This window comes from Mesorhizobium sp. M8A.F.Ca.ET.202.01.1.1 (genome assembly GCF_004791595.1).
GTDB lineage: Bacteria > Pseudomonadota > Alphaproteobacteria > Rhizobiales > Rhizobiaceae > Mesorhizobium.
The window spans coordinates 57,672-113,809 of sequence record NZ_SRUN01000012.1 but is presented as its reverse complement, the minus strand read 5'-3'; the positions used below and the strand labels follow the sequence as shown (position 1 = coordinate 113,809).

Genomic DNA, 56,138 nt, shown 5'->3' with positions numbered 1-56,138 from the left:
CCGGGCGGTTGAGCCCGTCGCAGATCGCCCGGCGTTTGGCCGATCTCGCGGCGCATCCAGTGCGCCAGGTGTGACTGGTGCGCGAAGCCGGTCAATTCCGCCACTTCGCTTGTGCTGAGATCGCCTCGCAACAGCAGAACGCGTGCGCGTTCGACGCGACGTCGCAACACGTAGCGGTGCAGGGTGACGCCCGTCGCCACCTTGAACCATGTCCGCAAATGCGAGCTGCTCGCGCCGGCAACCCGGCTTAGTCGATGCGTCGAAAGCGGCTCGTGGAGAGCCGCCTCGATGTACTCCAGCACGCGTTTCAGCTGGGTATCCGACAAACGGTTCGTTCGACCGATATCAGGTTCGCCGAGGCCAAGCAGCCTCACCGCCAGTGCGGCGCCAATGCTGTCGGCAAACAAAGGGTCACTCGGCGAGTTCGACTTCAATTCGCTCTCGAGCGCCCGGGCGAGATGTTCGATGCGCTGGTCACGAAGCAGGTGACGCGTGTCGAACCGCGCTGCTTGTGCCTTGCCGCCAAGTTCCGCCGCCACCCTTTCCATCAGCGCCGGCTGCAACGCAATCTCTATCGTGTCGAACGGGGTTTCGGCCTCGAAGCCGCCTTCCTGGCCGGCCGGCACCAAGTCGATATCACCGGCGCGCCTGACGAAATATCGTCCGACCTGATTGCAGTAGGAACGCGTCGCCGCGCTGGCATGCACCATGATGCGATGGTGTGGCGCCCGGGACAGACGATGGACGCCAGCTTCGACATGCCGGGAGGCCATTGTTACGTCGGACGCGGCTTGGGCCGAAGCGTATTGCGAACGCATGCTCTCTCGATTCATGGCAAAACCTGTTCAAGATTTGGCAATTCCCGCGCGATTTTCAATGCCGTGGACCTGTACTCACGCCTCTCCATCAAACCTGGAAGAGAGGCTATGCCATGAGTTTCTATGTTGTTGTCGGAGCCGGCCCGGTCGGTCGCGAAACCGCTCGCCTTCTTGGCGAGGAAGGACATGACGTCGTTCTCACCAGCCGAAGCGTCGGTTCGAACGGATTGCGGAATGTGCGGGCCGTACAAGCCGACGCCACCGATGCCTCGGACCTCGCGCGTGTCTGCCAAGGCGCCGATGCCATCTTCATGTGTGCCATGGCCACCTATCACAGGTGGCCGACCGACTTCTTCCCCATCATCGACGGTACCGTGCGCGCGGCCGAAACGGTGGGCGCCAAGCTCATCGTACTGGGAAACCTGTATGGCTATGGGGAAAATGCCGACAGCCCGCTTCGCTCCGACCTTTCCCTGGACCCGACTTCGAAGAAAGGAACCGCCAGGACGATCATGTGGCAGCGGGCGGTTCGGGCCAATGTACCGGCGATCGAAGTGCGGTCGAGCGACTATCTCGGACAAGGCGCCATCAGCTACTTCTCGCTGGTTGCGCTGCCTTCCATCATCGAGGGGAAACCCACCGCTTTCATTGGAAACCTCGATGCGACGCATGCCTGGGCCTTCACCAAGGACGTCGCCAGGACGCTTGTCGCGGCCTCCCGCTACACGGGCGAATGGGGGCGCGCGTTTCACGTTCCCTCGCAATACGCCTCACCCAGGGAGCTCATCCAGAAAACCGCTGCGATGCTTCGGCGAGAGATTTCAGAAACGCGTTCCTATTCCATCGCCGAGATGGAGGCATTGGGCATGCATGAGCTGATCGAGATGAGTTATCTTTTTGAGAACCCCTTATTGGTGGATTCTTCCGACGCGGAGGTCCTTCTCGGCATCAAGGCCAGCAGCCTCGAGGCCATGATCGCCGACACCCTGCGCGATCACCTTTGAGCCTTGAGCAACAGGCATCCGACAAAACTGAAAAAGCCCGCTCCTTTCGGGGCGGGCCTGAGCCGGCGGGCTGGACTGGAGGTCAGGCGGCCCGCAAATCGCTTTTTTTATTCTATTCGAGATAACCTGACGGGTCGACCGGAGCCGAGTTCTTGCGCACTTCGAAGTGCAGCTTCGGCGAGTCCGTCGTGCCGCTCATGCCGGACAGGGCAATTTCCTGGCCGCGCTTGACCTTCTGGCCGCGCTGCACCTCGATCGAGCTGGCGTGGCCATAGACGGTGACCAGACCATTCTCGTGGCGCACCAGCACCGTGTTGCCGAATTCCTTGAGCCCATCGCCGGCATAGATGACGACGCCGTTCTCGGCCGCCTTGACCGGCGTGCCTGACGGCACGGCGATGTCGACGCCGTCCTTGCCGGATCCGAAACCGGAAATCACCCGGCCGCGAACCGGCCAGCGCATCTTGCCGATCCCCGTGGCACCCGGTGCCACCGCGTCGTCGTCCTCAGCCTGCTGGATGACCTTCGCGTCCTTCTTCGGCGGCGTGTAGGAAGCCAGCGTTTCCGACGGCGTGGCCTTTGCCGCGGGCTGCGTGGTGGCCGTGGTCACCGGATCGATCTTGGCCGGCTTGGCGCTGGCGACTGTCGCCGTTCCGCCGGCCGGCACCTTCAGCGTCTGGCCAATCTTCAACAAGCCATCCTTCAAGCCATTGGCCTGCTTCAGCGCGACGACGCCGACACCGGTCTTCCTGGCGATCGAGGACATCGTGTCGCCCGACTGAACCGTGTAGGTACCGGCGGCGCCGGTTGCCTTGGCCGCCTGCGCCGGCTTGGGCTCCTTGGGCAGGCTCGCGGCGGCCGACGCATCGACCTGAGCGGCGGACTTGCCTTCCTTCAGCTTAGGTTGCTGCGGCAGCACGGCCACCTTGTCCGGCGCGGAAGCCGGGAGATCGTGCTTGCCGTCCTTCACCGGCTTTGCGTCGGCAACCTTCGGCTCGCTTTTGCTTGAATAGGCATAGGCCGGGATGACGATCTTCTGACCGGACTTCAGCCCCTTGGTCGGGCTCAGGCCATTCACCTTCATGATGACATCGGCCGGCACCTTGTAATGCGTCGCCAGGCCGGAAATGGTCTCGCCGTCCCTGACGACGATTTCGGTGGCGTGCGGCGTGCCTGCCTGGGCCATCTTCGGCTCGTCGGGCTGGGCATTCTTGAAAGGCTTCGCGGCCGGCGCGACAGTGCCGGTCGTCGTCCTGTCGACGTGAGGAGCGGGCCGAACCAGGGCCGGCGCCGATGCGACACGCACCGGATTGGCGGCAGGCGCGAGCGCTGGAGCCGGCTGCGCCTGCGCGGAAGCCGGCGGCGGCAATGGCCGGCTCGAAACCGGTTCGAGACTGGAGCGGCTCACCGACTGCGTGTGGGTGCCGTCGAGCGGTGCAGCCGAGACATCGCCCGGATAAGGTTGCGCCGCATCCTGTTTGTTGATGATGGCGCGCTGGTTGTTCGTCGAAGAGGTAAAGACGTCATCGACACTGTTGAACCGCGAAGCCTGGGAACTGCATCCGGCCGCCGCGCCCGCAATCATCAGAACAGCGCAGCCCCGCGCCAGATTGCGACTATTTGCCTTCAAAACACTGAGTTGCATCGCACTAACCCGCACAAAACGCTGCACCAACTGGACAGGATTAAAGCGCGTTAATGTTACTGGGCGGTTAACCCATTAGAATCCGACGAAAATTTTCTTAAAACATTTGAGGATGGTCAGCGATACGGATAGCTGGGCCGAAATGAGATCCGCAGCCTGTCCGAAACTAGATAACCGCTGCCATGCTGCGCAGGATTGGTTGCAGCCGCACCATGCCGATATCCTCGCGTTCGAAACGGCTGCCGACCTTGGTGAGCTTGGCCAGCACCTGCTCGCCCTCTTCCGGCCCGATCGGCGCGATGACGATGCCGCCGCTCGACAACTGGTCGAGCAGGAAGCGCGGCAGGCTGTCGAACGCCGCCCAGGCCACGATGCGGTCGAACGGCCCTTCATTGGGCAATCCGTTGGAGCCATCGGCCTGGCGCACGATGGCATTGCCGATGCCGAGCGCCTCGAAACGCTGCCGGGCTTGCTCGACCAGCGTCTTGTAGCGATCGACGGTCACAATGCGCGCCGCCAGCCGCGACATGACAGCCGATGTGTAGCCGGAACCGGTGCCGATCTCGAGCACACGGTTTCCCGTTTCGATGGCGAGTGCGGCGATCACCGCCGCCTGCATGTCGGCGCCTTCGATCGCTTCGCCGCATTCGATCGGCAGCATGCGATCCGACCAGGCGATCTGGTGGAACTGCGCCGCCAGGAAACCGCGCCGCGGTGTCGCTTCGAAAGCCGCGATCAGTGCCTTCGGCACCGTTCCCCTGCCGCGCAGGCGCAGCAGGAAAGCGGCAAATCCTTCGCGATCATCGATTGGAAAGCCTTGGTTCATGCAAGCGCCTTGCTCAGCTGGTCACGGATCTCATGCGCGGTAAGGTCAAGCTGCAACGGCGTTACCGACACCAGCCGGTTGCGCAAGGCAAAGAGGTCGGTGCCTTGTTTGCCTTCGACCGGCTCGCGGCCGAAGCGAAGCCAATAGTAAGGCAGGCCGCGCCCGTCTCGGCGCTCGTCGACCCACAGGCTGTGCACCAGCTTGCCCTGCGTGGTGACCACTGTGCCGGCCACCTCCTCGGGAAGGCAGTTGGGGAAATTGACGTTGAGCAGGACGCCGTCGGGCAATGGCGTCGCCACGAGCTTCTTCAGCAGCGCCGGCGCCAGCGCCTCGGTGGTCTCGTAAGGGACGACCCGGTCCTCGCCGACATAGCTGTAGCCCTGGCTGAGCGCGATCGACCTGATGCCGAGCAGCGCGCCTTCCATGGCGCCGGCGACGGTGCCGGAATAGGTCACGTCGTCGGCGATGTTGGCGCCCGAATTGATGCCGGACAGGATCAGGTCGGGTGCACCGGGCAGGATCTTCTTGACGCCCATGATGACGCAGTCGGTCGGCGTGCCGCGTACGGCAAAATGCTTCTCGCCGATTTTTCGCAACCGCAGCGGCTCCGAAATCGACAACGAATGCGCATAACCCGATTGGTCCTGTTCCGGCGCCACCACCCAGACATCGTCGGACAGTGTGCGGGCGACGCGTTCGAGCGACGCCAGGCCCTCGGCATGAATGCCGTCATCATTGGTCAGAAGGATACGCATTATTTCGATTCGATCTTTCCCAGACCGCCCATGTAAGGCCGCAGCACTTCAGGAATGGTTACGCTGCCATCCTCATTCTGGTAGTTTTCGATGACAGCAATAAGCGCGCGGCCGACAGCGGTGCCCGAACCGTTGAGCGTATGGACGAAACGGTTGCCCTTGCCATCCTTGTCCTTGTAGCGGGCATCCATGCGGCGCGCCTGGAAATCACCGCAGACCGAGCAGGACGAGATTTCGCGATAGGCGTTCTGGCCCGGCAGCCAGACCTCGATGTCATAGGTCTTGCGCGCGCCAAAACCCATGTCGCCGGTGCATAGCACCATGGTGCGGAACGGTAGCTCGAGCCGCTTCAGGACCTCCTCGGCGCATTGCGTCATCCGCTCGTGCTCGGCGAGCGAGGAGTCCTGGTCGGTGATCGACACCAGCTCGACCTTGTAGAACTGATGCTGGCGCAGCATGCCGCGCGTGTCGCGTCCCGCCGAGCCTGCCTCCGAACGGAAGCAAGGCGTCAGCGCGGTGTAGCGCAGCGGCAGCTTTTCGTGGGCGGTGATCTCTTCGCGCACGAGATTGGTCAGCGGCACTTCTGCTGTGGGGATAAGGTACCTTCGCTCGCGATCGTTGTAGAAAAGCCTCACCAACTTAGCGAGACCTTCGGTGGAGGCCTTCTGATCACTTTCTGAACCGTCAGCCTGAGTGATTTGCCGATTAGGCTGAAGGAACGCCGACACCTTGTCTCTAAAATCAAGAAGCCCTCGTGCTATGTCGTGTGATTGCACCTCCTTTGGGATGCCTGTTGAGAAAAGGTCCTCCTCAAATTTCGGCAACTGACCGGTGCCAAACATCACGTCGTCCTTCACCATCAACGGCGGGATGACCTCCTCATAGCCGTGTTCGGTCGTGTGCAGGTCGAGCATGAACTGGCCGATCGCGCGTTCCATCCGCGCCAGGCCGCCCTTCAGCACGGTGAAGCGCGAGCCCGACAGCTTTGCCGCACGCTCGAAATCCATCATGCCGAGCGCTTCGCCGATCTCGAAATGCTCCTTCACCCAGTTCGGCCGCGTCGGCGCCTTGCCGACAATATGCCTGACGACATTGTCGTGCTCGTCCTTGCCGACCGGAACGTCGTCGAGCGGCACATTGGGCAGCACCGCCAGCGCGTCGTTCAGCGCCTTGTCGAGCTCTCGCTCGCGCGCCTCGCCATTCTGGATAAAGGTCTTGATCTCGCCGACTTCGGCCTTGAGCTTTTCGGCAAGGGCAGCATCGCCCGAACGCATGGCATTGCCGATCTCCTTCGAGGCGGCGTTGCGGCGCTCCTGCTTGGTCTGCAGTTCGGTGACGTGCTCGCGCCGCGCCTCGTCCTTGGCAATCAGCCCGTCGACCGTGGATTGCGCCTCAGCCGACGGCCACGAGCGCTTGGTGAGCGCCTCGACGAGAGCCTTCGGGTTGTCGCGAATCCATTTGATATCAAGCATGGTTATCCGTCCTCAAGCTAGGCAGGAGGGCGTAAACCGCATCCTCGATCGATGCAAGATGAGGCGGGGCGGCGGTTGTCGTTTTCCGCCGCTGGCGTCTTACGAGGCAGCCGGGGCCGGAGGCTCGTCCGGCGCCTTGTCCGCCACGGTCTCGCCGGCTTCCTGCTTCTCGCGCGCCAGCCGCTGTTTTTCCTGATCCCGCTCGATCCATCGCGCGGCCCAGATGGAGACCTCGTAGAGAACGATGGTCGGAATGGCCAGGCCGATCTGGCTCATCGGATCCGGAGGTGTCAGCACCGCGGCCACGATGAAGGCGATGACGATCGCCCATTTACGTTTTTCCGCCAGCGCCTTGGACGACAGCATGCCGACACGCGTCATCAGGCTGGTCACCACCGGCAACTGGAACACCAGGCCGAAGGAGAAGATCAGCGTCATGATCAGGCTGAGATATTCCGACACTTTCGGCAGCAGGGAAATCTGTACCTGGTCGTCCGTGCCTACCTGCTGCATGGCGAGGAAGAACCACATCACCATCGGCGTGAAGAAGAAATAGACCAGCGAGGCGCCCATCAGGAACAGGATGGGCGATGCGATCAGGAACGGCAGGAAGGCATTGCGCTCGTTCTTGTAGAGGCCAGGCGCGATGAATTTGTAGATCTGCGTGGCGATCAGCGGAAAGGCAATGACCATGCCGCCGAACATGGCGAGCTTGACCTGCGTGAAGAAGAATTCCTGCGGCGCGGTGTAGATCAGCTCGACCTTGTGCGGGTCGAGCCCCGCCCATTTCGTCGCCCATTTGAACGGGACGACCAGAAGGTTGAACAGCCGCTTGGCGAAGAAGAAACAGACCAGGAAAGCGACGAAGAATCCGCCGAGCGACCAGATCAGCCGTCGGCGCAACTCGATGAGATGCTCGATCAGCGGCGCGGACGATTTCTCGATCTCGTCCTTTTCCTTGTCCGAAACGCTCACTTGGCGGCTCCAGCCGTCTTTTTGGTTGCCGGCTTCCTCGCCGGAACAGGCTTCGGTTCGGCTTTTGCTGACGCTTTGGCAGCAGTCGCCTTGGGTGTCGCTTTCGCCTTCACCGCGGGTGCGGCTTTTGCCGTCACGGCCTTCGCAGATGTCGAGGCCTTGGACGGCGCTTTCGCGGCCGGGGCCGTCTTGGCGGTTTTCTTGGCCGCAGCTGCCTTCGGCGCAACGGCAGGATCCGTGGATGCCGCCACAACCGATTCATCGGTCATCGCCGGGAAAATCGGGACTGGTGTCGTGGCTTCAGGCCCGTTGACACCAGGCATTTCAGTCGCGCCATTCTTCAACGGCTCGGCCGCCTGTGGCGTCGAAGCGGCAGGGGCCGACGGATCAGCGGCCGGCTTCGGCTTCATCGCGGCGTCGACACCGGCGCGCACATCGGCAGCCGCCTGCTCGAACGGATTGAGCTGCTTTCGGATTTCGGCAACCGGGCTCAGGCCCCTGAGCTCGTCGACCGACTTCTTCACGTCGTCGAGCTCGGCTTCCTTCAATGCCTCGTTGAACTGTTTCTGGAAGTCGGCGGCCATGGCGCGCAGCTTCGCCGTCGTGCGGCCGAAGGTGCGCAGCATGTTGGGCAAATCCTTCGGCCCGACGACCACGATCATGACGATCGCGATCACCAGCATTTCGGTCCAGCCGACTTCAAACATGGCAATCCGTTCCGACTAGAACTTCTTGGCTCAGCTCTTGCTGGCCTTTTCCTTCGCGGCCGAAACGGTCTCATCGGCACGGTGTTCGACGGTGCGCTTGTCGTCGGCAACGTCGTCGTCGGCCATGCCCTTCTTGAAGCTCTTGATGCCCTTGGCCATGTCGCCCATCAGCTCGGGAATCTTGCCGCGACCGAACACCAGAAGCACGATGACCAACACGATCATCCAGTGCCAAATCGAAAATGAACCCATAGCAAATCTCTCTCGAATGTTTTCCCTGGCGATGATCTATGCGTTTTCGCGTTGGGATTCAAACACAACCGCGACAGAGTTTATGAAAGGGTGTCGGATGTCACGCATTTTCAGCGATGCGGCCCGCTACCAAACGGCACATGTAAAGGTGCAAGACGGCTTTTGATAGGCGCTCGTGGTCAATCTTCCGTGACGCGCGGCGTCAGCAGACCGAGCTCCTCGAGATCGATGTCGGTCAGCGGATCCTCGTCCTCGGTCAGCGCGTCGGGATCGGCCGGCGGCTGCGGGATGGAGAAGTTCGACGGCATGCGGCCTGACAGCAGGCCGGCGCCCTTCAGTTCCTCCATACCCGGAAGATCGCGGATCTCTTCGAGCGCGAAATGATCGAGGAAGGTTTCGGTGGTGCCATAGGTGACGGGACGGCCGGGCGTTTTGCGCCGGCCGCGCATGCGCACCCATTCCGTCTCGAGCAGCGTATCCAGCGTCCCCTTCGAGGTCTCGACGCCTCTGATGTCCTCGATCTCGGCGCGCGTCACCGGCTGGTGATAGGCAATGATCGCCAGCACCTCGAGCGCCGCCCGCGACAGCTTGCGCTGCTGCACCGTATCGCGGCTCATCAGAAAGGCGAGGTCGCCAGCGGTGCGGAACGCCCAGGCGTCGCCGACCCGGACCAGATTGACGCCGCGCCGGGCGTAGATCTGCTGCAGCTCTGTCATGGCGAGGGTAAGATTGATGCCATCGGGAAGGCGTGCGGCAAGCTGCTTTTCGCTGACGGGTTCGGCGCTGGCGAACACGATCGCCTCGGCCATGCGCACGGCTTCCGCCAGATACAGCCGCTCGGCCGGGTTCTGTACCGGATTCCCGGCCGAGGCCTGGTCGATCTCGCCGTCTTCCGACTCATCATCCATCTTGAATGGGATAACCGAAGCGTTGGCGCGTTCGCTCATGATGCCACCTCGACTGCCTTGATTGTCTGTGCGCGGTGGTCGCGCAGATAGATCGGTGCGAACACCTCGTCCTGCCGCATATCCATCTTGCGCTCGCGCACCAGTTCCAGTGTGGCCGCGAACGAACTGGCGATCGCGGTGCGCCGCTCTTGCGGGCTGGTCAGATATTGGATGAGGAAGCTGTCGAGCGTCGTCCAGTCGCGCAGCGAGCCGATCAGCCGGGTAAGGATGTCGCGAGCGTCCTTGAGTGACCAGACGCCGCGCCTGGCGATCGTCACGTTGGTGATCGCCTGCTTCTGCCGCTGCTGCGCATACGCGGTCAGGAGATCGTAAAGCGACGCCGAATAGGTGTTGCGCTTCTCGATGATGACCATTTCCGGCATGCCGCGTGCGAACACGTCGCGGCCGAGCCGGTTGCGGTTGACCAGACGCGCCGACGCATCGCGCATGGCTTCGAGCCGCTTCAGCCGGAATTGCAGCACCGCCGCCAGTTCCTCGCCGCTTTCGCCCTCTTCGCCCGGCTGCTTGGGGATCAGGAGCTTCGATTTGAGGAAGGCCAGCCACGCCGCCATCACCAGATAGTCGGCGGCAAGTTCGAGCCGCAGCGCCCGCGCCGTCTCGACAAAGGTCAAATATTGCTCGACCAGCGCCAGGATGGAAATGCGCGCCAGATCGACCTTCTGGGTGCGGGCAAGGTGCAAGAGAAGATCGAGCGGGCCTTCGAAGCCGGCCACGTCGACGACCAGCGACGGGTCGCCCGTCAGCCGTGACTCATCGTTTTCGGCCCACAGGCGGTCCATCGGTGCAGCCTTCGCGGCCTTGCTTTCCAATGCTTCCGCCACTACCTGTCACTTCCTTTTTGCTAGGCCACCGCGTCGAAATAGGTGGCGAATTCGGCACGGATTTCGGTTTCTTCGGCCGCGTCGCGTTTGCTTATATAGGTCATCGCCCGCTTGGCACGCTCCAGCGACTTGCCTTCAAGCCCCGTGGTGCGCGATGCGATACCCGCCATCTCCTCAAAAACACCGTTGCAGTGAAGGACCAGATCGCAGCCCGCCGCAAGGATCGAGGCCGCCTTTGTCGGGAAATCCCCAGAAAGTGCCTTCATCGAGGTGTCGTCGCTCATCAGCAGTCCATCGAAGCCGATCTCGCGTCGAATGATCTCGTCGATGACCTTGCCGGAAGTCGTCGCCGGGTTCTTGGGATCGATCGCGCTGTAGACGACATGCGCGGTCATCGCCATCGGCAGATGGTTGAGCTCACGGAACGGAGCAAAATCGTGCCGCTGCAGATCGCTGAGCGAGGCGTCGACGACAGGCAGTTCGAAATGCGTATCGGCAAAGGCCCGGCCGTGCCCCGGAATATGCTTCATCACGGGCAGCACACCGCCCGACATCAGGCCCTCGGCCGCGGCGCGGCCAAGTTCGATGACCGGACGCGGATCCTTGCCATAGGCGCGCGCGCCGATGACATCGCTGGCCCCTTCGATCGGCACGTCGAGCACCGGCAGGCAATCCGCTGATATGCCGTAGCGCAGCAGGTCGAAGGCATGCAGCCGCGCCATCAGCCAGGCGGCGCGTGCGCCGGCGTCGTGATCGTCGCGCCACAGCGCCCCAAGCGCGCCGCCGGCCGGATAATTCGGCGCCAGTGGCGGCCGCAGGCGCTGTACCCTGCCACCTTCCTGGTCGATGAACACCAGCGCGTCCGGGCGCCCGATACAGTCACGCATTTCGGCGACCAGGTCGCGGATCTGCTCGGCCTCGCCAATGTTGCGGGCAAACAGGATGAAGGCCCACGGGCATTCATTGCGATAGAAATTGATTTCTTCGCGGGTGAGCGATTTCCCGGCACAGCCGAGGATCATGGATTTTGATTCGGTCATTTCAGGAGTCTAGGGCTTCGCGCTGTCAAAGGGAATCATCCCTGACCGCATGCGGCGGGCTGCAGGACATGTTCCACATGAAAAAGTCAGGCATATGAATATCGCCATATAAAAAGCCGGCGCGGCCCAGGGCCGCGCCGGCTTTGAAGGATTGGATCGACGTCTAGCGCGATACGAAGCAGTTGCCGCCCGCGGCCTTGTAGCTGGTGCACAGATTGATGGCATCGTTGCGCGACTGAGCCGGAACGCGGACGCGGTAGAACGTTCCCTTGCCGGCAATCTCGGCCTTGACGATGTTGGCCGTGCGGCCGGAAAGCACGCTGCCATAACGGCGCTGCAGATCCTGGTAGGTCGACTGGGCGCTGTCCACCGTCGGCTGCGAAGCGATTTGTATCGACCACGCACCGCTGCCGGTCGCGGTCGAGGCCGGATCGATGGAAGCGACCTGATCGGGCTTGACCTCGCCGACCACGTCGACCGGCTGGTCGGACGGACGTTGCGGCGCGATCGCAACCTTGGCTGGCGTGTTGGCCGACTGCGCCTTGGCTTCAGCCTTGGCAGGCTTGGCGGCAGGCTTCAGAGCCGGCTCATCGTCAGCCTGCGCGGCGGCGGGCGCCACGGTGCCAGTCTGGTCGGTGCCAGTCTCGTTGGCGCCAGTCTGGTCGGCGCCAGTCTGGTTGGCGCCAGTCTGGTCGGCTCCGGCAGGCGCCACATGCTGTGGCGCCGGATCGGTCGGCTCGGCCGCGGCCACCTGCGGTGCCGCCGGTGCCGGATCCTCGCGCGCCACCAGTGAGCCGTCGGACTTGACCACCATGGTCCTGACCTTGCGCGGCGCAACGGCAACGACGTCGTTGTTGGTGCCCTTGTCGGCGTCCTGCAGGACCTGCGCGATGCGATCCTCCGACTTCGGCGCGGGCGCCGCATTGTCGGCCGGGGCCGCGCCAGCGGTCGAAACCTCGCCACCGCCATCCGTGCCGGCGGCGGCGTTCTGATCGGGAGAAAGATCGACGGCGCGGGCCGGGTCTTTCGCCTGCACGTCCACTGGTTCCTCAGTGTTGGTGACAAGCTTCTGCTGGACCGGCTCGGCGGGCTTCGCGCCCTTGACCACCGCGTCATAGACCTTGTTGTCCTGGTTCGGCACCACCGTGCCGCCCGGATTTTCCGGCTTGACCTTGATCGGCGAATTGTCCGCCTTGACGATCACCGGAGCTTCGCTGCCGCCCTTGCCGCCCAAAGACAGCGCGAAGGCGCCAAGGCCGCCCGCGACCGCAACGGCACCGACAATCGCGGCAATGAACAGGCCGCGCCGGCCCGACGGCCTGGCGGCTTCCCGCTCGCCGAGGCCCGGAACCGACATCGCTTCGTCCAGCTCGGGATCGTAGTCGAGTTCATCGACGGCAAAATCGTCCGCCTGAGAGACCGGCTGGCTGCCGGGCAGATTGTCGAGATCGAAGCCTTCGGCAGCATCGGCATAGCCCGAGGCCGACGCGCGGGCGGGCATTTCCGCCGGCCGTGCCGCATAGGTCCGCGCTTCCGGCTGATAGGCTTGCCTCGGCTCTTCATATCCCGGATTGACCCCGTCATATCCCGGATTGACCCCGTCATATCCCGGATTGGCCGCGCCATATCCTTTATTGAACCCGGTATTGTAGGATGATTCGTCGGCATAGGCGGCGTTGCCGGCAGTAGCAGGCGCGACCTCGACCGAATTCATCTCGGTCAGAAGGCTGGCGAATTCGGCGTCGAGATCATCATAACCGGCCGCTGCCGGCTCATCTTCCTCGAAATGCAACTCCGGAATGTCGAGATCGTCAGCCAGCGCGACGACGCGCTCCGGCACATCGACCGTCTCGACATCGGGCATCTCTTCATAGTGCGAGGACTGCCCTGCCTGCGGCGCCGATACCGGAGCCATATAGGGAGCAGCCGCAACCGGCTCGGCCGAACGGTAGGACGGCACGGTGGCCACTTCCGGGGCCGCCATCCTGGCCGCCATGGAGGGAGCAGGCTGCGCGGCAAACGCCGGCTGTTGGGGAACTGGTGTCACGCGGCTCCAGGAACGGGCCGACTCCGACGCTCCGGAACGTTCCGCCAGCCAATCGAGCGAATCGGCCTGATCCGGCCGGGACGCCGTTTCGTGACGCGAACCGATGCTTTTGGCCAGGGCGGCGTCGAAGGCATCATTGTCGAGATCGACATCACCCTGTTCAGCGGCATCCGGGCCGAAATCCTGGTCCTGAAGTTCATCGAGCACCAGGTCGTCGAGGTTGGCGTCGGCGGCCTGGGCGGAGCCGGATTGATGCGCATCCTCGGACGCTGTTTCATCGAGATCCCAGTCGAGGTCACCAACAAGATCGACGGGTTCCTCCGCGATCTTTGTAGTCGCGGCGAGAGGCGGCTGAACGGTCGCGGCGGCTGGCTGGGTCACGGCGGGCTGAACCACGGCCGGCTCCTTGGCCGACGGCAGCGTGCGCGCGGTCATGGCACCGAGAAGCGCGTTCAACTCGTCTTCGAGGCTTCGTTCGTCCGCGATGGGCGCTTGCACCGGCGGCACAATGGCTGCCACGGGTGCTGCCGGTTGCGAGGAAGCCGCGGCGATTTCGGCGACGGGCTCTTCGGCAGGCTCGGCAAACGCCTCGTCCAGATTCAGGTCGAAGGCGTCATCCGAAACAGCTTCAGCGCCTGGAATTTCATCCTGCGTCTCGACGGCATCGGCGCGCAGTTCGTGCGCCGGCTCCTCATCAAAAGCCTCCGGCTCGTCCGCCTGAACGTCAAAATCCACATCGACATCGGGCATGGCATCGTCGAAGTGACCCGCGAAATCCTCGTCGGAGATCACCTGGGTTTCATCCGCGGCGGCCAGTACAGGTTCTGGATAGTCGACAGCAGCCGCTTGGCGCTGATCCGCCGGATGGTCGTCGAGCATCAGCTCGTCTTCGAGCGAGATCGCGACCGCATCGTCGAATTCATGATTGGAGGCCGGCTCGACGGCCACCGGCACTTCGGCCACCGGCGATTCAACGGCATACCGGGCCTCGGCAGCCTCGTCCTCGATATGGAAATCCTGGTCGAGGGAGGCGGCAAGCTCATCCTCCATCGGCAGATCATCGTCGAAGGGCGAGATGTCTTCGAGCGAACTGGCGACGGCATTGTCGAAATCGGCGTCGAAGGCAGGTTCAACGGACGGCACGGCTTGCGCGGCGCCAGCGGTCGCATGGCTGGCGGCGACCGCCTGGTCATCGGCATCCGACATGTCCAGGTGGAAATCGTCGTCGAGTGACAATGCGAGATCGTCGTCCGCAACATCGACGGCCACCGGCTCGACTGCCGGCTCATGAGCTGCGACAACTGGAGCGGCAACGCTGTCGGCAGCGTCGAACTCGCCCATCAGCTCCTTTTCGAGGTCGATGTCGAAATCGCCCTCTCCCGCGGACGGTTCGGCCACAGCGGCTTTCGGCTCGGCCGGCGCCTGCGGCTTGACCGGCTGGCGCGGGTCGAATCCCATGATCCTGGTCAGTTCCGCGAACGGATCATCGTCGGCGATGTCGTTGTTGTCGGCTGCTCTCAGTTGGGTTCTGTCTGCCATTATCGTTCCCGAACTCGCACTCATTCGGACGCCTTGGACGTCGCGCAGGGTTGGCCCTTACCAGCGCAATGTGGGCAAAAGGTGACAGGTTTTTTAGTCAAACCTAACGCATTTCGGTGGGCGCAGCCGCTCCGATCAACGTCAGGCCGGACGTCAGAACATCCGAAACAGCCTGCACCAGCCCTAGTCTGGCATGCGTCAATTGTCGGTCGTTAACCTTAACAAAACGTAAGTCCGGATTATCCGTGCCCCGGTTCCAGTGTCCGTGGAAACTGGAAGCCAGATCATAGAGATAAAATGCCAGCCGATGCGGCTCGAGCGCAAGAGCGGCGGACTCGATCAGGCGTGGATATTCGGCAAGCTTCCGGATCAGCCCGATTTCACCTTCGTCGGCCAGCGACGTTGCCGCGGCCGCCAGGTTGTTGCGATCGAAATTCGCCTCCCCCAACTGTTCGCTCGCCTGCCGGAACACCGAATGGCAGCGCGCCGAGGCGTACTGCACGTAGAACACCGGATTGTCCTTCGACTGCTCGGTGACCTTGGCGAAGTCGAAATCGAGCGGCGCATCGTTCTTGCGATAGAGCATCATGAAGCGGATCGGATCGCGTCCGACTTCTTCCACCACCTCGCGCAACGTCACGAAATCGCCGGACCGCTTGGACATGCGCACCGGCTCGCCATCGCGAAACAGCTTGACCAGATTGCACAAGAGGACGGTGAGCTTGACGTCGTCGCCGGCAATCGCCCGCGCCAAGGCTTCCAGGCGCTTGACGTAGCCGCCATGGTCGGCGCCGAGAACATAGATCAGGTCGACGAAGCCGCGATCGACCTTGTCCTTCAGATACGCCACATCGGCGGCGAAATAGGTGAACGAGCCGTCGGACTTGACCAGCGCCCGGTCCATGTCGTCGCCGACGGCGGTCGAGCGGAACAGCGTCTGTTCGCGGTCTTCCCAGTCGTCCGGCTTCTCGCCCTTGGGCGGCGGCAGCTTGCCCTTGTAGATATGGCCCTTCAGCGTCAGGTCGTTGATCGCCGAGCGGATCTTCCTGGCATTGTCGGCATGCAGCGTGCGTTCGGAGAAGAACACGTCGTGGTGCACGTTGAGCAGCGCAAGGTCCTCGCGGATCATCGCCATCATCGCATCGATGGTCCGGTCCTTGACGATGGCCAGCGCCTCGTCGTCCGGCATCTGCAGCAAGGAACGGCCGAACTCCCTGACCAGGGCCTCGCCGACGGAGACAAGATAGTCACCGGGATAAAGCCCCGGCGGAATCTCGCCGATATCTTCTCCAAGCGCCTCGCGGTAGCGCAGCATCGCCGAGCGCCCAAGCACGTCGATCTGGGAGCCGGCGTCGTTGATGACATATTCCTTGGTCACGTCGTAACCGGCGAACGCCATCAGATTGGCGAGTGCGTCACCGACGACGGCACCCCGGCAATGGCCGACATGCATCGGCCCGGTCGGGTTGGCCGAGACATATTCGACGTTGGTTTTGCGGCCGGCGCCGATCGTCGAGCGGCCATAGTTGCGCCCCTCGCCTAGAAGCGTCGACAGATGCGCCTGCCAGAAACCGTCCTTGAGCCGCAGATTGACGAAGCCTGGACCGGCGACCTCGGCAGCGGCGACGTCATTGTCCGCCCGCAGCGCTTCCGCCAGTTTCTCGGCCAGTGCGCGCGGGTTCTGGCCGGTGGGCTTGGCCAGCACCATTGCCGCATTGGTCGCGAGATCGCCATGGCTGGCGTCGCGGGGCGGCTCGACGGCGATGCGCGACAGATCAGGCGAAACGCCATTGCTGTCTTTCAGGTCAAGCGCTTCGACAGCCTTTACGACTCGCGCGGTGAAATCGGCGAAGATGTTCATGGTGTATGCTCTGGCGGCTTTACGACGAATCCGGCCCTTTGGCCGGCAAATCGAGCCCGCCCTAGCTCAAATCCGGGGTGCGGTCAAACAAACGCCTGTGTTCCTTGAGCGCGTAGGTGTCGGTCATGCCGGCCAGGAAATCGGCGACGCTGCGTGCCTTGATGCGATCCTCGGCGCGGTCCAGCCCTTCGCGCCAGCCATCGGGCATGGCGCGCGGGTCGGCGAAATAGACGTCGAACAGGTCCCTGACGATCTGCTCGGCGTCCGCACGCACCCGCATGACCTCTTCGTGCCGATAGAGGTGCTTGTAGAGGAAGGCCTTCAGTTCCTTCTCGGCTTCCGCCATTTCGGCCGAAAATGTCACCATCGTCTCGCCCGCCGCCCTCACCGCCTCGACGCTCAGCGGCCTGATCCGCTCCAGATTGGCGGTCGTTGACTTGATCACATCCTCGACCATGGCCGTGATCTGCCGCCGCATCAATTCGTGGCCGGTGCGCACGTCGTCGAGCCTGGGATAGCGCTCGCGCACGCTCTTCAGGATCGTTCCAGGCAGCGAAACGGCCTTCAGCATGTCCAGCGTCAGCAGCCCTGACCGCAGCCCATCGTCGATATCATGCGTGTTGTAGGCGATATCGTCGGCAATCGCCGCGCACTGCGCTTCGATGCCGGCGAACCGGTCGAGTTCGAGATCCTGCAATTGCGAGTAGTCGCGGATCGCCTGCGGGACCGGCCCTTTCAGGCCCTTGCCGCTGCCGTCGGTGAGCGGACCATTGTGCTTGACCAGGCCTTCAAGCGTCTCCCAACTCAGATTGAGCCCGTCGAACTCGGCGTAGCGCGCCTCCAGCCTCGTCACGATGCGCAGGGATTGTGCGTTGTGGTCGAAGCCGCCCCACGCCGCCATCTTCTCGTTCAGCGCGTCCTCACCTGTGTGGCCAAAGGGCGTGTGGCCGAAATCATGCACCAGTGCCACCGCTTCGGCGAGATCCTCGTCGCCGCGCAACGCCCGCGCCAGCGCACGCGCGATCTGTGCCACTTCGATCGAATGGGTGAGCCTTGTGCGGTAGTGATCGCCTTCATGGGCGATGAAGACCTGCGTCTTGTGCTTCAGCCGCCGAAACGCCGTCGAATGGATGATCCGGTCGCGGTCACGCTGGAAAGGCGTGCGGGTCGGACTTTCCACCTCGTCGAACAGCCGGCCGCGCGAGCGCGCCGGATCCGTGGCATAGGCCGCGCGCGGCCGATAGCCGAATCCGATGTCGCCAAGCTCATTTGTCATGGCTGATGCTGCCGCAGTTGACTTGCCCCGTCGCGCTTCATACCTATCATGTGAAACCGAAAGCAAGGTGACGCCTATGGGCGCGGATGCCAAGACCGCCATGAAAGTCGAGATGACCGAGGCCGCCGCCAAGCGGATCGCCAAAATTGTCTCTGGCGAGGCCGGCAAGACGGCGCTGCGCGTTTCCGTCGAGGGCGGCGGCTGCTCAGGCTTTTCCTACAAGTTCGATCTGGTCGACGCGCGCAATGACGACGACGTTGCCATCGAGAAGGACGGCGCCACGGTGCTGATCGATGATCTGTCCCTGGTCTATATGGGTGGCTCGGTAATCGATTTCGTCGACGATTTGATGGGGCAGTCGTTCCAGATCCGCAACCCGAATGCGGTCGCCTCCTGCGGCTGCGGCACCAGCTTCTCCATCTAGGACCGAGATGCCCGCAACCGGCGCGGTTCGTCAGGTTGCGCTCTCCGCCGGTCGCGACCTCGACGCGACATTGGCCTTTTGGCGCGATGTCCTCGGCATGAGGGTGCATGCGCGGTTCGATCCGCCCGGCATTGCCTTCATCATGGCCGGCGATGTCAGGCTGTTGTTCACCGACGGCATCCCGGCCGGCACCATCTATCTCGACATATCAGGCCTCGAAGCCTTCCACGCCGAGGCGAAGGCAGCCGGCATCCCCTTCACCGCGCCGCCGACGCTGGTCCATCGCGACACCGAAGGGCAGTTTGGTCCGGCGGGGGAAAGCGAATGGATGGCCTTTCTAAAGGATCCGGCAGGCAATACGATCGGTTTAGTCGAACGCCTTCCGCCGCAGGAACAATGAGACCGTCATGAAAATCGTCACCTGGAACATCAACGGCGTGCGCGCCCGCATCGGCAACCTGACCCATTGGCTGACCGAGAGCGCGCCCGACATCGTCTGCCTGCAGGAGATCAAGACGGTCGACGAGCAGTTCCCGCGCGCCGAGATCGAGGCGCTTGGCTACAATGTCGAAACCCATGGCCAGAAGGGCTTCAACGGTGTCGCGCTGCTGTCGAAGTTGCGCTTCGATGAAGTCACCAGAGGCCTGCCGGGTGACGATGCCGACGAACAGGCACGTTTCATCGAAGGCGTGTTCTCGACCGACAAGGGCGCGCTTCGCGTCGCCTCGCTCTATCTGCCGAACGGCAACCCGATCGATGACGAGAAGAAGTTTCCCTACAAGCTGTCCTGGATGGCGCGGCTGGAGCGCTGGGCGCAGGAGCGCCTGAGGCTGGAAGAGGCGCTGGTGCTGGCCGGCGACTACAACGTCATTCCCGAGCCGATCGACGCGCGGTTCCCGGAGAACTGGCTGGGCGACGCGCTGTTCCAGCCACAGACAAGGCAGGCCTTCCGCCGGCTGCTCAATCTCGGTTTCACCGAAGCGGTGCGCGCGGTCACCGATGCCCCGGACACCTACACCTTCTGGGACTATCAGGCCGGCGCCTGGCAGAAGAACAATGGCATCCGCATCGACCATCTGCTGCTGTCGCCTGAAGCCGCGAACCGGTTCTCATCGGCGTCGATCGAAAAACATGTGCGCGCCTGGGAAAAACCATCCGATCACGTCCCGGTGGCGATCGACCTCGCGCTGCAGCCGGCCTGACGCAGACCCTTCTGCCGCCGAGTAGTCTGGACCTCGTGTCGCCACAATCACGCGCATGATGGGAAATCATCATGGTGGCCGGGTTTCCATGACCGTTCGATTTGCTCATTATCCGATCGGCTTGGCATTCGCCACGACCGCGATCGTGCCGGCCTTCGCCGCCCCGGAATGTCTCGCCAATGGAAAATCCTATCCGGTCGGACAGGTCACCTGCCTGACGGTTGCCGACCAGAGTCATTTGGCTCGCTGCGACATGGTGCTCAACAACACATCCTGGACCAAGGTTGGCGATAGCTGCCCGGCAAACACCATGGCGCCGCACCTGCACGTCACACCGATCTCGACACCCGCGCCAAGCATGGTCCCGACGGAGCCAACCGAAAACTAATTTTCTCCTGGATTGCCTCGTCCTCGGATCGAGACGAGCCTCGATAGGCCGGCGTTGTCCGTCATTACCATGCCGACGTTCTTCGCTAGAGAAGCCAAGCAGTTGGCTTCTCGTCCGCTACACGGATCGCTCCTCGGCTCGCCGCAGGTGACGGGGAAAGAGCCTACTGATCGGCGTTGCTGCCCTTGGTCAGGATGTCGTCCGCCAGCGAGATCGCGGTGCGGCGGTCGGCTTCGCCGGCCGCGGCGAACGCCTCTTCCTGCATGCCGCGGATCCAGGGCTGATCGGTCGGCGACGCACGCTCGAGGGCCGCGGTCATCATCGCCAGGCCGCGCACGATCTTGCCGCTCTGGAACAACAGGTGGCCAAGCGTCGCTTGCGCACCGGCATGGCCCTTCTCGGCGGCGAGTTGGAACCAGCGCCCGGCCTGCTTGACGCTGGCCTTCACACCGCCCTCGCCCTTCAGGAACATCTGGCCCATCTCGAACTGAGCGTTCGGATTGCGGTAGTTGGCGGCGGCGCGCATGTAATATTCCTGCGCCGCCACCTCGTTCTCGGTGACCGGGCTGCCGGGAATGCCAGTGCGCAGATAGTCGCCGAGCGCCACCAGCGCGTCGGAGACATAGCTTTCTTCCGGCGAGCCGGGCTCGACGTCCTGGTCGACGATCTCCGAGAAGAACTTGAAAGCCTCATAGTCGTCGCGGGCCACGCCGTCGCCCTCGGCATACATGCGGGCAAGCTTCCAGGTGGCGCCGATCTGGCCGTTTTCGGCGGCATATTTGTAGGCCTCGGCGGCCTGCTCCTTGTGGCCGCTCTTGTAGGCGGAGAACCCGAACTGAAACACTGCCCAGGGGCTCGACTGCGGCTTCACGCCGGTCTTGTCGTCGAACACCTTGTCGTCGAAGGCCATGGCCTGGCCCACGGCGCCAAAGATCGCAACCGCGACCAGTGCCGGAAGGACAGATGACCTCAACAACTCTGGTGTTGACTTCAACAACTCAGATATCCGCATAGCAGTGTGTTTCTTTCGCACCGCCCGGATGGGTGACCGCGCCATCCCTGGCGGACCCTACCGTCTGTGCGTATTTCCATATCGCGCCCGACTGATAGTCGGTCGTGCGCGCCTTCCATGTCTTCGCTCGTGCCGCCAGTTCGGCCTCGGACAGCGCTACGTCGATCGTTCCGTTCACCGCGTCGATCGAAATCACGTCGCCATCCCTGATGAGGCCGATCGGGCCGCCAACCGCCGCTTCCGGGCCGACATGGCCGATGCAGAAACCGCGCGTCGCGCCCGAGAAACGGCCGTCGGTGATCAGCGCCACCTTGCCGCCCATGCCCTGGCCGTAGAGTGCCGCCGTCGTCGACAGCATCTCGCGCATGCCAGGACCGCCGCGCGGTCCTTCATAGCGGATGACCAGAACCTCGCCTTCGCGGTAGGCGCGGTTCGTCACCGCCTCAAAACATTCCTCTTCCGAATCGAAACAGCGCGCCGGGCCGGAGAATTTCAACTCCGCCATGCCCGCGACCTTCACGATCGCGCCTTCAGGGGCAAGATTTCCCTTCAAGCCCACGACACCGCCGGTTTGGGTAATTGGTCTGTTGGCCGGGCGGACCACATCCTGGTGTTCATTCCAGGCAACGTGCTCCATATTTTCGGCCAAAGTACGGCCAGTGACCGTCAGGCAATCGCCATGCAGATAGCCGTGGTCGAGCAGCGTCTTCATCAGCAGCGGAATGCCGCCGGCCTCGAACATGTCCTTGGCGACATATTTGCCGCCCGGCTTGAGATCGGCGATGTAAGGCGTCTTCTCGAAGATTTTCGCCACGTCGAACAGGTCGAACTTGATCCCCGCCTCATGCGCGATCGCCGGCAGATGCAGCGCGGCATTGGTCGAGCCGCCGGTGGCCGAAACAACGGTCGCCGCGTTTTCCAGTGCCTTCAGGGTGACGATGTCGCGCGGGCGGATGTTTTTGGCAATCAGTTCCATGACCTTTTCGCCCGAGGCGAAATTGAAGCGGTCGCGCATTTCGTAGGGCGCCGGCGCGCCGCAGGAATAGGGCAGCGCAAGACCGATTGCCTCGGCGACGGTGGCCATGGTGTTGGCGGTGAACTGGGCGCCGCAGGAACCGGCCGAAGGACAGGCGGTCTGCTCGATTTCAAGCAGCTCGGCGTCATCGATCGTGCCGACCGAGTGCTGGCCGACCGCCTCGAACACATCCTGCACGGTGATCTGGCGGCCGCGATAGCTGCCGGGCAGGATCGAGCCGCCATAGATGAAGATCGACGGCACGTTGAGCCGCACCATGGCCATCATCATGCCGGGCAGCGACTTGTCGCAGCCGGCCAGGCCGACCAGCGCATCGTAGCAATGGCCGCGCATGGTGAGTTCAACCGAATCGGCGATGACTTCGCGCGACACCAGCGACGACTTCATGCCCTGGTGGCCCATGGCGATGCCGTCGGTGACGGTGATGGTGCAGAATTCGCGGGGCGTGCCGTTGGCGGCTGCCACGCCCTTCTTGACCACTTGCGCCTGGCGCATCAGCGAGATGTTACAGGGTGCTGCCTCGTTCCAGCAGGAGGCGACGCCGACCAGCGGCTGCGCGATTTCGGCCGCCGACAGGCCCATGGCATAGAGATAGGACCGGTGCGGCGCACGCGCCGGACCGACAGTCACATGGCGGCTAGGGAGCTTAGCCTTTGAAATGACCTTGGCGTCCATTCTCTTCCTTGCCGCGGGCGGTGCGGCCTGCCCCATCGCCGAGCCTTTTGGCGCGTGTCCCGAGACGAGTTCGAGGTGCGCCGGGTTTATGGCGGGAAATGGGCAATTTCCTCGGCCTGACCTTTAGCGCAGGGGTTGTTCAGAAAGTGTTGCCAAAACGTCACAATCGCACGAGGCGGCCCAAGTGCGGCTTATATGCAACGCAGCTTGTATGATGGGGCCAGCGACGACGCCGCACAAACGAAAAGGCCAGGCAATGCCCGGCCTTTCACTAAAACTTTCAAACGCTTAGAACTTGATCTTGACGCCGCCGGATATTGCCGTGACCAGATCATTGCCGAAGTCGTAACTCGCGTCGTCACCTGCAACATAGCCATTGTCCCCGGCCACTATACCTGAGTGACCGCTGGTCAAGACGCCTATTGCGCCAGCTACGCGAAATTCAATGTTGGGCTTAGGCGTGTAGGCAACACCGCCGCCAAGTGTCCACGTATCGGTCTGCGCTCCATAGCCGTGCGAAGTGCCACGATCCCATGAAAGCTGACCAGCAGCGCTCCACTGATCGTTAAACTTGTGGCCAACGCCGCCTGAGATCGTCCAGCCATCACGATACATCAGATCGAGTGAGGTTAACTGTGCAGAGTGCAGTTTGTCGCCCGTGACACAGAGCGCGTCGGGAGTACCCACCGCACAAATTGGAACGCTCTGCAGGACACTCCAATTGACCCACTTGACGGAGCCAAAAGCCAACCACCCAGGAGCGATGCCAGATTGCAATTTGAATTCAACAACATCCGGCATATATTGCGTGGAGCCGTAGATCGGAATTATGCCCTGGCCAACACTGGTCAAATCGAGCGTACCCTCGATGTTATCGAGCTTAACCTTCGAGTTATAGACGAGGCTCGCGCGCAGTGCGATGTCTGGGATTTCATAAGCGAGGCCAGCGCGCCAGCCCCAGCCAGTGGTCGACAGATCGACACGGCCCGTCGGTGACGGCCCAAATGGGTTGAAAGCCACAAGACTTTCCTTAAAGCCGTAGACCTTTTGATAGAACACACCGCCGATAAAGCGAAGCTGACCTTTGCCCGCATCCATCTTGTACGAGCAGGTGCCCGCGTAGTTATCGCTCTTGATGTCGGTCTCTATGTTTGAAACTGCGCCGTTCCACATGCCTGGCGCGGAATGTGCTCCCCAAGGTTGGGAATAGTCGACCATGCAATCGACGCCCGGAACGACCTGCGCCTTAACACCGATGCGCGGCACCCAATAGCCCTCCGCTCCATCAGCCGAGGTGCCCAAGCCGAGATTGAATCCGCCCGGCCCCTTGGCATTCTCGTATTTGCGATCCGGCATCACATAGGTTGCTTCGGCCTCCGTCGCGACCTGGGCCGGATCGAACAGCAGGTCGATATCGTAGCCGCCGCGCTCCAGACCGCCAGCATGCGCCGGGTGGATAAGCGAGCCCATCAAGGCCAACGAAAAGCACCCTGCCCCCAGCAGTGCTTTCAGACGCAAATTGCTCATGGATGTCCTCCCGAATAACTAGTGGATCAAGCTAGAACCAATTCAAGTTAACGGCGCAACAACGAATTCCCGGGCGTACATGTACATGTCCGCCAAACGCTTTTTCGACAAAATGCAAAGGAATGTCACAAGGCCAAAAACGGCCCTGGGCACATCCAAAACGCCGAAAAGATGCACGAAAATGGCCCCAAAAAGCTCGAAAACAGCTAATTTTGAGGGGATTTGGCCCCATTGTTACATTATGGCAACAATGGGGCTAAAAGTTTCCGTTTACGTCAACATTTACGCAACGGAATGCCCATTTTTGAGGCCGGTGACGCATGGAATTCGCTCCGGGGTCATGCACGAATCTGCCCTTCAGCCGGCGTCGCGAACCCTGGTCAGCGCTACCGAAAGCTTGTCCTGCGCGGCGCGATATTCGGCCAGCTTTTCCCGCTCGCCTTCCACGATCTCGGCCGGCGCGCTGGCAACGAATTTCTCATTCGACAGCTTCTTGTGCAGGCGCGCGATTTCCTCGGTCACCTTGACCAGTTCCTTCTGCAGCCGCGCGGCCTCCGCCGTGAGGTCGATCAGGCTGCCAAGCGGCAGGCAGATCGTCGCCTCGTTGAGCACGATCTGTGCCGACCCCTTGGGTGCCGCATCGGCGAGCGAGATGTCACCAACACGCGCCAGCCGCTTGATCGCTGAGTCCTCGCGAACCAGCCGTTCGCGCGTCACGTCGTTGGCGCCGACCACCACGAGCGGCGCTATTGCCGCCGGCGGCACGTTCATCTCCGAGCGCACCGAGCGGATACCGGAGACGAGATCGACCAGCCAGTTGATGTCGGCGGCCGCTTCAGCATCCTCGAAATCCGGCGACGGCCATGCGGCATGGCACAGCAGCGAGGCGCGTTCCCTGCCCTCATCCGCCGTCTGCGCCCACAGCTCTTCGGTCATGAACGGCATCATCGGATGCAGGAGCTTGTAGATCTCGTCGAGCACGAAAGCGACGCAGGCGCGGCTCTCGGCCTTGGCGGCCTCGTCCGTGCCCATGAATACCGGCTTCAACAGTTCCAGATACCAGTCGCAGAACAGGTTCCAGACGAAGCGGTACGCGGCTCCCGCCGCCTCGTTGAAGCGGTATGAGGTGATGCCGTCGGTGACCTGGCGTGCGGCGCGTGTCAGCTCGGTCAGGATCCAGCGGTTGACCGCCAGCTTGGCGTCGTTCAGCCAGAAATCGTCATTGCGCGCGACTTCGTTCATCTCGGCAAAGCGCGTCGCGTTCCACAGCTTGGTGCCGAAATTGCGATAGCCGGCGATGCGCGCCGGGTCGAGTTTCACGTCGCGTCCCTGCGCCGCCATCACCGTCAGGGTGAAGCGCAGCGCGTCGGCGCCATATTCGTCGATCAGATCGAGCGGGTCGATGACGTTGCCCTTCGACTTCGACATCTTGGCGCCGTTCTTGTCGCGCACCAGCGCATGCACATAAACGGTGTGGAACGGCTCCTCGTCCATGAAGTGCAGGCCCATCATCATCATGCGGGCGACCCAGAAGAAGATGATGTCGAAGCCGGTCACCAGCACATCGGTCTGGTAGTAGGTCTTCAGTTCCGGCGTCTGGTCCGGCCAGCCGAGCGTCGAGAAAGGCCACAGCGCCGACGAGAACCAGGTGTCGAGCACGTCTTCGTCGCGCGTCAGGATCTCGCCCGGCTTGAAGTTCTCCAGCTTATCCTCGACCCAGGCCTTCCAGGGGCCTTCGAGCGCCAGATAATATTCGATCGCCGCGCCCAGCGCCTCTTCCTCGGACTTCTCGACAAAGACGCGCCCATCCGGTCCGTACCAGGCCGGGATCTGATGCCCCCACCACAGCTGGCGCGAAATGCACCAGGGCTGGATGTTCTCCATCCAGTCGAAATAGGTCTTCTCCCAGTTCTTAGGCACGAAATTGGTGCGCCCCTCGCGCACCGAGGCGATCGCCGGCTTGGCCAGTTCCGCCGCGTTGGCGTACCACTGCTCGGTCAGGTACGGCTCGATCGGCACACCGCCGCGGTCGCCATGCGGCACGGCGTGGCGATGCGGCTCGACCTTGTCGAGGAAGCCGCCGGCCTCCATCAGTTCGACGATCTTCTTGCGGGCGACGAAACGGTCGAGACCGTCGAGCTCGTCCCAGACAGCTTGCCGTTCCGGCGTCGCCTCGAGGCCCGCCAGGAAGTCCTCGTTGTCCTTCAACTTGACCGCCGCCTCGACCGTCAGGATGTTGATCGCCGGCAATTGGTGGCGTTTGCCGACCTCGAAGTCGTTGAAATCATGCGCCGGCGTGATCTTGACCGCGCCCGACCCCTTTTCAGGATCGGAATACTCGTCCGCCACCACAGGTATCTTGCGGCCAACGATCGGCAGGACGACATTCTTGCCGATGAGATGTTGGAACCGCTCGTCGTCGGGATGCACGGCGACAGCCGTGTCGCCCAGCATGGTCTCGGGGCGCGTCGTCGCCACGGTGATGAAGGTCTGTGGGTTTTCCGGATCGAAGGTCGCGCCTTCGACCGGATAGCGGAAATGCCAGAGATTGCCGTTGACCTCCTGCTGCTCGACCTCGAGGTCGGAGATCGCGGTCAACAGTTTCGGGTCCCAGTTCACAAGGCGCTTGTCCTTGTAGATCAGCCCTTCCTTGTAGAGCGTGACGAACACTTCGAGCACGGCCTTGGACAGGCCCTCGTCCATGGTGAAGCGTTCGCGCGACCAGTCGGCGGAGGCGCCGAGACGTTTCAGCTGGTTGAAGATCAACCCACCCGATTCGGCCTTCCACTCCCACACTTTCTCGATGAATTCTTCGCGCGTCAGATCGCGGCGATGGATCTGCTTTTCCATCAGCCGCCGCTCGACCACCATCTGCGTGGCGATGCCGGCATGGTCCATGCCGGGCTGCCACAGGACGTTCTTGCCGCGCATGCGCTCGAAACGAACCAGAATGTCCTGCAGCGTGTTGTTGAGCGCATGGCCCATATGCAGCGACCCGGTGACGTTGGGCGGCGGAATGACGATGGTGAAGGCCTCGGCCCCCTCTTCCGCTCCGGCGCCGGCGCGAAACGCGTCGGCTTCCTCCCACATCTTGGCGATCTTCGGCTCGACGGTCTTGGCGTCATAGGTCTTTTCAAGCATGGGAAAACGGTCCGCGCTGTCGGGAATTTTGCTGGTTCGGTGTAAATCGGAAGGTCTTGGCCAAGTCAACCGCGAGGGCAGCCTGGGATCGTCACAAGCAGATAGGCGCGGACCTATTCATTTCAACAGAAGGCCGCGCGGCGATCGCATCTTCGCCGCGAGGCATCGCTGCGAACGAGCCCGGGGCTCCCGCGCCTTCATTGTCAGCGACCCCGATGGCAATTTGATCGCCTTCGCCAGTTCGGCAACCAACGGCCGACCTCTTCACAACGAAAAACGCCGCCTCGACGGCGGCGTTTCTTCTGGAATTCAGGCCTAGACGCTATTGCGCCCCGCGTGCCACGCGCTCGATCTCTTCGCGCACCAGCCTTTCGACCAGCGTCGGCAGGTTGTTGTCCAGCCAATCCTGCAGCATCGGCCGCAGCATTTCCTCGGCCATCTCGTCGAATGTCTTCTTGCTGCGGCTTGCAAAGGCGTCGGACAGTTCGCCGAAGGCGGCTGCAACCTGCCGTCCAGTGTGTTCGGAAAGAATTGCGGGACGCACCGCATGCGCTTCGTTTACCGCCGCGCGCGCCTGAGCCGTGCCCGTTGGAGCATCGTTTGACGAAGACCGCTCGATCGCAGGTTCCGCCGCCGACTCGCTCGCCGACACATCCGGCTGGGGCGATGGGCGGATGCTCCGCTCCGGCATCGCCTTGGCTTGCTCGCCAACCGCCGCGATCTCGCGACGCCAATCGGCGACGATGGCTTCACTTGTCGCAACCTCGACGGGAGCCGCCGGCGCGTCGCGGCTGGCGGCAGGCGCCGGCTCGGCGGCAACCCGGGCGCTGACCTCAGCCAATGTCGTCGGCGTCCTGCCCGCAGCCGGATCGGCACGTGGCGGCGTTTCGGTGCGTGCTGTCGCCGGCAGTATGGCTGGCGTCTGGATTTCCGCCATCGCGACAGGCTTCCTGACCTCTGGGACGGCATGCAGTTCGGCGCGGAACGCATCGATATCCGCAGCTGGAACAGCACTCGGCGCGGGCTCCAGGTCCTGTTGCAACTCATCGGCGTCGCCGGGCTGCTTGCGGCCGTTGTCGCTGTCTTCGATGATCCTCCTGATGGAAGCGAGTATCTCTTCCATGGAGGGTTCGCGCTGTGCGCTGCTTGCCGTTGCCATCGTCACATCCGCCGCCCTTGTGACCCGTTGCAGGTTTCCGCTCCGGCAAAAGCCGGATTCGAATCATGGCGACAGCGTAACCGACGGATCGCCGCACGAGAATCCCCAATCTGGGGACATGTGGGATTTCAACAGATTAGAGCGATTCCGCCAAAGCCGTGTGACGGTTCCCGTTAGCAACCACCAGAAGGACAACGACAATCCTGTGTTCCCGTACGAACCACTCAGCCCGGAAACGCCGTTCGAACGAAGGGCCTAGCGGCCATCCGGCGTGCGCAGGCCGATCCACTTGTCCTTGACGGCGTTGTAGTGTTCCTCCGGCTTGTACTTCGTCACCGCCAAGCCAAGCCGGTCGACCGACAGGCGGCCCATCGCCGACAGGATGGCATAGCTTGCCACCACCACATCGCGTTCGTAACCAGCGTGGTTGATCTTGGCGGTGATGACGGCGGCTTGCGCATTGAGCACGTCGAGCGTCGTGCGCTGGCCGACATTGCGCTCCTCGATGACGCCGTTCAGGGCCAGTTGGGCGGCGTCGATCACCTGCTTGTTGGCGGACGCGCTTTGTTGCGCGGCGGTGTATTGGGACCATGCCGTGGCGACGGCCTGGCGCACCTGGTCGCGGCTGACGTCGACCTGGATACGCGCCTGCCCCAGCGATTCCTTGTTCTGCCGCACGACCGCCGAGGTTCGGCCGCCCGAATAGATCGGAATGGTCAGCGTCGCGCCGATATTGGCCGACGTCGAATTGCCGTTGGAACCTGACAAGTCGGGGATGGCGTTGCGGTAGTTTTCCGAAACGCCAGCCGAAGCCGACAACTGCGGCAACAGCGCGCCCTCGGACGATTTCACCGAAAATGCAGCGGCATCGACCAGATGCTGGGTGGCAAGGATGGCCGGGTGTTCGGCCGATCCGATGGCGATCGCGGCGTCGAGGCTCGACGGCAACAACCTGCCCAATGGCGAAGCGGCCTTGAGCTTGCCGGGCTCGTCACCGACCACCTGGTGATAGGTCGCGGCGCTGGCCAGCGCCTGCGCGCGCGCAGCGCTCAGCGCTGCCACCGCGGAAGCGCGCGAGGCATCGGCCTGCGCAACGTCGGTGCGCGTGCCTTCGCCGACCTCGAAGCGCGAGCGCGCGGCGCGCGCCTGCTCGGTCAGGAACTGCAGGTTCTGCTCGGTCAGCACCGCGATCTGCCGGTCGCGAATCACGTCCATATAGGCCATGGCCGCATTGAACAGCGTGTTCTCCTCGGTATTGCGCAGGCTTTCAACGGACGCCTTGACCTGGGATTCGGCCGCCGCGACATTGTTCCTTGTCTGAAAGCCGTCGAACAGCGACTGGTTGATCTGGATGCCGTAGCTGCCGCTTGTCAGCTTCGAATTGCCGCCGCCATTTGCCTGGCGCGTGTTCGTATAGTCGATGTTGGCCGAGCCGGTGATCGTCGGGCGCCAGCCTGACTTGGCTATGGCCACGCTCTCGTCGGTCACGCGCACGCCGGCACGCGATGAATTTAGTGTGGAATTGTACTGATAGGCTTTTGCAAGGGCACCCGTGATGGTTTCGGCCGATGCAGCCAGTGGGGACAGCGCGGTCGCCGACACAAGGACGGCGGTGAAAAGTGACTTGCGTACTGACGGCACGGTTTAACCCTCATTCGTTTTCCATGGGAACCGCGCCGCACCAGCTTCTCTTCCTGAGCAGCCCGAACGGCGTGTTTCATGTTCCCTGTTGCTCAGCCCAAAGTGCCCCCAGTCTGGGATCAGCAACGATCGTTCAAATGCAAGCGACCATGACAAAGCCTTTGCTGCAAGGCCAAATCATTCAGAATTCGAAAGCATGCTCACGTTCGAATCCGGGTAGTGGCTTAATTGCCGCATTAAATGCCCTTCTCCCGGTTACAACCCCCCCCGCCTTGAAAAAAAGCCGCGCCACGCCCGAATTGCCCTGACCCTCGACCGCAACCAGGCGGCCGCCTTCGGCGAGCCGGTCGAGCAGCGACGCCGGCACTTTGGCGACACTGCCGCCGATGAAGATGACATTGTACGGCGCCTTCGCCGCATGGCCTTGCGCCAGAGCGCCCTGGACCACGGTCACATTGCCGCAGCCCAGGCTGGACAGGGTCGACGCGGCGGTTTGCGCCAATGCCGAATCGCTTTCGAGCGCCACGACGGACCTCGCCAGGCGCGACAGGATGGCCGAAGCGTAGCCGGTGCCGCAGCCGACATCGAGCGCCGAATCGGTCACACTGATCTCGGCCAGTTGCATCAGCTTGGCCAGCGGCGAAGCCTCCATCAGGTAGCGCGAGCCATCGGCGCTGTCTGCGATGCGGATGTCCTCGTCGATATAGGCGAGATCGCGCTGGCGATCGCCGACGAAAACCTCGCGGGGCACGGAAAGCAACGCGTCGAGCAGCGGCGCGCTGGTCACGTCGGTGGTGCGGACCTGACCATCGACCATCTTGACGCGAAGTTCGGAGAAATCAGCGCTCATGTCCCAACCAATCTGCTTGCCGCGTCAGAATCGCGGTTCATGTCGACCGGAACTTCAGGCTCCGGCGCTGACGCGCGGGAGCCCGGGTATTGGAGGCCTCGCCCGGAATCGAACCGGGGTGCAAGGATTTGCAGTCCTCTGCGTAACCACTCCGCCACGAGGCCTCGTTGCTCCCGGCGTTCCACCCGGTTCCAATAGGTTGCGGCGAAAAAGCCGTCAAGCGGCCACGACGTATTCCGAACGGTTTCGTCTGCGCCGGCTGCGGCCCTGTCAGTTCGCCGTCATAGCCACCCGCCCACATTCGCAATCCGTTAAGCATGGCGGATGATCGAGCGAAACTCCGCGCTCCGGCTTGCGTTGTGAAACGGGAGGACTGCGCCATGACCCTGGCCAAACCGAACGACGAAACGAACGGAACGGAAAACGGCCGCTGCTGGGGTGCGAGGACTTGGTGCGCTACGCCATCAACTGCCTGAGAATAGAAGGCACAGGCAGGCTTTCACCGCGTGACCGCGCGCGTCTGGCCTCGGCTTCCGCGGTCCTGAAGCAGATCAGCGAGGATTTGAAGGCAGGCACGCAACCGGATTCGAAGGAATCGGGCACTGGCACCGAGAGACAGGGCCAGAATTGATTCTCTTCGGAGACCACCGCCATGCGAGATGTATCGGCCGCTCAATCCGGCCGGCGTCGCCGCTCCCACCAGACGACCAAGCGGCGCCGGTGGCGGCGCACCATGGCAAATTCGTAGGAGAGCACCAGCAGTCCGAGCGGCACCATCCAGAACCCAAGGATCGGCAAGAAACCGAGAATGCCGCCAATGGTCAAAAGCACGCCGATCGTGATTCTGAGACCGCGCGACTGCGGCATGGTGAATTCGCGGCCGAAAACCGAGATCTTTCGTGCTGCTATCCGGTTTTCGTCCGCTGCCGTCATCGCGAAGAACTGCCTGTCTGGGGGCTCGATAATGTCATTTTACGAAAGCTGCGACCGCCCTTTCGGTTCCGTGCCGTCGCCAAGACGGCTAATATGAGGGCGGCCAAGGCCGATTGCGAGAAACCGCTGCGCGAAAAAGTCTCGGAAAAATGCGAAATGCTTCTTTGCAAAGCCGAAACGGGTTTGCTATAGGCTGCGCCACTTGCTCAAAGAGCCTCCGTTCCCCGGTAGCTCAGTGGTAGAGCAACCGGCTGTTAACCGGTTGGTCGCTGGTTCGAATCCGGCCCGGGGAGCCAACATTTCCAAGGTCCGTTCCGGACACATTGGTTACGGTTTATACCGGAGACATGGGTAACACTTTTGGCCCGACGGGGTTTTGGAGTGGTTCGAGCCTGCATGTCTCATGATCGAAGTATCCCAAATCGTAGTCCATGAAGCTCGCCAGCCAGATATGGTCTTCGACCTGTTTGATGCCAACGTCTGGCCGGCGAAGACGAGCCTGAGATTGATCTTCTTGCAGTCGGACCCCCGGAAAGGCCGATTGCCTAAGAGGAGCGCCTTGACGGGCTGTGACAGCGACACTTCTGGCCGCTGCCGTTGCCCCAGCTAGGCGGCTACCCCACCGCGGCCTGATTTGGTGCCGCTCATCCAGGGGAGCGGAGCAAGCGGCTCCTGCAGGATCTTGACGGATCTCGCGAACCCAGCGACGGCATCGCGCGCGACCGACAGGGGTATCTGACCGTCGTAAGCACGCTGGCAAGCCCGGAAGGCCGTCTCGAAAATCGGGCCCCGACGTTCCCGCGGCCACTCGTCCAGGAAATCGAATGCGTGATCAAGACTTCCTATTTCTTGAATGAACTGACCATTCCTAACCAACACTGGTCGATCGAACGTCCTGTCGCCCATATGGTCCTCCATTCGGTTGAGCGATTTGGTTTGCTGGTTCAGCTTTTCACGCAACGGCATGCTCAGGCTCCGCGAACATGCCGCCATCTCCACATCTGGGCGGGACACCGGCATAGGCCGGAACCGGCGGCGGATCATCCTCATCGTCATCCCGCCAGGGGTATCGCAGCCAGCTACGCCTCGTTTTGTTTCGACGCCGGCCTGAAGACGGACTGCGGTCAAACGGTGCCCTGGCCGGCGGCTTGCGGCCAATCTCGTCCAGGGTGTGGAGCGCAAGAAGAATCTCGCTGACTTGCGCAATGGCACCGCTGTCCAATTGGCGTAGGGTGGGATTGTCAGGAACCGCATTGGCGTCTGAAGCCCAGAAGGCGAGCAAAGCCCTCTTCTCGCCGACCGTCATGTCCTCGTTCAGGACGTCCTCGGGCGTACGCAGGGCAGCGAATTCCTCTGCGTGATCTGTCAGTCTGAATTCATGAACACAGTCAGATTCGTATCTCATCTCCATTCTCCGCGATCTGTGCCTCCCGGCCAGGCCGGGAGGCGGACCACAGACTGAGGTTGCCAGTATCAGGCGACCTTGCGTTGCAGCTCTGCGTCCATGGACTGCTTGCTGCCGCTCTCCTGAAGCGGAACCGCTCTGGCTTCGGAGCGGATCTCGATGCGCCGAGGCTTGAGTTCCTCGGGCACTTCGCGGACCAAGTCCACCGACAGCAGGCCATTATGGATATTGGCCGCCTTGACCTTGACGTGGTCTGCAAGTTTGAACACCTGCTTGAAGTTGCCTATCGCGAGGCCGCGGTGGAGGATTTCCAGATTTTGCTGATCAGGCTTCCTCTGTCCGATTACGGACAATTCAGGGCCGTTCTGCACAAGGTCCACTTCGTCAGGACCGAAGCCGGCGACGGCCATGGTGATGCGATAGTCGTTGTCGCCATTCTTCTCGATGTTGTAGGGAGGCCAGTCGGAGCGGACGCTGTTTTCGAGCATGTCGAACAGCCGGTCGAAGCCGACGGTGGTGCGGTAAAGAGGGGAATAATCAAAGCTTCTCATAGCCATATCCTCCGTGAAGCAACATGGTTTACGGGTCGCCGCAGCGCTGCTGCGGCGCGGTATGTCGAGCCGAAGCCTCGACGGAAAACGATCTGGGAATCACGGTTTTTTTGTTCAAGAGGTCGCCCAAAAAAATTTTCGGAGCGGCACCACGGCCATTCAAGATCGGGCATGCGCCAGACTTTTGCGGTGAAAGCATTCCGGTTGGAAGCGGGTGAGGAATATGGCTCGGCAAGTGCGCGCCAGGTTCCGCCTCTGGTCACGAGCGGCCTTGCACGCTGCCGCCGCCGCGCGATAGATGCGTTCGGTCAAGGGAGGACATCATGCGGAAAATCCTGGTATCGGCATTGCTGCTCACGGCAGCGTCGTTCGCGACCGGCGCTCATGCATTGGACAGCGGCGGAACCCCGGTCGTCGTGACGCCGCTCGCGTCACGCACCACCACGGCATCCGGCCAGCCGATCACGCTGCCGCAGAAGAACGTGCAGGTGCTGGTCTCGACCTATGACATCGCGCCCGGCGCGACCTTGCCGGTCCATCGCCATCCCTTCCCGCGCTACGCCTATGTCCAGGCTGGAACGCTGAAGGTCACCAATGTCGAGACCGGCAACAGCAACACCTACAAGACCGGCGATTTCATCGTCGAAATGATCGGGCAGTGGCACCAGGCCACCAACATTGGCGATGGGCCGGTCAAGCTCCTGGTGATCGATCAGGTCGAGGAAGGCGCCAAGAATACGGAATTGCGCCAGTAGCCGCCAGGCTGCAGGTGCCCCGAGGGCGGGAAGGCAATGCGCCGCCCGCCCCTCGCCTCGCGGCAGCCCCAGCGCTTAGCCCCAGGCGCCAACCGGCTGCCGGGTCGCTGCGTTCAGCCTGTTGAAGGCGTTGATCAGCGCGATCTGGATGACCAGCGCGGCAAGGGCCTTTTCATCATAATGGCGGGCCGCTTCGTCCCAGACATCGTCCGGCACCGCGTCCGGCCGGTCGGCCAGTCTGGTGCCGGCTTCGGCCAGCGCCAATGCCGCACGTTCGGCGTCAGTGAAATACGGCGTCTCGCGCCATGCCGCCAGCGCAAAGATGCGCTCGTCCTTTTCTCCGGCCTTCTTCAGTTCGCGCGCATGCATGTCGACGCACACGCTGCAGTTGTTGATCTGGCTGGCGCGCAGATGAATGAGCTTGCGCGTCACATAGGGCACGTCGGCCGCCTCGGTCGACTTGTCCAGCGCCAGCAGCGCCTGCACCGAACCGGGGATGAGCATCACCGGGTTCTTGATCCTTGCTTGCATGGTCGTTCTCCTTTTGAATTGTTTCTCCGGGCGTGTTTTCCCGGCCCGGACGACTCGCATCCAGGGTTTCGAACTTGATGAAAACTGTTGGCTGCCCGCCGCGTATCAGGCCTGTTTTGCGGTAACCTGTTCGAGCCGTTCGAGAATGCGCGGCCAGCCACTTCCCATGCCGATATAGCCACGCTCGTCGGCCGGCCGGAATCCCGACTGCTCCATTCGCACCCGGGTCGCCACACCCTCGGGCGTCAGTGACCATGTCACCACGGTTTTCAACCCACTGTCCGATTCCGTCCCATCGCCCCAACTGTAGGCCAGCAGCCGCGGCACCTCGACTTTCAGCACCACGCAGTTCGTCACGCCAGACCATCCGGGAACTGGCGTCGCGCGGAATGTGAAGCGATGCCCTTCTTGCGCCGCGAAGTCATTCTGCATGAGCCATTCGCCGACGAGTGCTGGCACGGTCAGTGCGCGCCATATCTTTTCCGCCGAATATGGGATCAGCCTTTCGACGACGATCGATTTGGTTTCCGTCATGCCTTGCTCCTCTCGTTGTTGTCGTCGCGCCACGCACGCGCAATCAATAACCTGCCAGCTATACATTACTCATAACCATGCAGTTATGCAACAGTCAAGAATGGAATCTGCCATCTGGTCCAAATGGCGGCGTAGGTTCACGCTTTCGCGTCAGCCGTCGTGGTGCTAGGGCTCTCCACAACATGATGAACTGGATCGCCCCTTGACCACGCAAACTCGCCCGCCGCTGATCGAAATCTGTGTCGAAGGCATCGATGGCCTGCTCGCCGCGCAGGCCGCCGGCGCCGACCGGGTCGAACTCTGCGCCAGCCTGGTCGAGGGCGGCATTACGCCCAGCCTCGGCACGGTGCGCGCAGCGCTCGACCAGGCGACCGTGCCGTTCCACGTCATGGTGCGGCCGCGCGGCGGCGATTTTCTCTACAGCGAGACCGAATACCGATCGATGCTCGCCGATGTCGCCGCGCTCAGCGAACTCGGCGTGCCCGGCGTGGTGTTCGGCTGCCTGAACGCCGACGGCACCATCGACGAGAAGCGCATGGGCGAATTGACCGAGGCCGCAGGCGCCTTGAACGTCACCTGCCACCGCGCCTTCGACATGACGCGCGATCCGGCCGAGGCGCTGGAAGCGCTGATCCGCTGCAAGGTTGGCCGTGTGCTGACCAGCGGCCAGCGCGACACCGCGATCGAGGGCTTGCCACTGCTGGCGGATCTGGTGCGTCAGGCCGACGGGCGCATCATCATCCTCGGCTGTGGCGGGCTCGATCTCGGCAACATCGCGGAGGTGCGCGCAAGGACCGGCCTGGCCGAAATGCACTTCGCCGCCCTCAAGGACGTGCCGAGCGCCATGCGCTACCGCAATCCCAAGGTCGGCATGGGCGGCTCCGATCTCGACCGCGAGTATCGCAACACACTGACCGATACACCGCTGGTGGCGGCGACGATCACGGCGGCCAAGGCATGACCCCTCCGATAGACCGCATAGCGCAGGACGACGAAGCCGCCATTCTGGCGCTCAACAACGAGCACGCCGCCGAATTGTCGTGGCTCGAAGCCGAACGGCTGTCCTTCCTGCTCGGCGAGGCATTTTATGCGCGCCGCATCGGTGATCTCGAAGCCTTCATCATGACCTTCGACCAGGATGCGAACTACGACAGCCCGAACTTCGTCTGGTTCCGCGAGCGCTGCGAACACTTCATCTATGTCGACCGCGTCGTCGTGGCGGCGCATGCAAGAGGCCGCGGCCATGCTCGCCTGCTCTATCGGGACCTGTTCGACCATGCGCAGAGCGCCGGCCACACGCTGGTCACCTGCGAGGTCAACACCGACCCGCCCAACCCCGCCTCGGACGCCTTCCACGCCGCCCTCGGCTTCGCCGAAGTCGGCGACGCGGTGATCCACGGCGGCAAGAAAGCGGTGCGTTATTACGTCAGGCGGATCGCCGCCTGATCCGGTGGCGCTCGCCATCGGCGGCGCTCACTCACCAATTGCGGTTGAGCCATTCACGCGCCGGGCGCTCGATGAGGTAGTAGCTGCAGAGCGCGCAGGCAAAGACGCCGGCCAGCATCGGCCATGGGTTGGTGCCCTGATCGTAGACGAATTTGTAGAAGGGCTGCTGCCACAGATAGAGCGAATACGACCACAGGCCCAGTGTCGTCATCGGCAAGGATGACAGCCATCCCGACAAGAACCTCGTGCTGAAATCCAGCGCGTTGACGGCAATCGCCAGCAACGGCACCGCGACCAGGTAGTGGATCGGTGTCGGCACGGCGTCCATGAACAGGAAGACCGCGCCGGCAGCCGCCGCAACGGCGACATAGGGTCCCTTCAGCAAGGACGGGAGCTTGCCGTCGGCCTTGAGCAGGCAGATCGCGGCCGACAGCAGGATCGAGGCGATGTGCACGTCGGTGCGCCAGTATGTGGTTTCATAGTCCATGTGCAGGAACCAGTAGGAAGCCGCGCCATTGGCCATGGCCAGCGCAGCCAAGACCAGCAGCAGCGGCACGACACGGCTTCGGCTGGCAACGATTGCGCTGATCGCCGCCAGGATAATGTAGGCATGCTCCTCGACGCAGAGCGACCAGATGTGGTCGAGTGCGCCGGCCCGGTTCAGGAGAATTCCGGCATAGTTGTAGCTGAATGTCAGCGCCGTCAGGGCCGCCTTCCATTTGAAGGCGATGAAGGTGCCGGAGAGCGCGACCATGGCGAGGACGACAAAGACCAGAAGCGCCGGATAGATGCGCGAGAAGCGGCGTTTGAAGAATTTCTTCAGTGGATAGCGTTCGATGAACAGGATTTCGGCCATCAGCCGGCCGCTGAGCACGAAAAAGAATTCGACACCCAGCACGCCCAGATTGATGCCGGGAACGGGGAGAAAATGCCCGATCAGCACCAGGGCGATCGACAGGCCGCGCCAGCCATCGAGATAGGCCAGTCTTGTCCTGGCCGCCGATCGGTCGGCGATCGTTCGGGACGGAACCAAATGGGTCGCGGAAATTTCGGACATGCCGATCCCTTCGCATTGGCATGCGAAAGGGCACGGCGGTATGGATTCCGAACCCGGCTCGCATTCCCGCCCCAACCCATACTGCAGTGCAATATGAATTTGTGCAAGTGCGAGATTGTCGCCAATGCGATTCCCAAGCAAGCATGGGCCGCAATTGCTTCAAGCAGAGGATGGGACGCGGCGCCGGGGGCTAGGCAGCTACACGTGCCAGGAAAGAAAGAGGGGCCGCTACAGGCCCTTTTTGTCCGCAATCGATCTTGCGTCAGGCGTTGGCTGCCGCCACGGCGCGCTTGGCCATGACCGCGATCAGATTGGCGCGGTAGTCTGATGAAGCGTGGATGTCGCTCATCAAGTTCTTCGCCGGCACTTTCACGCCATTGAGCGAAGCGGCATCGAAGCTCTTGGCGAGTGCCGCCTCGATCTCCTTCGAGCGGAAGACGCCGTCGTCGCCGGCGCCGGTGACGGCAACCCGGACGCCATCCTTGCCCTTGGCCACGAACACGCCGACGATCGCGTAGCGCGAGGCCGGGTTGCGGAATTTTTCGTACGCGGCCTTTGCCGGAGAGGTGAAGGAGACCGCCGTGACGATCTCGCCATCCTTCAAGGCGGTTTCGAACAACCCCTTGAAGAACTTGTCGGCTGATATCTCGCGCTTGTTGGTGATGATGGTGGCGCCCAGCGCAAGCAGCGCCGCCGGATAGTCCGCCGCCGGGTCATTGTTGGCGATCGAGCCGCCGATCGTGCCCTTGTGGCGAACCGCCGGGTCGCCGATCAGCGACGCCAAATGGGCAAGCGCCGGGCAGGCCTTGCGCAGCTTCTCGTCATTGGCGACATCGTAGTGGGTCGTGGCCGCGCCGATCGTGACCGTCTTGCCTGACACCTTGACGCCTTGCAGCTCCTTGATGCGTGACAGGTCGACCAGATCGGAAGGGGCCGCCAGCCGCGTCTTCATGGCGGGGATCAACGTCATGCCGCCCGACAGCAGCTTGGCGTCCCCATTCTTCACGAGCTTGGCGGCTTCAGTGACCGAGGCGGCACGGTGATAGTTGACTGCGTACATGGGATCCTCCCCTAAGTGGTCAGGCAGTAGTAGCAGTGAGTAGTCAGTAGTGGGAACGTCGCCGCCGGAGCTGGATACGGTGCCCTATTCGCTACTCACTACTCCCCACTCACTCATTTCGCGGCGCGGATCGCGGCCCACACGGTCGACGGCGTGGCCGGCATGGCGATGTCGGCGATGCCGATGGCATCGGTGATGGCATTGATCACCGCCGGCGGCGAGCCGATGGCACCGGCCTCGCCGCAGCCCTTGATGCCGAGCGGGTTGCTCGGACACGGCGTGTTCGACGTCGAGACCTTGAACGACGGCAGGTCGCCGGCACGCGGCATGGTGTAATCCATATAACTTGCCGTCAGCAGCTGGCCGCTGGCGTCGTAGTGAGCGCCCTCCAGCAGCGCCTGCCCCACGCCCTGGGCGATACCGCCATGCACCTGGCCCTCGACGATCATCGGATTGATGATGTTGCCGAAATCGTCCGCCGCCACGAACTGGACGATCTCCGTCGTTCCGGTTTCCGGATCGATCTCGACCTCGCAGATGTAGCAGCCCGCCGGGAAGGTGAAGTTCGCCGGATCGTAGAACGCCGTTTCCTTCAGTCCTGGCTCCATGCCGGCGGGCAGATTATGCGCGGTATAGGCAGCCAAGGCCACCTGGAACCACGGCAGGCTCTTGTCGGTCCCGGCCACCTTGACCTCGCCATTCTCGATGACGATATCGCCCTCGTCGGCTTCGAGCAGATGGGCCGCGATCTTCTTGGCCTTGGCCTCCACCTTGTCGAGCGCCTTGGCAATTGCCGACATGCCGACCGCGCCCGAACGCGAACCGTAGGTGCCCATGCCCATCTGCACCTTGTCGGTGTCGCCATGGACGATCGAAACCGAGTCGATCGGCACCCCAAAGCGCTGATTGACCAGTTGCGCGAATGTCGTCTCATGGCCCTGGCCATGACTGTGCGAGCCCGTCAGCACCTCGATCGTGCCGACGGCGTTCACACGCACTTCAGCCGATTCCCACAGGCCGACACCGGCGCCAAGCGAGCCGACCGCCGCCGACGGCGCGATGCCGCAGGCCTCGATATAGCAGCTCATGCCAATGCCGCGCAGCTTGCCCTTCCCAGCCGCATCCGCCTTGCGCGCGGCAAAGCCGGCATAGTCGGCGGTCTTCATCGCCGCGTCGAGCGAGGTCGCATAGTCGCCGGCGTCGTAGTTCATGATCACCGGTGTCTGGTGCGGAAACGTCGTGATGAAGTTCTTGCGCCTGAGGTCCGCGGGAGACACGCCGAGTTCGCGTGCCGCGGCCTCCATGGTGCGTTCCAGCAGATAGGTGGCTTCCGGCCGCCCTGCCCCGCGATAGGCATCGACGGGTGCCGTGTTGGTGTAGACGGTGCGCACATTGGCGTGGATGGCCGGGATGTCATACTGGCCCGACAAGAGCGTGGCGTAGAGATAGGTCGGCACGCAGGACGAGAACAGCGACATGTAGGCGCCGAGATTGGCGATCGTATCGACCTTCAGCCCGGTGATCCTGTTGTTCTTGTCGAAAGCCATCTCCACCGTCGAGACGTGGTCGCGGCCATGGGCGTCGGTGAGGAAGCTCTCCGTGCGATCGGCGACCCATTTGACTGGCACGCCGGTCTTCTTCGAGGCCCACAGGCAGACGATCTCTTCCGGGTAGATATAGATCTTGGAGCCGAAGCCGCCGCCGACGTCCGGCGCGATCACCCGCAGCTTGTTTTCGGGCGCGACATTGTAGAAAGCACTCATCACCAGTCGCGCGACATGCGGGTTCTGCGATGTCGTCCAGCAGGTGTAATGATCCTCGGCCTTGTCGTAATGGCCAAGTGCGGCGCGTGGCTCCATGGCGTTGGGCACCAGCCGGTTGTTGACGATCTTCATGCGGGTGACGTGCGCTGCCGCCTTGATGGCGGCATCGGTCGCCTTGCCGTCGCCGATCTCCCAGTCGAAGATCAGGTTGTTCTCGGCTTCGGCATGAACCTGGGGCGCGCCCTTTTCGAGTGCCTTTGTGGCATCGACGACCGCCTTAAGTTCCTTGTAGGTGATTTCGACCGCCTCGGCGGCATCGCGTGCCTGGCCCTTGGTCTCGGCCACGACGATGACGACGGCATCGCCGACATAACGGACTTTGTCGACGGCCAGCGGCGACCAAGCGCCCATCTTCATCGGCGAACCGTCCTTGGAATGGATCATCCAGCCGCAGATGAGGTTGCCGATACCGTCGGCCTTGAGTTCCTTGCCGGTCAGGACGCCGATGACGCCCGGCATGCCCTGAGCCGTTCTCACGTCGATCTTCTTGATCTGCGCATGGGCGTGCGGGCTGCGCACGAAGGCCGCATGCTTCATGCCGGGCACCACCATGTCGTCGACATAGCGGCCGGCGCCGGTGATGAACCTTTTGTCTTCCTTGCGCGCGACCCGAGCGCCAACACCTTCGATGCCCATGGAAATTCCTCCCGAATTTAGGGGATAAGCAGTAGGGGTTAGGCAGTAGTGGAAGGGCTCGTGGTCATATCGATGTTTGCCCTACTCACTATTGCCTATTGCCTATTGCCTAAGCTGCCTGTTTCGCCTTGCCCTTCGCGGCGCTCTTCGACATCGTCTTCGATGCGGCCAGGATCGCCTTCACGATGTTGTGGTAGCCGGTGCAGCGGCAGATGTTGCCTTCGAGTTCTGCCCGCACCGTCGCCTCGTCGAGGCCTTCGGGATGGCGGTTGATCATGTCGCTTGCAGCCATGATCATGCCTGGCGTGCAAAAGCCGCATTGCAGGCCGTGATATTCCTTGAAGGCCGCCTGGACGGGATGCAGGTCGGCGCCGTTGGCGAGACCTTCGATCGTGACCACTGTCGACCCGGACGCCTGGACCGCGAGCATCGTGCAGGACTTGACCGCCTTGCCGTCGACATGGACGACGCAGGATCCGCACTGCGAGGTGTCGCAACCGACATGGGTGCCGGTCAGGCCGAGATTCTCCCGCAGGAAATGGACGAGCAGCGTTCGATCCTCGACGACACCGCCAACCCGCTTGCCGTTCACCATCAACGAAACGTCCGACATAGCCCCTCCCTGGGTGTCAACCTTGGTCATCACGCTGCCGACGAGCCGTTGGCACTTCGGCCATGCGTTATTCGTACACTGCACAATGCACAAAAAACAGCACGACGGAAAAGGCGGATCATTGTACTTTCGATCATGGCCAGGGCACCGAAGCGCATTCCTGTGGCCCCATTGCCAAAACGCCTCGTGGCGGCAACAATGCCTTCGACGCCGCGCACAAGAAGCACTCGAAAAGCAGCGCACAAGAAGGCGTCGGAGGAAATGCGGGAGAACGCCGCTGACAGGTTCACGGACGCGCTATGCATGCGGCTTGTCGGCGCTGACCACGGACGAGCCCGACCCGGATGATTTCGCACGCGCGGTAGCCGCCGAGGCCGCCGCCATCGATGCCGGCTTCGCCCTCGTGTTCTTTTCCCAGAGCCTTGTCGAGGCCGGGGCCCTGTCGCGGGCACTCTCGGTCCACGCGCCGGGGCTCCACCACGCCGGTTGTTCGACCGCCGGCGAGATTACGCCGCAGGGGCTCGAGGAAGGCCATATGCTGGCGATGCTGCTGCCCTCGGCATCCTTCACGGCGGTCAGCACCATGGTCGACAATTTGTCGACTTCGGGCATGGACAGGATCACCGAAGAGGTCGAGGCCCTGAGGCGCACGCTGCGCGCCCGGCTCGGCGGCGAGCAGACCAGGAACACCTTCGCGCTCTGCTTCATCGACGGGCTGTCCTATGCCGAGGAAGCGGTGAGTTCGGCCATCCACTGGGGTCTTGACGACATACCGCTGCTCGGCGGCTCGGCCGGCGACGATTTGAAATTCGAGACGACGCGTCTGATCTCGAACGGCAGGGTCGCTTCGGACAGCGCCATCATCGTGCTGGTCGCCACGGAAATTCCGTTCCACGTCTTCAAGACCGACAACTTCGTTCCCACCGACGAAAAGCTGGTGGTGACCGCGTCCGATCCGGATCACCGCATCGTGCGGGAGTTCAACGCCACCAATGCGGCCGAGGAATATGCCGCTTCGGTCGGCATCCTGCCGCAGACCCTGACACCGCTGAGCTTCGCCTCGCATCCCGTGGTGGTGAAGGTGGGCGGCGAATATTACTGCCGCTCGATCCAGAGGATGCACGCGGATGGCTCGCTGTCGTTCTTCTGCGCCATCGACGACGGTGTGGTGCTGTCGATCGCCCAACCCAAGGACATGGTGGAATCGACACGAGCGGCATTGCGCGAGGTCGAGGAAAGGCTGGGCGGTATCGATATGATCCTTGGCTTCGACTGCGTGCTGCGCCGGCTGGACGCACGCAACCGGCAGGTCTTTCGCGATATTTCGGAGCTCTACCGGGTCAACAATGTCGTCGGCTTCGGCACCTATGGCGAACAGTACCGGTCAATGCACTTGAACCAGACTTTCACCGGCATCGCTTTCGGTGACCGGCAAGCGGCTGAATAGGGCGGCGCAACAAAATGCCGCTCAGGGACATCAACGATCTCGACAGGCTGAAGAGGATCAACGCCGCCCTGGTCAGCCGCGTCGAGCGCTCGATGGACCAGCAAGGCAACGCCTTTTCGCTGTTCCAGACCGCGATCTCGCTGGAAAACCGGGTGCGTACGCGCACCGAGGAACTGCATTCGACCTTGCGCAGGCTGGAGCAGTCGAACATCGACCTCAGCGCCGCCAAGGAAAACGCCGAACTGGCGAACCTGTCCAAGACGAGATTTCTCGCCGCCGCCAGCCACGACGTGCTGCAGCCGCTGAACGCCGCCCACCTCTCCGTCTCGGCGCTTGCCGAGGTGCAGACCAGCGAGGAGGGAAAAAAGCTGGTGCGGCAGGTCGAGCGCTCGCTGGAAACCATGGAAGACCTGCTGCGCACCTTGCTAGACATTTCCAAGCTCGACGCGGGCGTGGTCCAGCCCGACATTGGCGACGTCAGCCTGGAGGCGTTGTTCTCGTCGCTGCGTTCGGATTTCGAGCCTGTGGCGCAGTTGAAGGGGCTGTCGCTGAAATTCCGACCGGTCAATGCGGTTGCTCGCTCGGACAGGACGCTGCTGCGCCGTATCCTGCAGAACATTCTCTCCAACGCGCTGGGTTATACACGCTCGGGCGGCGTCCTTGTCGGCACACGCCATCGCGGCGACACCATCCGCATCGATGTCGCCGACACCGGCTGCGGCATTCCGGAGGATCAGCGCGAAGCGGTGTTCGAGGAATTTCATCGCGGCACCTCGCCGGCCAGTGCCGAACTCGACGGCGGCGGTCTTGGCCTCGGGCTGGCCATCGTGCGCCGCATGGCAGGCGCGCTCGGCCACCCCGTGACGTTTTCATCCAGGGTCGGCCGCGGCACCATCTTCCACATCGATGTCCCCGTCGGCATCGGCGCCCCCGCCGACGCCATCGCCAGTGCCGCCAGCCTGGAGCGGCCGCGCGGCTACGGCCTGTTCGGCACCAAGGTGCTGCTGGTCGAAAACGATGCCGAGGTGCTGGAAGCCATGACCTTCCTGCTTGAGCGCTGGCAGTGCCTGGTACGCGCCGCGACCTCGACCGACGATGCGCTTGACCTGCTTGGCGATACCGACTGGGTGCCTGATATCGTCATCGCCGACCAGCATCTCGACGGCGGCGATCTCGGCACCGCGACAATATCGGAGGTCCGCGACTATCTCAGCCGCGCCGTGCCGGCGTTGATCGTCACCGCCGACAGTTCGGAAGCTGTCGCCAAGGCCGCCCGCGCCGGCGGCATCGAGTTGATGCGCAAGCCAGTGAAGCCCGCGCAACTGCGCGCGCTGCTGGCGCATTTGCTGGCTTAGGGGACAGTTAATGGCTCAAAATCCGGCCTGATCCCGAAACAGCTCCGCATTGTCCAGCTTCGACACCTCGATCACCGCTTGCGTGCGGCTATAGACGTTGAGCTTGCGCAATATCTCCGACACATGCGCCTTCACCGTCGTCTCGCCGACCTGCAGCTCGTAGGCGATCTGCTTGTTGAGCAGGCCCTGGCGCAGCATCTGCAGCACGCGCAATTGCTGCGGCGTCAGCTTGGAAAGCCGCTGCACCATGTCGGCGCGGTCGGTGCTGTCGGGATCCGGCGGCTGGCCTTCGTAATTCTCCGGTACATAGACGGCGCCGTCCATCACCGAGCGGATGGCGGCGGCGAGATCGCTCTTGCGCGCCGATTTCGGGATGAAGCCGGCGGCACCATAGGACAAGGCCTCTGAAATGATCCTCGGCTCCTCATGACCCGATACGATCACCACAGGCAGGCGCGGATAGCGGGTCCTGAGCTGCAGGAGCCCCTCGAAGCCGTGCACGTCGGGCATGCTGAGGTCGAGAAGCGCAAGGTCGAAAGGCTTGGCGTCGGCCAACAGATCCAGCGCCTCGGCAATCGACCGTGCCTCGACCGTATCGACCTCGGGATAAGCCATCTGCACGGCACTGTGCAGCGCCTCGCGAAACAGCGGATGGTCGTCGATGATGAGGAACCGGGCACGATCGGTAGGGGCTGTCATAGGGCTCGTTCCGGTTTACCGGGCACACCATAGTCTCCTGACTGTGGCCGGATTATTGGCAAATAGTCTATCGCCTGTTGACGGGATTCATCGCTGCAAAAAATGATGGGAAGCCTGAGTTCTTTATCCAGCCGCGGCAAAGCCCGTGCTTTATGAAAAACGACGCCTTGCCCGACCCCCGAAATCGGCCGAATGTGCCGTCATCAAACTCAGAGATCGCCATGACCGCTTTTGTCCTTGCCGTGCCGCCAACGCCTTCCGTCGCCATTGCCGGCTCCAGCGAACGCTTTGCCGTGCGGCGTATTTTCTGCGTTGGCCGCAACTACGCGGCGCATGCGCGCGAATTCGGCAATGACGAGCGTGATCCGCCCTTCTTCTTCACCAAACCGGCCGACGCGGTGGTCGATTCCGGCACTGAAATCCCCTACCCGCCGCTGACGCAAAACCTCCACTTCGAGATCGAACTGGTGGCGGCGATCGGTACATCGGGTTTTCGCATATCCCGCGACAAGGCACTGGATCATGTCTGGGGTTATGCCGTCGGCATCGACCTCACCCGCCGCGACCTGCAGGATGTCGCCAAGAAGGCTGCGCGGCCCTGGGACTGGTCGAAGGCATTCGACCGTTCCGCGCCTTGCGGTCCGCTGGTCCCGGCACAAAAAGCCGGGCACCCGGCGAAGGGGCGTATCTGGCTCGCCGTCGACGGCGCGGTCAAACAGGATGCCGACCTTGCCGAACTGATCTGGCCGATATCGGACATCGTTTCGATCTGCAGCGAAGGCGTGGAATTGCAGGCGGGCGACCTTATCTTCACCGGTACGCCCGCCGGGGTCGGCGCGGTCAAGCCGGGCGAGACGATATCAGGCGGGGTCGAGGGCATCGGCACGATCGACGTGACCATCGGCCAGCCGCGGTCATGAGTGAAAAGTCATGAGCAATATCGTCCTGCACAACTACTATCGCTCTTCCACCTCCTATCGGGTGCGGATCGCGCTGGAGATGAAGGGGCTGAGCTATGACTATGTGCCGCATCACCTGCGCCATGGCGAGCATCTGGAAGCGGCCTATCTCGCGGTCAACCCTCAAGGGTTGGTCCCCGCGCTGATCTGCAACGACGGCACGCTGCTGACGCAGTCGCTGGCGATCATCGAATTCCTCGACGAGACCACGCCGGAACCACCGCTGCTGCCAAAAGACCCGCTTGGCCGGGCGCGGGTCAGGATGCTGGCGCAGATGATCGCCTGCGACATCCATCCGGTGAACAATCTGCGCGTGCTGACTTCGCTGCGCACCCTGTTCGGCGCCGGCGACCAGGATGTCGCCAACTGGTTCCGGCATTGGGTCAATGAAGGTTTTGGCCCACTCGAGACATTGCTGACGGCTTCGCCCGAAACCGGCACATTCTGTCATGGCGACACGCCGGGGCTGGCAGACATCTGCCTTGTCGCCCAGGTCACCAGCAACGCCCGTTTCGGCGTCGATATGACGCCCTACCCGACGATTTCGCGCATCAACGCCGCCTGCATGGCGCTACCCGCCTTCCAGAAAGCCGCGCCCCAGAACCAGATCGACGCCGAGTAAATTCACCGGCCGACGCGCAGCGTCAGCGCCCAGAACAGCAGCGCTAGCAAGCCGATGCCAACGCCGAGCAGCGAGACACCGCTCCAGCCGGCCACGCCATAGGCCATGGTCGCGACGATCGAGCCCAGCGCGCTGCCGAGCGAATAGAAGATCATGTAGCCACCGACCAGCCGGCTGCGGGCATCCGGTCGACGCGCGAAGATCAGGCTCTGGTTGGTGACGTGTGTGGCCTGGATCGCCAGATCCAGCATGACGATGCCGGCGACCAGTAGCCACAGCGACATGCCCATGAAGGCGATCGGCAACCAAGCCGCTGTCATCAGCAGCAGGCTGAGCCCGGTGACCAGTTGCCCGCGTCCCCGATCCACCAGACCGCCGGTCCATCGCGCCCCCAGCGCGCCGGCGACGCCGGCGAGCCCGAAAAGTCCGATTGCGGTGTGCGACAGCGAGAACGGTGGCGCGCTGAGTGGCAGCACCAGCGGCGCCCACAGCACGTTGAAGCTGGCGAAGATCAGCAGGGCGAGAACCGCGCGCACACGCAGCAGTGGCTCCTTCACGAACAAGAGCACCACCGAGGCCAGCAGGCGCGGATAGGATGTGCTTGGCCTCTCCGCCTCATGGCGCGGCAGGATGAGGTAGAGAAGCACCGCCATGAATAGGGTGAGCGCGGCCGAGACGACATAGACCCAGCGCCAGCCGGCGAAATCGGCGACGACGCCGGCGACGAAGCGGGCAAGCAGGATCCCTGTTATGACGCCGCTGGTGACGGTGCCGACCGCCCGCCCCCGTTGCGATGGCGCGGCGAGATCGGCCGCGTAGGCCACCAGCACCTGCACCACCACGGCAAGCAGTCCGACAACGGCGAGACTCGCCAGCAGCATTGCCGCGTTCGGCGCGACCCCGACGGCTATCAGCGCCACCGCCGAAAGCACCGCCTGCCCCGCAATCAGCTTGCGGCGATCGAACAGGTCGCCAAGCGGCACGATGAACAACAGGCCGAGCGCATAGCCGATCTGGGTGACCATCACCACGATGCCGATCGAGGCCGGCGCAATGGCGAAATCATGGGCCATGGCGTCGAGCAGCGGATGGGCGAAATAGACATTAGCGACGCTCAGGCCGCAGGCAACGGCGAAAATCAGCGTGGTCATCCCGGACAATCCCGGCGATGACGCCGGCGTCACCTGCTCGCGCTCCTCGGTTCGCTCCGCCTTCGTCGCGGCGCCGTTCATCACCTCTATATTCATGTCGCTCTCCGCAAACGGTTTCAAATTGAAACCGCTTGCTGGATAGACAGAACAGTTTTATGTTGCAACCAAAATGACCGATCTGGACCAACCATTGCCATGGTGAAACGAACGAGCCACCAGAGTGCGGACTGCCTGATCGCACGACCGCTCGACGCGATTGGCGACTGGTGGTCACTGCTCATCGTGCGCGACGCGTTCGACGGATTGCGGCGCTTCGGCGAGTTTCAGAAGAGCCTCGGCGTCGCCAAGAACATCCTGTCGGCGCGGCTGCGCAATCTGGTCACGCACGGCATCCTGGAAACAGTTCCTGCGCCCGACGGCAGCGCGCACCATGAATATGTGCTGACGCAAAAAGGACGCGGCCTGTTCTACGTGCTGGTCGCGTTGCGCCAATGGGGCGAGACCTATTTCTCCGGCCCCGGCGAGCCCTACACATTCATGGTGGATACCGAGAGCGGCAGGCCGATAAAGCGCCTTGAAGTGCATGCCGAAGACGGTCGTCTGCTAGCCCCCGGCGACACCAGGCTTGCCGATTTCCGCAACCAGGAAAACAGGTAAACGTCGTTCCTTGGTTCGGCGGAGCGGCCATCCTGGTGGAATCGATTTCCGCTTGACCGGACAAGGAATCGGCTATCTTTCCGGTGACACATGCCGTCTCAAGGGTGGAGTGACCGATGAAAGCCGTCGTCTTCGAAAAATTCGGCGAAGCGCCGACGATCCAGACCGTGCCCGATCCGAAGCCGGCTGCCGATGGCGTCGTCATCAAGGTCGAGGCGACCGGGCTGTGCCGCAGCGACTGGCATGGCTGGATGGGCCATGATGACGGCATCACCCTGCCGCACGTGCCGGGACATGAACTGGCCGGCGTGGTTGTGGCGGCCGGCAAACAGGTCACCCGCTGGAAGGCGGGCGAGCGCGTCACCGTGCCGTTCGCCGTCGGCTGCGGCCGCTGCTTCGAATGCAACTCCGGCAATCACCAGGTCTGCGAGCATCAGACACAGCCTGGCTTCACCGGCTGGGGCTCGTTCGCCGAATATGTCGCTATCGAGCACGCCGACACCAATCTGGTGCGCCTTCCCGACGAAATGGAATTCGCCACCGCCGCCAGCCTCGGCTGCCGCTTCGTCACCTCTTTTCGCGCCATCGTCGACCAGGGCCGGGTGACGCCGGGCGAGTGGGTGGCGGTGCATGGCTGCGGCGGCGTCGGCCTGTCGGCGATCATGATCGCCAGCTCGATGGGCGCCAATGTCATCGCCATCGACCTCACCGACGAGAAACTGGACTTCGCCAAAAAGATCGGCGCCGTGGCGACCATCAACGCGTCCACGACGCCGAACGTCGTCAAGGCCGTCAAGCAGATCACCAATGGCGGCGCCCACATGTCGATGGACGCGCTCGGTCACCCCACGACGTCCTTCAACTCGATAGCCAACCTGCGCCGGCGTGGACGTCACGTGCAGGTCGGCCTGATGCTGGGCGAGCACGCCCGCCCCCAGGTGCCGATGGACAAGGTGATCGCCTTCGAGCTCGAAATCCTCGGCAGCCACGGCATGCAGGCCTATCGCTACCCCGCGATGATGGAGATGATCCGCCACGGCAAGCTGAAGCCCGAACTGCTGGTCGGCAAGAAGATCAGCCTCGACGAGGCGCCCGCGGCCTTGATGGCGATGGGCGGTTTCGAGGGCATCGGCATTGGCCTGGTGACGAAGTTCTAGCGAGGGTCGGCATCATCACTATGCAGCCGCACGCCGCGGCAAATCCTGCTTGGCGAATTTCTTCGCGCCGAACACACATGTCACCACGCCGAGCGTGACGACGATCATCATCGGACTGACCTGTTCACGCAGCAGTGTCGCCGCTAATGCGAGCCCGAAAAACGGCTGCAGCAGCTGCAACTGCCCCACTGCTGCAATGCCGCCTTGCGCCAGGCCGCGATACCAGAAGACGAAGCCGATCAGCATGCTGAACAGCGAGACATAGCCAAGACCGATCCAGGCATTGGAGCCAACGCTGGCGAAGGACGACGGCAGGGTAGCAACCGTCAGCACCAGCATGACCGGCAGGGACAGCACCAGCGCCCAGCAGATCACTTGCCAGCCGCCCAACCTGCGCGACAGCGCGGCGCCTTCCGCGTAGCCAAGGCCGCAGACGATGATGGCCGCAAGCATCAGCCCATCGCCGACCGGCGAAGCCGTCACGCCTTGCGCAAGCGCGAAGCCCGCCACCAGCGCACTGCCGAGGCATGAGAACAGCCAGAAGGCCGGCCTTGGCCGTTCACCGCCACGCAACACGCCGAAGATCGCGGTCGCCAGCGGCAGCAAGCCGACAAAGATGATGGAATGGGCCGAAGTGACATGCTTCAGCGCGAGCGCCGTCAGCAAGGGGAAGCCGACGACCACGCCAAGCGCAACGATGATGAGCGACAGCAAGTCATGACGCGCGGGGCGCTTCTCGCGGAACACAAGCAGCAAGGCGAGACCGAGCAGGCCGGCTATGAGCGCGCGGGCCGATGTCAGGAATATCGGATCGAGATCCATCACCGCCACGCGCGTCGCCGGCAACGAGCCGCTAAAAATCAGCACGCCGATAAATCCGTTCACCCAGCCGCTCGCCGTCTTGTCCATTGCAGGCTCCATTGCTTTCGCCCTCTATCGTGCGAACGCCCGTGGTGCGGCCAGAGACAATGGGGTACAATTCGATGAAACTGTAATGGCGAATTGAGCAGTACGGATGACAGACCTTGCTTTGGAACCCGACGGCGCACGCACCCTTGTGGAGAGTGTGATGGCGACCATCCGTCAGCGGATCGCCGCGCGCAGCCTGACACCGGGAACCCGGTTACCGTCTATCCGTGCCTTCGCGAAGTCCATGCAGGTATCCAAATCCACCGTCGTCGAAGCCTATGAGCGGCTCGCCGCCGAAGGCGCGATCCGCTCCCGGCCGGGTTCCGGTTTTTATGCCGCCGGCTCGCTGGCGCCGCTGTCTTTGGCCGAGATCGGCCCCCGGCTCGATCGTGCCGTCGATCCGCTCTGGGTTTCGCGCCAGTCGCTGGAGGCTGGCGAGGAAGTCCTGAAACCCGGCTGCGGCTGGCTGCCGGCTTCATGGATGCCACAGGCCGGGCTCCGCAGGGCATTGCGCACGGTCGCGCGTGCCGACGATGTCGCGCTTGCCGACTACGGCACGCCGCTCGGGCTGCCGCCGCTGCGGCAATTGCTGGCGCGGCGCCTGGCCGGGCATGGCATCGAAGCTTCGCCCGAACAGATCATGCTGACGGAATCGGGCACCCAGGCCATCGACCTGCTCTGCCGGTTCCTGATCGAGCCCGGCGACACCGTGCTGGTCGACGATCCCTGCTATTTCAATTTCCACGCTTTGCTGCGTGCCCATCGCGCCAAGGTCGTCAGCGTCCCCTACACGCAATCGGGGCCTGATATCGAGCTATTCGCCCAGGCGCTCGCCGAACACCGGCCGCGCCTCTACATCACCAACTCCGCCATTCACAATCCGACGGGGGCGATCCTGTCTCCGGTGACGGCCCATCGTCTGCTCAAACTGGCCGACCAGTCGGGCCTGACCATCGTCGAGGACGACATCTTCGCCGATTTCGAACATGCCCCTGCCCCCAGGCTGGCGGCGTTCGACGGCCTTAGCCGCGTTGTCCAGATCGGCAGTTTCTCCAAGACGCTGTCGGCGTCGGTCCGCTGCGGCTTCATCGCCGCCCCCCGCGACTGGATCGAGGGCCTGGCCGACCTCAAGATCGCCACGACTTTCGGCGGCGGACGGCTGGCGGCCGAACTTGTGCTGACGTTGCTGAAGGACGGCAGCTACCGCAAGCACATGGATTTGCTGCGCGCGCGCCTCTCGCGTGCCATGGGCGAGACCAGCGCCCGGCTGAAGGCGATCGGCATCACGCCCTGGATCGACCAACCGGCCGGGCTGTTCCTGTGGTGCGGCCTGCCGGACCGGGTAGACGCGGCCGACGTCGCCCGCCGCGCGCTCGCCGACAACATCGTTCTGGCACCCGGCAATGCGTTCAGCCTGTCGCAGTCAGCCAGCCGCTTCCTGCGCTTCAACGTTGCCCAATGCGCGGACGAGCGGATTTTCAAGACGCTCGAAACGGCAATGTCTCGCTGATCGGTCAGCGACCCGCACAGACTTCCCGCACGCAGTCCCGCAGCCAGCGTTGCGCCGGATCCGCCTCGAGGCGCGGATGCCAGAGCATCGAGATGGTGACGTCCAGGGTGGCGACCGGCAGCGCAAAACTGTGCATGCCGGCACGCGCTCCTGCCGTATGCCGCTCGGGCACGCTGGCGATCAGATCCGAGGCCCGGGCCATGGCAAGTGCCGCCGAAAAACCTGAGACCATGCACACGACCCTCCGCTGCAAGCCAATCATGCCCAGGGCCTCGTCGATCGGTCCCTTCTCGCGGCCGCGTCGCGAGACGCTGATGTGCCGGCCAGCCGCATAACGCTCGGGCGTCACCTTGCCCTCGGCCAGGGGATGGCCGGCCCGCACGGCACCGACAAAGCGGTCGCGAAACAGGGCCTGGATGCGCACCTCGGGTCCGGTCTCGCCGGCAACGCCGATTTCCAGGTCGATCGCCGCTTCGCGCAGCGACATCGCATCCTTGTCGGACTTCGGTGCGAAACGCAGCCGCACCCCTGGCGCATCGGCCTCGGTGCGGGCGACGAGGCGAGGCCCGAACTCCTCGACGAAGCTTTCGTTGGTGCGCAATGTGAAGATCCGGTCCAGGCTCCGGGGATCAAGCAACTCGGTCGGGCGCAGGAGCACCTCCGCGTCTTGGACGACACGGCCGACCTGTCGCCGCAATTTCTCCGCACGCGGCGTCGCCACCAGGCCGCGCCCGGCGCGCACCAGCAGAGGATCGCCCGTTGCCTCGCGCAGCCGCGCCAGCGTCCGGCTCATCGCCGAGGGGCTGAGCCGCAGCCGGCGCGCCGCGCGCGCCACGCTGCCTTCGGCCAGCAGGACGTCGAGGGCAAAGAGGAGATTGAGATCGGGCGATGTCATGGATCGATCATAGCATATGATATGGCGTCCGATGCACGAATAAGATGCAAATGCTGCGCCTTCCGCCGCATCAGACACAAGACTAGATCTCCGACAGCTCCGGTTCCGGAGCAGACAGAAAGGAGATCGCCTTGGCAGTCGTTGAGCAAAATCGGGAACTGATATCGGTGCCGCGACAGGCCCAGTCCGCTGGCCTGGCGCTGGTGAGCCTGTCGCTCGCCACGCTGCTATCGTCACTGGGAACCAGCATTGCCAGCGTCGGCCTGCCTTCGCTGATGCAAGCCTTCGATGCATCGTTCCAGGCCGTGCAATGGGTGGTTCTCGCCTATCTGCTCGCCATCACGACGCTGATCGTCGGCGCCGGACGGCTGGCCGACATGTTCGGGCGTCGGCCTTTGCTGCTTTGTGGCATCGCGCTGTTCACGCTGGCATCGGTGCTCTGCGGCCTGGCACCAACACTCTGGCTGCTGATCGCGGCGCGCGCCATGCAGGGACTTGGCGCCGCGCTGATGATGGCGCTGACACTGGCCTTCGTCGCGGAAACCGTAAGCAAGGAGCGAACCGGCAGCGCCATGGGCCTGCTCGGCGCCATGTCCGCGATCGGCACGACGCTCGGGCCTTCGCTTGGCGGCTTGTTGATCGCCGGCCTCGGCTGGCAGGCAATCTTTCTTGTCAATGGGCTGCTGGGCCTTCTGACCTTCGCTCTCGCCTGGCGTGCCTTGCCGGCGCGCGGCGGAACAATGGAGACCGGTCGAGGCACGTTTGACGTCACAGGCACCGCCCTGCTGGCCCTTACCTTGGGCGCCTATGCCCTGGCATTGACTCTTGGCCGAGGCAATTTCGGCGTGCTCAATCTGGGCCTGCTGGTCGCGGCCGGTATCGGCGTCATCGTGTTCGCCATCGCTCAGGCGAAAGCGAAGGCGCCCCTCGTCCAACTCGCCCGCTTCCGCGACCCGCGGCTGAGCGCCGGCCTCGCCATGAGCCTGATCGTCGCCACGGTGATGATGGCAACCCTAGTGGTTGCTCCGTTCTACCTGTCGCGCGGGCTGGGATTGGATGCCGCGATGGTTGGAATGGCGCTTTCGACCGGGCCGTTTGTCTCGACCCTGTCGGCGTTGCTGGCCGGCCGGCTGACCGATCGCTTCGGTGCCCATCGGATGATGGTCGCCGGCCTGCTCTGCCTCGCCACGGGAACGTTCCTCCTGTCGCTCGCCCTGACCAAGCTCGGCATCGCCAGCTACGTCGCTCCAATCACCGTCACCTGCTTCGGCTATGCCCTGTTCCAGACCGCCAACAATGCAGCCGTCATGGGCGGTGTAAGCGCAAACGAACGTGGCGTCGTTTCCGGTCTGCTCAACCTGTCGCGCAATCTTGGTCTCATCACTGGCGCATCGCTAATGGGTGCCATATTCGCGATCGCATCGAGTAATGCACAGCAAGGGATCGGGCAGCAGCTCTTGAGTTCCGCGGCGGCGGCCCAAGGCATGCAGATCACCTTCCGGGCAGCCACGGCCCTGGCCCTGGCCGCGCTGGTCCTTGCGGTGCTCTCCGCCCGCGCCGACCGCCGAGCGGAACCCAACCGGCGTTGAACCGCAATCGTTTGACTGCTCGCCTTCGCCGCCCCTCCTTCACGACCTTCATCCTGCCCATGTGGGTGATGGCCATGGGCATCGTCTTTGCCGGAACTGTTACGGCCAATGAAATGACGCGAGGGGCCTGGCGGACCGCCGTTCAGGCCCCTGCCCGTTTGCGGCGTTCGTAAAGCATGACGAGCGTTTCAGCCATCAGCGCCGGCTTTTCCTCGCCTTCGATCTCGACCGTGTTGGCTGCCTTCATAAGATACTGGCCTGGGCCACGGTCTTCCATGGAAAGCAGCGTCGTGCGCAGGCGGATGCGCGCGCCGACCCTGACCGGCGCCAGGAAACGCACCTTGTCGAAACCATAGTTGAAGGCGGCCTGCGTATTCTCGGGCACGATCCCCATTTCGAGGGCCAGCGCGCCGATGATCGACAACGTCAGATAGCCATGCGCGATCGTGGTGCGGAACGGGCTTTGCCGCCGCGCCCGTTCAGGATCGACGTGGATCCATTGATGGTCGCCGGTGCATTCGGCGAACTGGTTGATGCGGTTCTGGTCGACCGTGGTCCATTCCGAGACGCCGAGTTCCTGTCCGGACATCGTTCTCAGCTGTTCGTAGGTTGGCGGCGTTTTAGGCCGTACTTCCGTCATTCCTGCTTTCCCGATCGCTTCCAGAGCTTCCGGACCACGAACCGGCGGCCTCTGTCAATTCGTTCCGCGCAAAACCGTTCCGCCGGATTCGAACACACTCGTGCCATGCCTTGCCACGCAATGGCAGGCCCGAATCTGACTTT

At 63.0% G+C, this 56,138-nt stretch carries 53 protein-coding genes and 2 tRNA genes (1 of these 55 only partly in view); 18 read left to right on the top strand and 37 right to left on the bottom strand.

What is annotated here, in order from left to right; translation table 11 throughout:
- A protein-coding gene (locus EN845_RS24440) for an AraC family transcriptional regulator (RefSeq protein WP_127872653.1) crosses the window boundary here: on the bottom strand, positions 1–818 show its 5' portion. 4 nt of this gene lie to the left of the window's left edge; the window shows 818 of its 822 coding nt (coding positions 1–818); its start codon is at positions 816–818; its stop codon lies beyond the left edge, outside the window.
- 113 nt (positions 819–931) lie between these two features.
- Here EN845_RS24440 and EN845_RS24435 point away from each other — a divergent pair, with 113 nt between their 5' ends.
- Positions 932–1,822 (top strand): NAD-dependent epimerase/dehydratase family protein, encoded by an 891-nt coding sequence (locus tag EN845_RS24435; RefSeq protein ID WP_127872654.1) that lies wholly within the window; start codon positions 932–934, stop codon positions 1,820–1,822.
- A 112-nt stretch (positions 1,823–1,934) separates the two neighbouring features.
- Here EN845_RS24435 and EN845_RS24430 read toward each other — a convergent pair whose 3' ends face one another.
- From EN845_RS24430 to EN845_RS24370, 13 genes are all read right to left on the bottom strand, one after another.
- Entirely contained in the window at positions 1,935–3,467 is a 1,533-nt protein-coding gene (locus EN845_RS24430; protein ID WP_127872655.1) for a peptidoglycan DD-metalloendopeptidase family protein, read from the bottom strand.
- Positions 3,468–3,633: 166 nt separating this feature from the next.
- Positions 3,634–4,293: a protein-L-isoaspartate(D-aspartate) O-methyltransferase gene (locus EN845_RS24425; RefSeq protein WP_127872656.1), complete on the bottom strand. Its 660-nt coding sequence runs from the start codon at positions 4,291–4,293 to the stop codon at positions 3,634–3,636.
- Positions 4,290–5,048, bottom strand: a complete 759-nt coding sequence (gene surE / locus EN845_RS24420) for a 5'/3'-nucleotidase SurE (protein WP_127281111.1) — start codon at positions 5,046–5,048, stop codon at positions 4,290–4,292. Before surE ends, EN845_RS24425 begins: the two co-directional genes overlap by 4 nt.
- Positions 5,048–6,520 (bottom strand): serine--tRNA ligase, encoded by a 1,473-nt coding sequence (gene serS / locus EN845_RS24415; protein WP_127872657.1) that lies wholly within the window; start codon positions 6,518–6,520, stop codon positions 5,048–5,050. The genes surE and serS overlap by 1 nt, the downstream gene beginning before the upstream one ends.
- Before the next feature lie 99 nt (positions 6,521–6,619).
- Positions 6,620–7,495 carry a twin-arginine translocase subunit TatC gene (tatC, locus tag EN845_RS24410; RefSeq protein ID WP_127872658.1) on the bottom strand — a complete coding sequence of 292 codons (876 nt, stop codon included), beginning with the start codon at positions 7,493–7,495 and terminating at the stop codon, positions 6,620–6,622.
- The gene (gene tatB / locus EN845_RS24405; protein ID WP_127872659.1) at positions 7,492–8,202 is read right to left on the bottom strand and encodes a Sec-independent protein translocase protein TatB; all 711 of its coding nucleotides are present in this window, start codon (positions 8,200–8,202) and stop codon (positions 7,492–7,494) included. Before tatB ends, tatC begins: the two co-directional genes overlap by 4 nt.
- A gap of 30 nt (positions 8,203–8,232) precedes the next feature.
- Positions 8,233–8,454 carry a twin-arginine translocase TatA/TatE family subunit gene (locus EN845_RS24400; RefSeq protein ID WP_015317533.1) on the bottom strand — a complete coding sequence of 74 codons (222 nt, stop codon included), beginning with the start codon at positions 8,452–8,454 and terminating at the stop codon, positions 8,233–8,235.
- A gap of 179 nt (positions 8,455–8,633) precedes the next feature.
- A complete protein-coding gene (gene scpB, locus EN845_RS24395) occupies positions 8,634–9,401 on the bottom strand; it encodes an SMC-Scp complex subunit ScpB (RefSeq protein WP_127280243.1) in 768 nt (255 codons plus the stop codon).
- Entirely contained in the window at positions 9,398–10,201 is an 804-nt protein-coding gene (locus EN845_RS24390) for a ScpA family protein (protein ID WP_127872728.1), read from the bottom strand. The genes scpB and EN845_RS24390 overlap by 4 nt, the downstream gene beginning before the upstream one ends.
- Positions 10,202–10,263: 62 nt before the next feature.
- Positions 10,264–11,283: a beta-N-acetylhexosaminidase gene (gene nagZ, locus EN845_RS24385; RefSeq protein ID WP_027146796.1), complete on the bottom strand. Its 1,020-nt coding sequence runs from the start codon at positions 11,281–11,283 to the stop codon at positions 10,264–10,266.
- Between the two features lie 163 nt (positions 11,284–11,446).
- Positions 11,447–14,869 carry an SPOR domain-containing protein gene (locus tag EN845_RS24380; protein ID WP_127872660.1) on the bottom strand — a complete coding sequence of 1,141 codons (3,423 nt, stop codon included), beginning with the start codon at positions 14,867–14,869 and terminating at the stop codon, positions 11,447–11,449.
- 103 nt (positions 14,870–14,972) lie between these two features.
- Positions 14,973–16,730, bottom strand: coding sequence for an arginine--tRNA ligase (argS, locus tag EN845_RS24375; RefSeq protein WP_127872661.1), 1,758 nt, complete (start codon positions 16,728–16,730; stop codon positions 14,973–14,975).
- A gap of 61 nt (positions 16,731–16,791) precedes the next feature.
- Positions 16,792–18,006, bottom strand: a complete 1,215-nt coding sequence (locus EN845_RS24370; protein ID WP_127872662.1) for a deoxyguanosinetriphosphate triphosphohydrolase — start codon at positions 18,004–18,006, stop codon at positions 16,792–16,794.
- 76 nt (positions 18,007–18,082) lie between these two features.
- Between EN845_RS24370 and erpA the strand changes: the two genes are divergently transcribed.
- The 4 genes from erpA (at position 18,083) to EN845_RS24350 (ending at position 20,020) form a co-directional block, all read left to right on the top strand.
- The gene (erpA, locus tag EN845_RS24365; RefSeq protein ID WP_127872663.1) at positions 18,083–18,430 is read left to right on the top strand and encodes an iron-sulfur cluster insertion protein ErpA; all 348 of its coding nucleotides are present in this window, start codon (positions 18,083–18,085) and stop codon (positions 18,428–18,430) included.
- Between the two features lie 7 nt (positions 18,431–18,437).
- Positions 18,438–18,830: a VOC family protein gene (locus EN845_RS24360; protein ID WP_127872664.1), complete on the top strand. Its 393-nt coding sequence runs from the start codon at positions 18,438–18,440 to the stop codon at positions 18,828–18,830.
- Positions 18,831–18,837: 7 nt separating this feature from the next.
- Positions 18,838–19,632 carry an exodeoxyribonuclease III gene (gene xth / locus EN845_RS24355; protein WP_127872665.1) on the top strand — a complete coding sequence of 265 codons (795 nt, stop codon included), beginning with the start codon at positions 18,838–18,840 and terminating at the stop codon, positions 19,630–19,632.
- A gap of 88 nt (positions 19,633–19,720) precedes the next feature.
- Entirely contained in the window at positions 19,721–20,020 is a 300-nt protein-coding gene (locus EN845_RS24350) for a hypothetical protein (RefSeq protein ID WP_127872666.1), read from the top strand.
- A 163-nt stretch (positions 20,021–20,183) separates the two neighbouring features.
- Here EN845_RS24350 and EN845_RS24345 read toward each other — a convergent pair whose 3' ends face one another.
- The 9 genes from EN845_RS24345 to EN845_RS24305 form a co-directional block, all read right to left on the bottom strand.
- The gene (locus EN845_RS24345) at positions 20,184–21,032 is read right to left on the bottom strand and encodes a tetratricopeptide repeat protein (RefSeq protein WP_127279924.1); all 849 of its coding nucleotides are present in this window, start codon (positions 21,030–21,032) and stop codon (positions 20,184–20,186) included.
- Positions 21,019–22,743: a dihydroxy-acid dehydratase gene (gene ilvD / locus EN845_RS24340; protein ID WP_127872667.1), complete on the bottom strand. Its 1,725-nt coding sequence runs from the start codon at positions 22,741–22,743 to the stop codon at positions 21,019–21,021. The genes EN845_RS24345 and ilvD overlap by 14 nt, the downstream gene beginning before the upstream one ends.
- Before the next feature lie 288 nt (positions 22,744–23,031).
- On the bottom strand, positions 23,032–24,270 hold the full coding sequence (locus EN845_RS24335; RefSeq protein ID WP_127278526.1) for an OmpP1/FadL family transporter: 1,239 nt from the start codon (positions 24,268–24,270) through the stop codon (positions 23,032–23,034).
- Positions 24,271–24,627: 357 nt separating this feature from the next.
- Positions 24,628–27,411 (bottom strand): valine--tRNA ligase, encoded by a 2,784-nt coding sequence (locus tag EN845_RS24330; RefSeq protein WP_127872668.1) that lies wholly within the window; start codon positions 27,409–27,411, stop codon positions 24,628–24,630.
- Between the two features lie 322 nt (positions 27,412–27,733).
- Complete coding sequence (locus tag EN845_RS24325) at positions 27,734–28,570, bottom strand: PopZ family protein (RefSeq protein WP_127872669.1); 837 nt, start codon at positions 28,568–28,570, stop codon at positions 27,734–27,736.
- Positions 28,571–28,825: 255 nt separating this feature from the next.
- Positions 28,826–30,211: a TolC family outer membrane protein gene (locus EN845_RS24320; protein ID WP_127278529.1), complete on the bottom strand. Its 1,386-nt coding sequence runs from the start codon at positions 30,209–30,211 to the stop codon at positions 28,826–28,828.
- A gap of 181 nt (positions 30,212–30,392) precedes the next feature.
- A complete protein-coding gene (locus EN845_RS24315) occupies positions 30,393–31,061 on the bottom strand; it encodes a protein-L-isoaspartate O-methyltransferase (protein ID WP_127872670.1) in 669 nt (222 codons plus the stop codon).
- 90 nt (positions 31,062–31,151) lie between these two features.
- Positions 31,152–31,225, bottom strand: a tRNA-Cys gene (locus EN845_RS24310).
- A 508-nt stretch (positions 31,226–31,733) separates the two neighbouring features.
- The gene (locus EN845_RS24305) at positions 31,734–31,994 is read right to left on the bottom strand and encodes a hypothetical protein (protein ID WP_127872671.1); all 261 of its coding nucleotides are present in this window, start codon (positions 31,992–31,994) and stop codon (positions 31,734–31,736) included.
- Between the two features lie 221 nt (positions 31,995–32,215).
- On the opposite strand from EN845_RS24305, the gene EN845_RS24300 reads away from it, so the two are divergent.
- A tRNA-Asn gene (locus EN845_RS24300) sits at positions 32,216–32,290 on the top strand.
- A 310-nt stretch (positions 32,291–32,600) separates the two neighbouring features.
- On the opposite strand, the gene EN845_RS24290 is transcribed toward EN845_RS24300, so the two are convergent.
- From EN845_RS24290 to EN845_RS24280, 3 genes are all read right to left on the bottom strand, one after another.
- Entirely contained in the window at positions 32,601–32,900 is a 300-nt protein-coding gene (locus EN845_RS24290; RefSeq protein ID WP_127872729.1) for a DUF982 domain-containing protein, read from the bottom strand.
- A gap of 46 nt (positions 32,901–32,946) precedes the next feature.
- Positions 32,947–33,399, bottom strand: coding sequence for a hypothetical protein (locus EN845_RS24285; protein WP_127872672.1), 453 nt, complete (start codon positions 33,397–33,399; stop codon positions 32,947–32,949).
- 68 nt (positions 33,400–33,467) lie between these two features.
- The gene (locus EN845_RS24280; RefSeq protein WP_127277412.1) at positions 33,468–33,950 is read right to left on the bottom strand and encodes an Hsp20 family protein; all 483 of its coding nucleotides are present in this window, start codon (positions 33,948–33,950) and stop codon (positions 33,468–33,470) included.
- Between the two features lie 323 nt (positions 33,951–34,273).
- Here EN845_RS24280 and EN845_RS24275 point away from each other — a divergent pair, with 323 nt between their 5' ends.
- Positions 34,274–34,705, top strand: coding sequence for a cupin domain-containing protein (locus EN845_RS24275; protein ID WP_127281308.1), 432 nt, complete (start codon positions 34,274–34,276; stop codon positions 34,703–34,705).
- Between the two features lie 75 nt (positions 34,706–34,780).
- On the opposite strand, the gene EN845_RS24270 is transcribed toward EN845_RS24275, so the two are convergent.
- On the bottom strand, positions 34,781–35,236 hold the full coding sequence (locus EN845_RS24270) for a carboxymuconolactone decarboxylase family protein (protein WP_127872673.1): 456 nt from the start codon (positions 35,234–35,236) through the stop codon (positions 34,781–34,783).
- 105 nt (positions 35,237–35,341) lie between these two features.
- Positions 35,342–35,770 carry an SRPBCC domain-containing protein gene (locus EN845_RS24265; RefSeq protein WP_127279182.1) on the bottom strand — a complete coding sequence of 143 codons (429 nt, stop codon included), beginning with the start codon at positions 35,768–35,770 and terminating at the stop codon, positions 35,342–35,344.
- Between the two features lie 202 nt (positions 35,771–35,972).
- On the opposite strand from EN845_RS24265, the gene EN845_RS24260 reads away from it, so the two are divergent.
- Positions 35,973–36,731: a copper homeostasis protein CutC gene (locus EN845_RS24260; protein WP_189521750.1), complete on the top strand. Its 759-nt coding sequence runs from the start codon at positions 35,973–35,975 to the stop codon at positions 36,729–36,731.
- Positions 36,728–37,216: a GNAT family N-acetyltransferase gene (locus EN845_RS24255; protein WP_127872674.1), complete on the top strand. Its 489-nt coding sequence runs from the start codon at positions 36,728–36,730 to the stop codon at positions 37,214–37,216. Before EN845_RS24260 ends, EN845_RS24255 begins: the two co-directional genes overlap by 4 nt.
- Positions 37,217–37,247: 31 nt before the next feature.
- Here the strand turns inward: EN845_RS24255 and EN845_RS24250 are convergent, their stop codons facing one another.
- From EN845_RS24250 to EN845_RS24235, 4 genes are all read right to left on the bottom strand, one after another.
- Positions 37,248–38,273, bottom strand: coding sequence for an acyltransferase (locus tag EN845_RS24250; RefSeq protein WP_127872675.1), 1,026 nt, complete (start codon positions 38,271–38,273; stop codon positions 37,248–37,250).
- A 262-nt stretch (positions 38,274–38,535) separates the two neighbouring features.
- Positions 38,536–39,333, bottom strand: a complete 798-nt coding sequence (locus tag EN845_RS24245) for a xanthine dehydrogenase family protein subunit M (RefSeq protein ID WP_127872676.1) — start codon at positions 39,331–39,333, stop codon at positions 38,536–38,538.
- Positions 39,334–39,446: 113 nt separating this feature from the next.
- Positions 39,447–41,792 (bottom strand): xanthine dehydrogenase family protein molybdopterin-binding subunit, encoded by a 2,346-nt coding sequence (locus EN845_RS24240; protein WP_127872677.1) that lies wholly within the window; start codon positions 41,790–41,792, stop codon positions 39,447–39,449.
- 109 nt (positions 41,793–41,901) lie between these two features.
- The gene (locus EN845_RS24235; protein ID WP_127872678.1) at positions 41,902–42,405 is read right to left on the bottom strand and encodes a (2Fe-2S)-binding protein; all 504 of its coding nucleotides are present in this window, start codon (positions 42,403–42,405) and stop codon (positions 41,902–41,904) included.
- A 62-nt stretch (positions 42,406–42,467) separates the two neighbouring features.
- Here EN845_RS24235 and EN845_RS24230 point away from each other — a divergent pair, with 62 nt between their 5' ends.
- Genes EN845_RS24230 through EN845_RS24220 form a run of 3 tightly spaced genes read left to right on the top strand, consistent with a single transcriptional unit; the run spans position 42,468 to position 45,207 of the window.
- Entirely contained in the window at positions 42,468–42,686 is a 219-nt protein-coding gene (locus EN845_RS24230; protein WP_127872679.1) for a hypothetical protein, read from the top strand.
- Positions 42,687–42,715: 29 nt separating this feature from the next.
- Positions 42,716–43,852 (top strand): FIST signal transduction protein, encoded by a 1,137-nt coding sequence (locus EN845_RS24225; RefSeq protein WP_127872680.1) that lies wholly within the window; start codon positions 42,716–42,718, stop codon positions 43,850–43,852.
- A gap of 14 nt (positions 43,853–43,866) precedes the next feature.
- Positions 43,867–45,207: a hybrid sensor histidine kinase/response regulator gene (locus EN845_RS24220; protein ID WP_127872681.1), complete on the top strand. Its 1,341-nt coding sequence runs from the start codon at positions 43,867–43,869 to the stop codon at positions 45,205–45,207.
- Between the two features lie 15 nt (positions 45,208–45,222).
- On the opposite strand, the gene EN845_RS24215 is transcribed toward EN845_RS24220, so the two are convergent.
- Positions 45,223–45,906: a response regulator transcription factor gene (locus tag EN845_RS24215; RefSeq protein ID WP_127872682.1), complete on the bottom strand. Its 684-nt coding sequence runs from the start codon at positions 45,904–45,906 to the stop codon at positions 45,223–45,225.
- 221 nt (positions 45,907–46,127) lie between these two features.
- Between EN845_RS24215 and EN845_RS24210 the strand changes: the two genes are divergently transcribed.
- Together EN845_RS24210 and maiA are read left to right on the top strand one after the other, a co-directional pair.
- Positions 46,128–46,826 (top strand): fumarylacetoacetate hydrolase family protein, encoded by a 699-nt coding sequence (locus tag EN845_RS24210; protein WP_127280440.1) that lies wholly within the window; start codon positions 46,128–46,130, stop codon positions 46,824–46,826.
- A 10-nt stretch (positions 46,827–46,836) separates the two neighbouring features.
- Complete coding sequence (maiA, locus tag EN845_RS24205) at positions 46,837–47,487, top strand: maleylacetoacetate isomerase (RefSeq protein WP_127872683.1); 651 nt, start codon at positions 46,837–46,839, stop codon at positions 47,485–47,487.
- A gap of 2 nt (positions 47,488–47,489) precedes the next feature.
- Here maiA and EN845_RS24200 read toward each other — a convergent pair whose 3' ends face one another.
- Entirely contained in the window at positions 47,490–48,734 is a 1,245-nt protein-coding gene (locus EN845_RS24200; protein ID WP_127872684.1) for an MFS transporter, read from the bottom strand.
- A 99-nt stretch (positions 48,735–48,833) separates the two neighbouring features.
- Here EN845_RS24200 and EN845_RS24195 point away from each other — a divergent pair, with 99 nt between their 5' ends.
- A complete protein-coding gene (locus EN845_RS24195) occupies positions 48,834–49,295 on the top strand; it encodes a helix-turn-helix domain-containing protein (protein ID WP_127872685.1) in 462 nt (153 codons plus the stop codon).
- 116 nt (positions 49,296–49,411) lie between these two features.
- Positions 49,412–50,452 (top strand): zinc-dependent alcohol dehydrogenase family protein, encoded by a 1,041-nt coding sequence (locus EN845_RS24190; protein ID WP_127872686.1) that lies wholly within the window; start codon positions 49,412–49,414, stop codon positions 50,450–50,452.
- Between the two features lie 18 nt (positions 50,453–50,470).
- On the opposite strand, the gene EN845_RS24185 is transcribed toward EN845_RS24190, so the two are convergent.
- Positions 50,471–51,361, bottom strand: coding sequence for a DMT family transporter (locus EN845_RS24185; RefSeq protein ID WP_127872687.1), 891 nt, complete (start codon positions 51,359–51,361; stop codon positions 50,471–50,473).
- Positions 51,362–51,467: 106 nt separating this feature from the next.
- Here EN845_RS24185 and EN845_RS24180 point away from each other — a divergent pair, with 106 nt between their 5' ends.
- Entirely contained in the window at positions 51,468–52,871 is a 1,404-nt protein-coding gene (locus tag EN845_RS24180) for a PLP-dependent aminotransferase family protein (RefSeq protein ID WP_127872688.1), read from the top strand.
- Positions 52,872–52,875: 4 nt separating this feature from the next.
- On the opposite strand, the gene EN845_RS24175 is transcribed toward EN845_RS24180, so the two are convergent.
- Positions 52,876–53,766 carry a LysR family transcriptional regulator gene (locus EN845_RS24175; RefSeq protein WP_127872689.1) on the bottom strand — a complete coding sequence of 297 codons (891 nt, stop codon included), beginning with the start codon at positions 53,764–53,766 and terminating at the stop codon, positions 52,876–52,878.
- A gap of 131 nt (positions 53,767–53,897) precedes the next feature.
- Between EN845_RS24175 and EN845_RS24170 the strand changes: the two genes are divergently transcribed.
- Entirely contained in the window at positions 53,898–55,355 is a 1,458-nt protein-coding gene (locus EN845_RS24170) for an MFS transporter (protein WP_127872690.1), read from the top strand.
- Between the two features lie 142 nt (positions 55,356–55,497).
- On the opposite strand, the gene EN845_RS24165 is transcribed toward EN845_RS24170, so the two are convergent.
- Positions 55,498–55,995, bottom strand: coding sequence for a MaoC family dehydratase (locus EN845_RS24165; RefSeq protein ID WP_127280148.1), 498 nt, complete (start codon positions 55,993–55,995; stop codon positions 55,498–55,500).
- Positions 55,996–56,138: the final 143 nt, after the last annotated feature.

What these genes read in the sequence shown, in the direction of transcription:
- EN845_RS24380 (WP_127872660.1), bottom strand. Translation starts at nt 14,869, where the DNA reads ATGGCAGACAGAACCCAACTGAGAGCAGCCGACAACAACGACATCGCC.
- EN845_RS24195 (WP_127872685.1), top strand. Translation starts at nt 48,834, where the DNA reads ATGGTGAAACGAACGAGCCACCAGAGTGCGGACTGCCTGATCGCACGA.
- EN845_RS24210 (WP_127280440.1), top strand. Translation starts at nt 46,128, where the DNA reads ATGACCGCTTTTGTCCTTGCCGTGCCGCCAACGCCTTCCGTCGCCATT.
- EN845_RS24400 (WP_015317533.1), bottom strand. Translation starts at nt 8,454, where the DNA reads ATGGGTTCATTTTCGATTTGGCACTGGATGATCGTGTTGGTCATCGTG.
- EN845_RS24200 (WP_127872684.1), bottom strand. Translation starts at nt 48,734, where the DNA reads ATGAATATAGAGGTGATGAACGGCGCCGCGACGAAGGCGGAGCGAACC.
- EN845_RS24435 (WP_127872654.1), top strand. Translation starts at nt 932, where the DNA reads ATGAGTTTCTATGTTGTTGTCGGAGCCGGCCCGGTCGGTCGCGAAACC.
- EN845_RS24165 (WP_127280148.1), bottom strand. Translation starts at nt 55,995, where the DNA reads ATGACGGAAGTACGGCCTAAAACGCCGCCAACCTACGAACAGCTGAGA.
- EN845_RS24330 (WP_127872668.1), bottom strand. Translation starts at nt 27,411, where the DNA reads ATGCTTGAAAAGACCTATGACGCCAAGACCGTCGAGCCGAAGATCGCC.
- EN845_RS24245 (WP_127872676.1), bottom strand. Translation starts at nt 39,333, where the DNA reads ATGTACGCAGTCAACTATCACCGTGCCGCCTCGGTCACTGAAGCCGCC.
- serS (WP_127872657.1), bottom strand. Translation starts at nt 6,520, where the DNA reads ATGCTTGATATCAAATGGATTCGCGACAACCCGAAGGCTCTCGTCGAG.
- xth (WP_127872665.1), top strand. Translation starts at nt 18,838, where the DNA reads ATGAAAATCGTCACCTGGAACATCAACGGCGTGCGCGCCCGCATCGGC.
- EN845_RS24390 (WP_127872728.1), bottom strand. Translation starts at nt 10,201, where the DNA reads ATGGACCGCCTGTGGGCCGAAAACGATGAGTCACGGCTGACGGGCGAC.
- ilvD (WP_127872667.1), bottom strand. Translation starts at nt 22,743, where the DNA reads ATGGACGCCAAGGTCATTTCAAAGGCTAAGCTCCCTAGCCGCCATGTG.
- EN845_RS24240 (WP_127872677.1), bottom strand. Translation starts at nt 41,792, where the DNA reads ATGGGCATCGAAGGTGTTGGCGCTCGGGTCGCGCGCAAGGAAGACAAA.
- scpB (WP_127280243.1), bottom strand. Translation starts at nt 9,401, where the DNA reads ATGAGCGAACGCGCCAACGCTTCGGTTATCCCATTCAAGATGGATGAT.
- EN845_RS24230 (WP_127872679.1), top strand. Translation starts at nt 42,468, where the DNA reads ATGCGTTATTCGTACACTGCACAATGCACAAAAAACAGCACGACGGAA.
- maiA (WP_127872683.1), top strand. Translation starts at nt 46,837, where the DNA reads ATGAGCAATATCGTCCTGCACAACTACTATCGCTCTTCCACCTCCTAT.
- EN845_RS24280 (WP_127277412.1), bottom strand. Translation starts at nt 33,950, where the DNA reads ATGAGAAGCTTTGATTATTCCCCTCTTTACCGCACCACCGTCGGCTTC.
- EN845_RS24270 (WP_127872673.1), bottom strand. Translation starts at nt 35,236, where the DNA reads ATGCAAGCAAGGATCAAGAACCCGGTGATGCTCATCCCCGGTTCGGTG.
- EN845_RS24350 (WP_127872666.1), top strand. Translation starts at nt 19,721, where the DNA reads ATGACCGTTCGATTTGCTCATTATCCGATCGGCTTGGCATTCGCCACG.
- EN845_RS24215 (WP_127872682.1), bottom strand. Translation starts at nt 45,906, where the DNA reads ATGACAGCCCCTACCGATCGTGCCCGGTTCCTCATCATCGACGACCAT.
- EN845_RS24235 (WP_127872678.1), bottom strand. Translation starts at nt 42,405, where the DNA reads ATGTCGGACGTTTCGTTGATGGTGAACGGCAAGCGGGTTGGCGGTGTC.
- argS (WP_127872661.1), bottom strand. Translation starts at nt 16,730, where the DNA reads ATGAACATCTTCGCCGATTTCACCGCGCGAGTCGTAAAGGCTGTCGAA.
- EN845_RS24180 (WP_127872688.1), top strand. Translation starts at nt 51,468, where the DNA reads ATGACAGACCTTGCTTTGGAACCCGACGGCGCACGCACCCTTGTGGAG.
- EN845_RS24190 (WP_127872686.1), top strand. Translation starts at nt 49,412, where the DNA reads ATGAAAGCCGTCGTCTTCGAAAAATTCGGCGAAGCGCCGACGATCCAG.
- EN845_RS24430 (WP_127872655.1), bottom strand. Translation starts at nt 3,467, where the DNA reads ATGCAACTCAGTGTTTTGAAGGCAAATAGTCGCAATCTGGCGCGGGGC.
- EN845_RS24255 (WP_127872674.1), top strand. Translation starts at nt 36,728, where the DNA reads ATGACCCCTCCGATAGACCGCATAGCGCAGGACGACGAAGCCGCCATT.
- EN845_RS24425 (WP_127872656.1), bottom strand. Translation starts at nt 4,293, where the DNA reads ATGAACCAAGGCTTTCCAATCGATGATCGCGAAGGATTTGCCGCTTTC.
- EN845_RS24325 (WP_127872669.1), bottom strand. Translation starts at nt 28,570, where the DNA reads ATGGCAACGGCAAGCAGCGCACAGCGCGAACCCTCCATGGAAGAGATA.
- EN845_RS24335 (WP_127278526.1), bottom strand. Translation starts at nt 24,270, where the DNA reads ATGAGCAATTTGCGTCTGAAAGCACTGCTGGGGGCAGGGTGCTTTTCG.
- EN845_RS24185 (WP_127872687.1), bottom strand. Translation starts at nt 51,361, where the DNA reads ATGGACAAGACGGCGAGCGGCTGGGTGAACGGATTTATCGGCGTGCTG.
- EN845_RS24345 (WP_127279924.1), bottom strand. Translation starts at nt 21,032, where the DNA reads ATGCGGATATCTGAGTTGTTGAAGTCAACACCAGAGTTGTTGAGGTCA.
- EN845_RS24275 (WP_127281308.1), top strand. Translation starts at nt 34,274, where the DNA reads ATGCGGAAAATCCTGGTATCGGCATTGCTGCTCACGGCAGCGTCGTTC.
- EN845_RS24175 (WP_127872689.1), bottom strand. Translation starts at nt 53,766, where the DNA reads ATGACATCGCCCGATCTCAATCTCCTCTTTGCCCTCGACGTCCTGCTG.
- EN845_RS24265 (WP_127279182.1), bottom strand. Translation starts at nt 35,770, where the DNA reads ATGACGGAAACCAAATCGATCGTCGTCGAAAGGCTGATCCCATATTCG.
- EN845_RS24315 (WP_127872670.1), bottom strand. Translation starts at nt 31,061, where the DNA reads ATGAGCGCTGATTTCTCCGAACTTCGCGTCAAGATGGTCGATGGTCAG.
- nagZ (WP_027146796.1), bottom strand. Translation starts at nt 11,283, where the DNA reads ATGACCGAATCAAAATCCATGATCCTCGGCTGTGCCGGGAAATCGCTC.
- EN845_RS24250 (WP_127872675.1), bottom strand. Translation starts at nt 38,273, where the DNA reads ATGTCCGAAATTTCCGCGACCCATTTGGTTCCGTCCCGAACGATCGCC.
- EN845_RS24290 (WP_127872729.1), bottom strand. Translation starts at nt 32,900, where the DNA reads ATGGGCGACAGGACGTTCGATCGACCAGTGTTGGTTAGGAATGGTCAG.
- erpA (WP_127872663.1), top strand. Translation starts at nt 18,083, where the DNA reads ATGGGCGCGGATGCCAAGACCGCCATGAAAGTCGAGATGACCGAGGCC.
- EN845_RS24220 (WP_127872681.1), top strand. Translation starts at nt 43,867, where the DNA reads ATGCCGCTCAGGGACATCAACGATCTCGACAGGCTGAAGAGGATCAAC.
- surE (WP_127281111.1), bottom strand. Translation starts at nt 5,048, where the DNA reads ATGCGTATCCTTCTGACCAATGATGACGGCATTCATGCCGAGGGCCTG.
- EN845_RS24305 (WP_127872671.1), bottom strand. Translation starts at nt 31,994, where the DNA reads ATGACGGCAGCGGACGAAAACCGGATAGCAGCACGAAAGATCTCGGTT.
- EN845_RS24360 (WP_127872664.1), top strand. Translation starts at nt 18,438, where the DNA reads ATGCCCGCAACCGGCGCGGTTCGTCAGGTTGCGCTCTCCGCCGGTCGC.
- EN845_RS24370 (WP_127872662.1), bottom strand. Translation starts at nt 18,006, where the DNA reads ATGACAAATGAGCTTGGCGACATCGGATTCGGCTATCGGCCGCGCGCG.
- tatB (WP_127872659.1), bottom strand. Translation starts at nt 8,202, where the DNA reads ATGTTTGAAGTCGGCTGGACCGAAATGCTGGTGATCGCGATCGTCATG.
- EN845_RS24285 (WP_127872672.1), bottom strand. Translation starts at nt 33,399, where the DNA reads ATGAGATACGAATCTGACTGTGTTCATGAATTCAGACTGACAGATCAC.